This window comes from Mesorhizobium sp. B4-1-1, from assembly GCF_006439375.1.
GTDB lineage: Bacteria > Pseudomonadota > Alphaproteobacteria > Rhizobiales > Rhizobiaceae > Mesorhizobium.
The window spans coordinates 112,486-158,528 of the sequence record NZ_VFTH01000016.1; the positions used below are offsets into that span (position 1 = coordinate 112,486).

The window sequence follows — 46,043 nt, forward strand, 5'->3', positions numbered from 1 at the left end:
ATGATCGGTGTTCCCAGAGCGGTTCAGCGTTTCCCGGAATCGCCGAACTGCTCCAAATCTTTGTTTCTGCGCAATTCCGGACGGAAAACCGCTACGCACTTTTCCTGGAACTGCTCTAGAGCATGATGCCGAAAAGTACGAAGCGGTTTTCGGGCCCCATCATGCTCTATCTCTTTGATTTAGAGCCGGATTCAGATTTCAGGTCAAACGGACCTGAAACCATCCGGCTCTAGCGCAAGCCTCCGAAAAGCGGAACGTTTTTCGCCGGCTTGCCAAACGGGTGCGCGCGGGCGTTCAAAAGACGCGCGCCGCCCGGGCGAGAAAACAATTGACGCAGAATTGTTTTTTCCCGATAAAAGACATTATCTTTAAACGGGCGCAAGTCAATCCGCCCGCATTCCCAAGATCACCCAGGACAGCCGCCCGTGACCATTGCAAACACCATCCTTCTCTCACCCTCCGATAATGTCGCCGTCGCCAACGGGCGCATCGAAATTGGAACGCCATTGCCGGGCGGTACCGCCGCGACCGCCGTGATCGAGCCTGGTCACAAGGTGGCGATCAAGCCGATCGCCGCGGGCGAAGCGGTGGTGAAATACGCGCAAGCGATCGGCCGCGCCACGCAAGCCATCGCGGCCGGCGAGCATGTCCACTCGCACAATCTGGTTTTCGAGAGCGGCCGCTTGCCGGTGGTGCCGCCGAGCGAGGCCGAGCACGCCACCGAGGCCGACCGCAAGCGCACCTTCATGGGCTACCGCCGCGCCGATGGGCGCTCCGGCACGCGCAACTTCATCGGCATCATCGCCAGCGTCAATTGCTCGTCGACCGTCTGCCACGCCATCGCCGACGAGGCCAATCGCACGCTTCTGCCGAAATATCCCGGCATCGACGGCTTCGTGCCGATCGTCCACGGCCAGGGCTGCGGCATGAGCGCCACCGGCGACGGCATGATGGTCCTGCACCGCACTTTAGCCGGCTATGCGCGCCACCCGAATTTCGGCGGCATCCTGATGGTGGGGCTAGGCTGCGAGGTCAACCAGCTCACCCTTTACGGCCAGAAGGGCGTGGCCGCCGGAAAACGCCATTTCAACATCCAGGAAGCCGGCGGTTCGCGCAAATCCGTCGAGAGGGCAATGGGCGTGCTGGCCGAGATCGCCGATGAGGTCGGCCACTTGCAGCGCGAGCCGATCCCGGTCTCGGAGATCGTCGTCGGCCTGCAATGCGGCGGCTCGGACGGCATGTCCGGCATCACGGCGAATCCGGCGCTGGGCGCCGCCGTCGATATCCTGGCCGGTTGCGGCGGCGTCGGCATCCTGTCGGAGACGACCGAAATCTACGGCGCCGAGCATCTGCTTGCCTATCGCGCCGCCTCGCCCGAGATCGCCGCCAAGCTCGACGGCTATGTGAAATGGTGGGAGGACCATACCGCCAAACACGGCGCCTCGATCGACAACAACCCCTCACCCGGCAACAAGCGCGGCGGCCTGACCACGATTCTCGAGAAATCGCTGGGCGCCGTCGCCAAGGGCGGCCAGACACCGCTCAACGGCGTCTTCGGCTATGCCGAGAAGGTGTCGGGCAGCGGCCTGGTGTTCATGGACACGCCCGGCTACGACCCGGTCTCGGCCACCGGCCAGGTCGCGGGCGGCGCCAATGTCATCGTCTTCACCACCGGCCGCGGCTCCTGCTTCGGCTGCCGGCCGACGCCGTCGATCAAGGTCGCCACCAATTCGACCATGTATCACCAGATGGAAGAGGACATGGACGTCAATTGCGGCGTCATCGCCTCGGGCGAGAAGACCATCGCCGGCATGGGTCGCGAGATCTTCGAGCTGATCATCGAGACGGCGTCCGGCCGCAAGACCAAGAGCGAGGCGTTTGGCTACGGCGACAACGAATTCGTGCCCTGGCATCTCGGCGCGACGCTTTAGTCGCAGGCCATTGTCGTGGAGGAAGCGCTGCCAGCAAGGAAGTCTGCCTTCATAATTGCGACCTCACGATGGAATGAATATTCCATATTGACAGTATCGTGAAATTATCGTTCCATACCGACAGTGAGGAACGGAAGCGCCCATGGGCTGCCAGGGAGGGGCCGGGCAAAGCTCACCCGGCATCACACAAACGGCACCAGACACCGCTTGCATCGACCATGGCGATGCATTATCAAAAAAAGGCATCTGTTTTTTATTGATAAAGTTCTGTTCGGGCCGCGCCTATCCAGACGGAGCTTTCGCAACCTTCACCAGGCGACTTTAGGGAGGAACCTAATGAAATTCGTGACCAGCCTTCTCAACCGCCGTGCCTTCGTGGCCTTGGCGGCCGCGTCGATGCTTGCCGGCGCGATGCATTCCGCGCCCGCTTCGGCGGCCGACGTCACCATTCCGATCATCGTCAAGGATACCACCTCCTTCTACTGGCAGATCGTGCTGGCCGGCGCGCGCAAGGCCGGCAAGGATCTCGGCATCAACGTGCCGGAGCTCGGCGCCCAGGCCGAAACCGACGTCAACGGCCAGATCTCGATCCTCGAGAACGCCGTCGCCAGCAACCCGGCCGCGATCGTCATCTCGCCGACCGAGTTCAAGGCGCTCGGCAAGCCGATCGACGAGGCGGCCTCCAAGGTCAAGGTCATCGGCATCGATTCCGGCGCCGACTCCAAGGCCTTCACCTCCTTCCTGACCACCGACAACGTCCAGGGCGGCCGCGTCGCCGCCGACGGTCTCGCCGCGGCGATCGGTGCCGCCAATGGCGGCAAGGTGGAAGGCAAGGTCGCGCTGATCACGGCGCTTCCCGGCGCCGGCTCGCTCGAGCAGCGCAAGCAAGGCTTCATCGAACAGATCAAGGCCAAATATCCCGGCCTCGAGCTGGTCGCCGACAAATATGCCGACGGCCAGGCCACCACGGGCCTCAACATCGCCACCGACCTGATCACCGCCAATCCGGACCTCAAGGGCATCTTCGCCTCGAACCTGATCATGGCGCAGGGCGTCGGCCAGGCGATCGCCGAAAACAGCCTCGGCGGCAAGGTCGCTCTGATCGGCTTCGACAGCGACGAGAAGCTGATCAAGTTCTTGAACGACGGCGTCATCTCCGGCCTGGTCGTCCAGGACCCGTACCGGATGGGTTATGACGGCATCAAGACCGCTTTGGCCGCTTCGAAAGGCGAGAAGGTCGAGGCCAATGTCGACACCGGCGCCAACCTCGTCACCAAGGACAACATGAAGGATCCGAAAATCGACGCGCTGCTCAATCCGAAGCTCAACTGAGCAGCGTCGCGACAGTCGTTTCCGGGGCCTCGCGCCCCGGAAACATCCATAAGGCGATTTGGAAATTCGCCGGCCTGATTTAGGCTCTTATTTCAAGATGCGCGCCAGACGCATCGCTGCGTACCCAACGGTTGAGACCAATCTGGGAGGATTGTCATGACATCGACGGCGCAGGAACTGCATCCGGCCCCTACGCTGCAGCCGGGCAGGACGATCCTCGAGCTCAACGGCCTGGAAAAGCGCTATCCCGGCACGCATGCGCTGAAGCCCGTGCACCTTGCCTTCAAGGCGGGCGAGATTCACGCCATCGTCGGCGAGAACGGCGCCGGCAAGTCGACCCTGATAAAACTTCTGACCGGCGTCATGCCACGCACTTCCGGCGAGGTCATCTGGGAAGGTCAGCCTGTGGCTCTGGCCACTCCGCACGAGGCGATGGCGCTGGGCATCAACGCCGTGCACCAAGAGGTGGTGCTCTGCCGCCACCTCACCGTCGCCGCCAACATGTTCCTCGGCGAGGAGGAATCCCGCTTCGGCCTGCTGCAGCAGCGCGCCATGGTCAAGGACGCACAGAAGATCATCGACGGTCTCGGCTTCGACCTGCCGGCGCATGTCGTGCTCGGCGATCTCACCATCGGCCAGCAGCAGCTGATCGCCGCCGCTCGCGCCACGGTGCGCGGCACCAAATTCCTGATCTTCGACGAGCCGACCGCCTACCTCACCCGCAAGGAGGCCGACCAGCTCTTCAAGCTGATCCGAAGGCTGAAGGGCGAAGGCGTCACCATCATCTATATCAGCCACCGCATGGAGGAAGTGTTCGAGCTTGCGGACCGCGTCTCCGTGCTGCGCGACGGCACTTTGGTCGGCACCCGCAACATCGCCGAGACCGACGAGCCCGAATTGGTGAAGCTGATGATCAACCGTTCGATCGAGCAGATCTACCACAAGGAGCATTTCACTCCCGGCGCCATGATCGTCGAGACGAAGAACCTTTCCGGCAAGGGCTTCGAAAATGTCTCGGTGACCGTGCGCGCCGGCGAGATCGTCGGCCTCTACGGCCTGATCGGCGCCGGCCGCAGCGAGTTCGTCACCACGCTGTACGGCCGCCACAGGAAGTCGGCCGGCCAGATCCTGTGGGAGGGCAAGGAAGTCCAGATCAATTCCGAGCACGACGCGATCCGCCTCGGCATGGCGCTGGCCCCGGAAAGCCGCCGCGATCAGGGCCTCTGCCTCAATTTGCCGGTCGGCATGAACCTCAACCTGCCGATCTACAAACGCATCTCCAGCAATTTTTTGATTTCCGGCGCCAGGGAAAAGGCCGAGGCCGACCGCCAGATCGCCGATCTGCGCATCAAGACGCCGACGCGCAATGCGCTCGCCTCCAGCCTGTCGGGCGGCAACCAGCAGAAGATCGTCATCGGCAAATGGCTGGCGCATGGCGCCAAGCTGTTCATCTTCGACGAGCCGACAGTGGGCGTCGATGTCGGCACCAAGGCAGAGATCTACCGCCTGTTCTCGACGCTGCTGTCCAAGGGGGCCGGCATCATCCTGATCTCCTCCTACCTGCCGGAAGTCTACGAGCTTGCCGACACGCTGCATGTGTTCCGGCGCGGCAAGCTGGTCGCCACACATGGCTTCCGCACCGTGAGCCACGAGGACATTTTGGGTCAGGCTCTGGCCGAGAAACAAGAAAAGTCGGGAGGACAAAAATGAGCACCGAGGCGATCCCCGCCGAAAAACCCAAGCGCAATTTCAACGCGCTCTTCGGCCTGACCCTGCTTGGCCTTCTGCTTCTGATGTGGATCGTGCTGGCGCTCGCCACGCCGTCCTTCGCCACGGCGCTCAACATCACCAATCTTTTGCGCCAGGGCTCGCTGATCGCCATCCTCGCCGTCGGCCAGACCTTCGTCATCATCACCGGCGGCATCGATCTGTCGGTCGGCGCGGTGGTCGGCTTCACCACGGTGATCGTGGCGCTTTTGATCAATGCCGGCTGGCCGATATGGGCGGCCGTGTTGGCGACCTTGCTGGTCGGCGTCGCCATCGGCCTCTTCCACGGCTTCGGCATCGTCAAGATGGGCTTGCCGCCCTTCATCATCACTTTGGCCACCATGACCTCGCTGCGCGGCATCGGCCTTCTGATGACCAACGGCAACTCGATCTCCATCAACAGCGACCCCTTCCAGGCGTTCTCGCGGGGCTCACTCTTCGGCATCCCGTATCTGTTCTGGATGGTGGTCCTGGTCGCCATCCCGTCCTACGTATTCCTGCATCACACGCGCTGGGGCCGTTACCTGTTCTCGGTCGGCTCCAATGCCGAGGCCGCGCGTCTTTCGGGCGTCAACGTGCCGCGCACCATCTTCATGGCCTATATCCTGTCCGGTCTGCTGGCCGCCTTCGTCGGCGTGCTCCTGGCCTCGCGCATCGGCATCGGCAACCCGACGCAGGGCGACACCTATGAGCTTCAGGCCATCGCCTCTTCGGTGATCGGCGGCACCTCGCTGTTCGGTGCCATCGGCTCCGTGCACGGACCGCTGATCGGCTCCTTCATCCTTTCGACGATCAACAACGGCGCCAACCTGCTCAACGTCAACACCTTCTGGCAGCGCGTCATCACCGGCCTGCTGATCATCGTCATCGTCTACTTCGACGGCCTGCGCCGTCGCGGCAAATGAACCTTCCCTGAACCTTTCGCGCCGGCCTCGCTCGAGCGAGGCCGGCGCTTTTTTGCCTTGGATTGCCCATGAAAGCCGTTGTCTGCCGCTCACCCGGCGAGCTTGTCCTCGAAGACCGCGCCGACCCTTGCGCGCCCCCGCCCGGTTGGGCGCGGGTTGCCGTCAGCCACGTCGGCATCTGCGGCACCGACTACCACATCTTCGAAGGCAAGCACCCGTTTCTGGCCTATCCGCGCATCATGGGCCATGAGGTCTCCGGCACCATCGTCGAGAAGGGCGAAGGCGTCGATCTCGCCGTCGGCGAGCCGGTCGTCATCAACCCCTATCTTTCATGCGGCAAATGCATCGCCTGCCGGCACGGCAAGCCGAATTGCTGCGTGAAGATCGAAGTGCTCGGCGTCCACCGCGACGGCGCCATGTGCGACGAGATCCTGGTGCCGGCGCAGAACCTTTATCCGGCAAACGGCCTGTCGCTGGCCGACGCCGCGGCGGTGGAATTCCTGGCCATCGGCGCGCATGCGGTGCGCCGTTCGCTCGGGCCTCCGGGCGCGCGCACGCTGGTCATCGGCGCCGGGCCGATCGGCCTCGGTACGGCGATCTTCGCGCGCATCGCCGGACTGGATGTCAGCCTGCTCGACATGAGCGCCGAGCGCCTCGGCTTCGCCGAAAAGGCACTCGGCTTTACCCCGCTGGACGGCTCGAAGGCGACTGCTGCCGAACTGGTCCGGCAAGCAACCTCCGGCGAGGGTTTCGACCTCGTATTCGACGCGACCGGCAACACGCCGTCGGTGCAGTCGGCCTTCGCCCATGTCGCGCATGGCGGCACGCTGGTGCTGGTCAGCGTCGTCAAGGACGACATCGCCTTCTCCGATCCCGAATTCCACAAGCGCGAGATGACACTGATCGGCAGCCGCAATGCGCTGAAGGCCGACTTCGACCATGTCGCGGCCTCGATCCGCGACGGCGCCGTGCCGCTGAACAAGCTCGTCACCCATCGAACCACGCTTGCCAGGACGCCGCGTGACCTCGCCCGATGGACGCATGAGAAGTCGGGACTGATCAAGGCCGTCATCGAGGTCGGGTAAGTAAGAGGCCGGCACGAAAATCTAGCGCGCTGGATGGTGCCTGCCTTGGCAGATCGCAGTCTTTGGCAATTGGCCGGAACGCCTATCCCTTCGTCATCCACGGGCGGAGCAAGGAGCGTGGCGACGCAGCGCAGACCCGAGGATCCATTCCGCGACGTCGACGCGTTGCAACGATCCAGAATTCTGCTCCGCTGCGCTTTACGATCGAGGTAACGGAATGGACCCTCGGGTCTGCGCTCCGCTTTGCGTCGCGTGGACAACGACCTTTGGTGTCATCGCCTTGGATGAAGACGCCGAGGGCTAATCGCCGGCCGAGAGCCTCAGCTCCACCCGCTCCGCCGGAAAGCGCGACTCCGCGAACTGGATCGGCTGGCCATCGAGCGTGACATTCACCGCGACGGTGACCAGCACGATGGCGCCGGGCTGCAAATCGAGTGCTGCAAGGTCGTCGGCGTCGGCATGCCGCGCTGACAGCACTGTCGAGTGCCGCAGATAATCGTTGACGCCGAAACGCTTCAGCGAGGCAGTGATCGACCCCGTTTCCGCCATAGCGGCCTCGATGCCGGCGAAGCGCTTGGCGTCGAACCAGGTCGTCGCGCGCGACACCGGATGACCGTCGGCCTCGCCGCGCGTCTCCAGGCGGATGACCGCAGCACCCTTGGCAAGGCCCAGCGCCTCGGCGATGCGCCGGCTGGCCGGCTCCGTCGATGACGACAACAGCGCGATGTGCCGCTCGCTCGTCTGCCCTTGCAGTCCGGTCGAGAAGCGCGTGCGCGCGCCGATCGGATAGGACAGCCGTTTGCGCGACAAGACAAAGGTGCCGCGCCCCTGCTCGGCCTTCAGCACGCCTTCCTGCACAAGTGCGGCAATGGCGCTGCGCACGGTGTGGCGGTTGACGCCGTAACGTTGCGCCAGCGCGACTTCGGGCGGCAGCGCCGCGTTCTCCGCGAAATCGCCACTGGCGATCGCCTGCAGGATCCGATCGGCAATCTGCCGCCATAGCGACACGCCGTTTCGCCTTTCGATGCTAGCCGCCAGTCCAGTCACCCATCGCCCCCAAGCATTTTTCCCGGGTTGTCATCCACCCGTCATGGACTCCCGTTACGAGATGAGTATAATTTGTATAGTTGTCTATATCAATAGACAAATTTATGCATGTAAGGAGTAATGCCATGCGAGGACAGGAAGCGCGCGAGCAGGCCGGCCGGAAGGCCTTGATGGCGACGCTGGCGCATGCCGCGGCCGATGAGATTGCCCGTCTGTGGAACGAAGCGGGCCTGCCTTCCGAGGCAGAGCTTTTGCGCGGCCCGGAGACAGGGTTGGTGACGGTGCGCGGGCGGATCGGCGGCGGCGGCGCGCCGTTCAATGTCGGCGAGGCGACGGTCACCCGCGCCACGGTGCGGCTGCCATCCGGCAAGGTCGGCCATTCCTATGCGCTCGGCCGCGACAAGGGCAAGGCAAAGTTCGCGGCGATCGCCGACGCGCTGTGGCAGGACGCGGCGCATCGCGAGGCGGTCGAGACGAAGCTGGTCGCGCCCTTGCGCGCGGCGCTCGATGCGGCGCGCGAGACGCGGCGCATCGAGACGGCGGCAACGAAAGTGGATTTCTTCACCATGGTGCGCGGAGAGGACTGATGAACATCGCCACGCAATCGATCGACGGCGGCTTCACCGAGCCGGTTTTCGACGCGCAGACCATCTTCCGCGCCATCATGGACGCGATGGCGCGCCCCGGCACCGTCCAGGACCTGCCGCAACTCGCCCGCCCGCCGGCGCCATTGTCGGCGACGGCAGGCGCCGTGGCGCTGGCGCTCTGCGACAACGACACGCCAGTCTGGCTCGATCCTCCCTTGCAGGCGGACGCCTCGGTCAAGGCCTGGCTCGGCTTTCACACCGGCGCGCCCTTGGCCAACACCTCGGCCGATGCGCATTTCGCCCTGATCGCCAATCCAAGAGAGATGGCCGCGCTCGACGGTTTTGCGCAGGGCACGCAAGAATATCCCGATCGCTCGACGACGCTGATCCTCCTGGTCGACGGCCTCGCCTCGGGCCCGTCGCTGCTGCTCGAAGGACCTGGGATCGAAAAGACCTCGATGATCGCGCCTCCGGGCATGCCGCGCCATTTCGTCGAGCAGTGGAAGCAGAACAACCAGCGTTTCCCGCGCGGCGTCGACATCATCCTGGCGGCGCCCGGCAGCCTCGCCTGCCTGCCGCGCACCACCCGCATCAAGCCGATGGAGGCATGACATGTATGTCGCGGTGAAAGGCGGCGAGGCCGCAATTGCCAACGCCCATCGGCTGCTGGCCGACCGCCGCCGCGGCGACCGCTCGGTGCCGGCGCTGCGCCTCGACCAGATCGTCGAACAGCTGGCGCTCGGCGTCGACCGGGTGATGAGCGAAGGCTCGCTCTATGATCGCGAGTTGGCGGCTCTCGCCGTCGTCCAGGCGCGCGGCGATATGATCGAGGCGATCTTCCTGGTGCGCGCCTATCGCACCACGCTGCCGCGCTTCGGCTACACCAACCCCGTCGACACCGGCGCGATGCAGGTCGAGCGGCGCGTGTCGGCAACCTACAAGGATCTGCCCGGCGGCCAGGTGCTTGGTCCGACTTTCGACTACACCCACCGCCTGCTCGATCCCGAGCTTGCCGCCGGCGCCGACGTCGAGACGCCAGCGCTGCGCGAAGGCCAGGCCGAACCCATGCCTCGCGTTTCGGCGATCCTCGCCCATGAAGGCCTGATCGAGGCCGATGGCGACATGCCGCTTGACCACGTGCCTGGCGATATCACCCGCGAGCCGCTGCAGTTCCCGATGGCGCGCGACATCCGCTTGCAGGCACTGTCACGAGGCGACGAGGGTTTTCTCCTGGCGCTCGGCTATTCGACGCAGCGCGGCTACGCCCGCAACCATCCCTTTGTGGGCGAGGTGCGCATCGGCGAGGTCGAGCTTGAACTCGACGTGCCGGAACTGCCTTTCGCCGTGCCGCTCGGCTCGATCCGCGTCACCGAATGCCAGATGGTCAACCAGTTCAAGGGCTCGGCCAAGGCGCCGCCGCAATTCACCCGCGGCTACGGCCTGGTCTTCGGCCAGAGCGAGCGCAAGGCGATGGCCATGGCGCTATGCGACCGGGCGCTGCGCGCCACCGAACTCGGCGAGGATGTCGTCGCCGCCGCGCAGGACGAGGAGTTCGTCATCTCACATTCCGACAATGTCCAAGCCACAGGCTTCGTCGAGCACCTGAAGCTGCCGCATTATGTCGACTTCCAGGCCGAGCTCGGCCTGGTTCGCCGCATGCGCGCCGAATACGAGGCGCGGGAAAACGAGGACAAGGCCGCCGAGGAAAAGCGGGAGGCGGCGGAATGAGTTCAGTGCCCGCTACCGGAATGTCCGCCGCCGCCACCAAACCAAGGGCCAGTAAAGCCACTGGCGCCCCCAACGGTCTCGCCGTGCGGGGGCTCTTTCGGCGTCGGAAGAACCATTTTGCGCAAAGCAAAGGCAGCGATGCCGGCAAACACCAACAGCAGCGCCCCAAGATGTATCCATCCGGTAGAAGTCATATGGCCGGGCTCCTTCGTTCTGGACATCAAATATATAGCTCAAAGCGGATGTGATCGCCATGACCGACATCGCCACCTACAACTTCGCCTATCTCGACGAGCAGACCAAGCGGATGATCCGCCGCGCCATTTTGAAGGGCATCGCCATTCCCGGTTACCAGGTGCCCTTCGCCTCGCGCGAGATGCCCATGCCTTATGGCTGGGGAACCGGCGGCGTGCAGGTCACCGCCTCGATCATCGGCCCGGACGACGTGTTGAAGGTCATCGACCAGGGCGCCGACGACACCACCAACGCCGTTTCGATCCGCGCCTTCTTCAAGAAGGTCGCCAAGGTCGCCGTCACCACCGAGACGGCCAAGGCCAGCATCATCCAGACCCGCCACCGCATTCCCGAGGAGCCGCTGACGGCCGGCCAGGTGCTGGTCTTCCAGGTGCCGATCCCCGAGCCGCTGCGCTTCCTCGAGCCGCGCGAGACCGAAACGCGAAAAATGCATGCGCTGGAGGAATACGGCCTCATGCATGTGAAGCTCTACGAGGACATCGCCAAGCACGGCCGCATCGCCACCACCTATGCGTACCCGGTCAAGGTCGAGGGCCGTTATGTGATGGACCCCTCGCCGACGCCCAAATTCGACAATCCGAAGATGCACCGCTCGCCAGCCCTGCAGTTGTTCGGCGCCGGCCGCGAAAAGCGCATTTATGCGGTGCCGCCCTTCACCGACGTCGTCAGCCTGGACTTCGAGGACCATCCCTTCGAGGTGCAGACCTTCGACCAGCCCTGCGCGCTCTGCGGCGCCGAGAATGTCTATCTCGACGAAGTCATCCTCGATGACCATGGCGGCCACATGTTCGTCTGCTCGGACACTGACCACTGCGAGAAGCGCCGCGCCGATGGTCATCACGGCCACCTCGCGCCGGAAACCCATCTCGCCCTTGAAACAAAGGAGCCGGCCGAATGACCGACGAACCGCTGCTGCGCGTTTCCGCGCTGTCCAAATTCTACGGCTCGCGCGTCGGCTGCGAGAACGTCACCTTCGACCTCTGGCCGGGCGAGGTCCTGGCGGTGGTCGGCGAATCCGGCTCCGGCAAGACGACGCTGCTCAACTGCCTGTCGACCAGGCTGCTGCCCTCTTCCGGCACCGCGAGCTACCGCATGCGCGATGGCCAATGGCGCGAGCTCTACCGCATGAGCGAGGCCGAGCGCCGCTTCCTGATGCGCACCGATTGGGGCTTTGTCCACCAGAACCCGGCCGATGGGTTGCGCATGACGGTGTCGGCGGGCGCCAATGTCGGCGAGCGGCTGATGGCGGTCGGCGACCGCCACTACGGCAAGATCCGCGCCACCGCCGTCGACTGGCTGTCGCGCGTCGAGATCGACGAGGACCGCATCGACGACGAGCCGCGCGCCTTTTCCGGCGGCATGCGCCAGCGCCTGCAGATCGCCCGCAATCTGGTGACCGGCCCGCGGCTCGTCTTCATGGACGAGCCGACCGGTGGCCTCGACGTCTCGGTGCAGGCCCGCCTGCTCGACCTGTTGCGCGGGCTGGTCACCGATCTCGGCCTTGCCGCGATCGTCGTCACCCACGACCTCGCCGTGGCGCGGCTGCTCTCGCAGCGCATGATGGTGATGAAGGACGGCCGCGTCGTCGAAAGCGGCCTGACCGACCGCGTGCTCGACGACCCGCGCGCGCCTTATACGCAGTTGCTTGTTTCCTCGATTTTGCAGGTGTGACCGCATGATCCCGAAAAGTGGAAGCCGGTTTTCGGATCAGATCATGCGGAAAAACGAAGGACTCTAATATGCCCACTCCACTTGTTGTCTCCGATGTCGCCAAAAGCTTCACCATGCATCTGCGCGACGGTGTCACGCTGCCGGTGGTGGCGGGCGTCTCCTTCTCGATCCGAGCCGGCGAATGCGCGGTGCTCGGCGGCCCTTCCGGCGCCGGAAAAAGCTCGATCCTGAAGATGCTCTACGGCAACTATGCCGTCGACGAAGGCCAGATCATCGTCCAGCACGCGGGCGGCTTGATCGACCTCGCCTCCGCCAGCCCGCGCACCGTGCTTTCCGTGCGCCGCCACACCATAGGCTATGTCAGCCAGTTCCTGCGCACCGTGCCGCGCGTTTCGGCGCTGGACGTCGTCGCCGAACCGCTGGTCGAGCGCGGCGGGGACAAGGAAGGCGCGAGGGAGAAAGCACGCACTTTGCTTGCCCAGCTCAACCTGCCGGAAAAACTCTGGGCCTTGCCCCCCGCGACCTTCTCCGGCGGCGAGCAGCAGCGCGTCAACATCGCGCGCGGCTTCATCACCGAACATCCGATCCTGCTGCTTGACGAGCCGACTGCCTCGCTTGATGCCAGGAACCGCGATGTCGTGGTCGAGCTCATCGCCGCCAAGAAGGCGGCGGGCGTTGCCTTGCTCGGCATCTTCCACGACCTCGACGTGCGTGACGCGGTGGCCGATCGCGTCATCGACGTCACCGCTTTCGCCGCCGGAAAGATCGCCGCATGAAGCTTTCGGAGACGCCGCTGATCCATCCGACAGCGCAGGTCGAAAACTCGACGCTCGGCCGCTGGACCGAGATCGCCGAGCGCAGCCGCGTCGCCGAATGCGAGCTCGGCGACTATTCCTACATGATGCAGGACTGCGCCGTGTGGTGCGCGACCATCGGCAAATTCTCCAACATCGCGGCGAGCGTGCGCCTCAATGCCACCAACCACCCGACATGGCGGCCGACGCTGCATCACTTCACCTATCGGGCGTCCGACTATTGGGACGACGCCGAGCATGAGAGCGCGTTCTTCGCCGAGCGTCGCGCCAGGCGCGTCACCATCGGCCACGATACCTGGCTCGGCCATGGCTCGACCGTCCTGCCGGGCGTGACGGTCGGCGACGGCGCGGCGGTTGGAGCGGGCGCGGTGGTGTCGAAGGACGTCGCGCCCTACACCATCGTCGGCGGCGTGCCGGCAAAGCCGATCCGCGAGCGCTTCGACCGCCGCACCGCCGAGCGCTACCAGGCTTTAGCCTGGTGGGATTGGGACCATACAAGGCTGCGCTCCGCGCTCGACGATTTCCGCGAGCTGGACGCCGAGGCTTTCCTGGAGAAATATGGCGGCTGATTTCGGTGATCGGTGGATGGTCAATAGTGAATGGCAACGAAGCCCTTCTTTGTCACCATTCACATCCCTGACATGTGACTCCGACAGGAGGCATCTCTCCAAGGAGATTGCCATGACCGCCAGACCCTCGCTTGCCGCCTATTTCGAAGGCACCAATCGGGCTTCACCTATCCATCTCGGCACCCGTTACGACATGTCGGGCAACTTCCTCCTCGAACCAGGCAACACGGTCGTCTGCCATCTGGTCGAGGGCTCGCCTTCCGAAGCCGCCGTCATCGAGGTGCGCGAGCGCATCCGCACCATGCCCGACGCCGATCGGCTCGCCTTCACGCCGATCTCCAGCCTTCACATGACGCTCTTTCAGGGCATCATCGAATACCGGCGCCGCCTTCCCGACTGGCCATCGGACGTGCCGCTCGACACCGGCATCGACGACATGACCCGCCTCTATCTCGAACGCCTGCAAGGCTTCGAGAGCCACGGCCCCTTCAAGGTCAAGGCCGTCGAAGTCGTGCCGACCGGCCTCACCGTCGCCGGCGCTTCCGAGGAAGACCGGCAGATAATGAAGGCCTGGCGCGACGCCCTTTCAGCGCCGTTCGGCTATCGCCATCCGGATCACGACACTTATGTCTTCCACATCACCTTAGCCTACCAGGTCCGCCGTCTCGCCGACGAGCGGGGCGGCGCCTGGCAAGAATTGTTCGATGACTGCCTGTCATTCCTCGAGCGCGAGGCTCCAGTGATCGAGCTCAAGCCTCCGGCCTTCTGCAGCTTCAAGGACATGAAGCATTTCGAGGAATTGCTGGTGCTTGGTTGAATCTCCAAGCCTGTGGGACGTAACAAAACTGACATCAATCCGACACCGCAGCTTCATCGGCCTGCGCTAGCGAAGGTTAACAGACCTGCAAAAGCGCGACGGACTGGAGTTTTGGTATGTCAGCATCATCGGCCACGCTTGAGATCCGCGGCGTAACCCGACGATTTGGCAAGAACACCGCCGTCAGCGACATCAACATCTCGATCCCGCGCGGCCAGATGGTTGGTATCATCGGTCGTTCCGGCGCCGGCAAGTCGACGCTTTTGCGCATGATCAACCGTCTCATCGATCCCAGCCACGGGTCGATTTTTTTTGACGGCGCCGAGGTCTCCAGCCTGCACGGCTCGTCGCTGCGCCGCTGGCAGCGCGACTGCGCCATGATCTTCCAGCAGTTCAACCTCGTGCCGCGCCTCGACGTCTTGACCAATGTGCTGCTCGGCCGCCTCAACCATCGCTCGACGGTTTCCAATCTGCTGGGCATGTTCACGCGCACCGAATGCGCCGAGGCGGTCGCCGCGCTCGAGCGCCTCGACATCGCACGTACGGCGCTGCAGCCGGCCGGCACGCTGTCCGGCGGCCAGCAGCAGCGCGTGGCGATCGCCCGGGCCATGATGCAGGAGCCGAAGGTACTCCTAGCCGACGAGCCGATCGCCTCGCTCGATCCGCTCAACGCCAAGGTGGTGATGGATTCGCTGCGCGACATCAATCTGCGTGAAGGCATCACCGTCGTCACCAACCTGCACACGCTGGACACCGCGCGCGCCTATTGCACCCGCATCATCGGCATGGCCGCCGGCAAGGTCGTCTTCGACGGCGCCCCGGAAGACCTCGACCGCGACGCCGTGCGCACGGTCTATGGCGCCGACGCCAGCGGCGCCGAGATCTCCGAAGCCATCACGTCGACCAGCGTGACCATCAGGCCGAAGATCACCGCATCCGCCGGACCGCTCGAACCAGCCTTCCCTGGCTACTGAGTCCACCGTCCCGGGCCCAGCCGGTGCGGGCAAATCGTGGATTTCAGCAGAGCAACCCGGATCGCCCGCCAGCGTCAAAGGCAAGACTTGAAAAATCAGAACGCAGCCGGCGCGCAGCCGGAACAACAGGAGAGATCGAAATGTTCAGGAAGATGGTTTTTGGGGCGGTTTCGCTGCTCGCCATGGCGGCAAGCGCCGCGCATGCCGCTGACATCAAGGAATTCCGCGTCGGCATCCTCGGCGGCGAGAACGAGACCGACCGCCTGCGCAATTACCAGTGCCTCGCCGACCACCTGAAGTCGGAATTCGGCTTCGAGAAGGTGTCGCTGTTCCCCGCCGCCGACTATGATGGCGTCATCCAGGGCCTGCTCGGCGGCACGCTCGACTTCGCCGAGCTTGGCGCTTCCGGCTACGCCAGCGTCTATCTCAAGGATCCGAAGGCGGTCACCCCGATCCTCACCACCAAGCAGACCGACGGCTCCACCGGCTATTATTCGATCGGCCTGGCGCTGAAATCCTCCGGCATCACCGACATCATGTCGGCCAAGGGCAAGAAGCTCGGCTACGCCGATCCGGACTCGACCTCCGGCTATCTGATCCCGCTGACCCAGATCCCGAAGACCACCGGCATGGCGAACGATACCTTCTTCGCTTCGACCCAGTTCAACGGTGGCCACGAGAACAACCTCCTCGCCATGCGCGACGGCAAGGTGGACGTGGCGGTGGACGATTCCTCCGGCATCGGCGACTTCAAGAACGGCTTCACCTCCGGCACCTTCCACAAGGTCGTTGCCAAGGGCGCCGCTGACCCGAACGACTTCGTCGAAGTCTGGCGCTCGGGCCTGATCCCGAACGGCCCGCTGGTTGTCCGCACCGCACTCGGCGACGACATGGCCGCCAAGCTTACCGACTTCTTCACCCAGTTGCCGACCAAGGACAAGGCTTGCTTCGAGGGCGTCGAAGGTGGCGATTTCACCGGCTACGTCCCGGTAAAGTCCGACTTCTACAGCGTCATCATCGAAGCCCGCAAAGCGGCGATCGGCGGCTGACGACATCAGGAAAGGGGCGGCGTTGCCAAAGCGCCGCCCTTTTTCATGCCCGTCATGACAACAGCGACAATCCATTCCGACGCGATCCGCCAACAGGCCGACGCCTGGCGGCGCCAAACCTCGCTGCGCCGCTTCTACACGGCGCTCGGTGTCGGCCTTTTGCTTGCCGCGATGGTGGCGAGTATGTGGTTTGCCGACGAGGCCAATGCGGGCCATTTCTTCGAGCGGCTGCCGCATATCCTCGATTTCCTGAGCTGGCTGATTCCGAAGGACTGGAACGACGTCTGGCGGGCGCTGTTCGACGTCGCTTCGCCGCATGACAAAGGCACGCAGGAGTTCAACTTCCCGCTCGGTCGCGTCTATATCTGGGGCGGGTTCTATATCCCCGAATATTTCGAGCTGATGCTGACCACGGTCAACACGGCGCTGGTCGCGACTTTCATCGGCTTCGTCTTTGCCGTTCCGTTTTCCTTCATCGCGGCGCGCAACCTGACGCCGAGCCCAATTCTGCGGCTGTTCATCAAGCGCTTCATGGAACTGTTGCGCGCCTTCCCCGAGATCGTCATTGCCGGCCTGTTCGCGGCCATCGTCTCGGTCGGCCCGGTGGCCGCCATCATCGCCATCGGCCTGCATTCGGTCGGCGCGCTCGGCAAGCTGTTCTACGAGATCAACGAGAACATCGACATGCGCCCGGAGGAGGGCCTGCGCGCCGTCGGCGCCAACTGGTTCGAGCGCGTGCGTTTCGCTGACCTGCCGCAGGTACTGCCCAATTTCATGTCCTACACGCTGCTCCGGATCGAGATCAACGTGCGCGCCTCGACCATCATCGGCGCTGTCGGCGGCGGCGGCATCGGCGAGGAGCTGAAGCTTTCCATCTCGCGCGGTTTCGGCGCCAAGACGCTGGCCCTGGTCCTGCTGCTGTTCACGACGATTTTCATCGTCGACCAGTTCTCCGCCTGGCTGCGCCGCAAGCTTGTCGGCGAGCAAGCCTTCTTGTTGGGTGCCTAGACCATGATCTCCAACCGAAGGACCACGTCGGCGAAAAGTGGGAGCCCGGTTTTTGCGTTCGCTGACCTTCGGTTCGGAAAGATCATAGTTAAAACAAAAGATAGACCATGACGAATTTGACCGCCGAAGAAATGCTGTCGATCGAGGAGCGCTTCCCGCAAGTGTTCCGGCGACCGCTTTACAAGCGCTTCGGCCTGCCATTCCTGGTCGCCGGCACCATACTTTATCTCATCTATGCCGCATGGTTCTTCAGCCTGCCGCAGGTGCTGCGCGAGTCGCACTGGGAGCGCCTGCCCCTCTTTCTGTCGCAATGGATCAGCTACGACCTGCAGCCGGAGTTCCGCCTCGACCAGCCTGAGATCACGCCGAAATATCCGCGCTTTTCGGCGCTCGGCGAGAACCCCAATCCCGATTGGGTGGTCAGGAACCCCGACGGCACCTTCACGGTCCGGATCGACGGCGATGCGAAATCCGTCACCTTCGACAAGACCAGGGCGACGATCACGGCCAATGGCGTGACCGTGCCGATAGCGCTGACCGGCGGCAAGCCGGTGGTCACAGGCGCGGTGCCCGACTGGGTGACCGTCCATGACGACGAGATCGTCGCCAAGATGGGCTTCGCCGGCGAGGTGCGCGTCACCGTCGACCGCGTCAAGGTTCGCAAGCGCTTCCTCGGCTGGGCCAATTTCGTCTTCGACACGCGCTCGCCCTTCTTCGGCAAATCGGCCGGCGAGGTCATCTCGCTGATCGTCTCCGGGCCTGAGCTTCAGCCCGGCACGTCGAACCTCGCCTTGGTCGCCGACAACATCTGGAACAACGCGCAGTGGCAGCACGGCGATGTCTGGACGAAACTCCTGCAGACCATCGTCATGGCGTTCCTCGGCACCCTGCTCGGCGGTATCGTCGCCTTCCCGCTCGCCTTCTTCGCCGCCCGCAACATCACGCCGAGCGGCCTGCTCAGCCAGGTGCTGAAACGCTTCTTCGACTTCATGCGCTCGGTCGACATGCTGATCTGGGCACTGTTCTTCACCCGCGCCTTCGGCCCCGGACCGCTGGCCGGAAGCGCGGCGATCTTCTTCACCGAGATCGGCACATTGGGCAAAACCTATTCCGAAGCGCTTGAGAACATCGACGACAAGCCGCGCGAAGGCGTGCTCTCGACCGGCGCCAACGGCCTGCTCGTGCAGCGCTACGGCGTGATGCCGGAAGTGGTGCCGGTCTTCATCAGCCAGACGCTCTACCAGTGGGAATCCAACACCCGCGGCGCCACCATCATCGGCGCCGTCGGCGCCGGCGGCATCGGCCTGAAACTATGGGAAGCTATGCGCACCAACTCGAACTGGGCCAACGTCTTCTACATGGTGCTGCTGACGCTGCTCGTCGTCTTCATCTTCGACAACATCTCGAACTTCCTGCGCCGAAGGCTGAGCCGCACGCTGCACGATTACAACAGGCTGCAGGCCGAGCGGGGGTAGCCTTGTGGCGCGGAAGCGCGGGCATCGTATAGTGCCGCGCCAAGGGTCGACCCCCCACTCCGTCGAGCTTCGCTCGACACCTCTCCCCCGATCGACGGGGGAGAGGAAAGGCGCGAGCTCGCCAGCCTTGGCTCCTTTCCTCTCCCTCCGGAGGGGGGAGAGGTGGCGCTGCGGAGCAGCGACGGAGTGGGGGAACCACCTCACAATCGTCGCGAACGCATGGGCAAGGCATCACGATCGCCCGATCAGACCGCCTAGCCCGCCTTCTTCCACCCATCCCTGATATGCCTGTACCCCTCGCGATAAACCGCCTCCGGGCTCTCCGCGAAATCGCGCCACACCTTCGTCGCCGCAGCCAGGTCCTTCAGCGAGCGTCCAAACGACTCGATGGTCAGCCAGTCGTCGTATCCGGTCCGGCGGATCGCCGCGAAAGTCTCCTTCCAGGGGATGTTGCCGCGCCCAGGAACGCCGCGGTCATTCTCCGAAATGTGGATATGGACGACGTTTCGGCGATGCTTCGTATAGGCGCCGATCGGATCGGCCTCCTCGATATTGGCGTGGAAGGTGTCGTACATCGCCTTGATGTGCGGCCGGTCGATCGCGTCGATATGCTCCGACAGGTCGGCCATGGTGTTGACGAGGTAGCATTCGAAGCGGTTGAGCGCTTCGAGCCCGATGGTCACGCCCTTCTTGCCGGCATGGTCGCCGATGGCGCGTTGCGAGGCGACCGATCGCTTCTTCTCGGCCGCCGTCGGCCCGCTGCCGGAAAAGGCGCCCAGCGTCGAATGCAGCGGCCCGCTGAGGGTGTCCGCGCCGAGCGCGGCGCTGCAGTCGACCGCCCATTTCATGTAGTCGACGCCGGCTTTGCGGGTCGCGGCATCCGGCGAGATCAGGTTCATCGCCGGATCGCCCATCGCCGAGACCGCGGTGCGCTCAAGGCCGATGCAGTCGAGCATTTCGCCGAGTTTCTTGTAGTCGTCGGGCGCCCCGACGAAGACCGGTATCTCGACGCCGTCGAAGCCGGTCGCCTTGATGTCCTTCAGCAGCGCCTCGTGCTTCTTCGAGACGCTGGTCGTCCACAAGAACATGCACATGCCGATCTTCATCGACATCCCCTCCCTCTAACGGCCGCCCAACCCCTCCGTCGGCTACGCCGCACACTCCCCCTCATCCGGCCGCTTCGCGGCCACCTTCTCCCCGAGGGGAGAAGAGGTCGGCACCGGCGTCGCTTGTCTCCTCTCCCCTCGGGGAGAGGTCGGATTTGCCCCGAATTGCTCTTCGCAATTCGGCTGGCAATCCGGGTGAGGGGGACTCCCTTGGACGACGCAGCCGTCCTACAGTTTCGTCCACGCCCCATTCTTCTTCGACGACTTCACGCAGGCCTCGATGAAGGCCATGCCTTCGACGCCGTCCGCGATCGTCGGGAAGACGACGTCCTTGCCTGGCTTGCCGCCCTTCCTGCGTGCCGCGCGGATGGCGCGGGCCGCCTCCTGGTAGATATTGGCAAAACCTTCGAGATAGCCCTCCGGATGGCCGGACGGCACGCGGCTGACGCGCGCTGCGACCGGCATCGCGCCGGCGCCGGCGCGGGTTAGCAACTGCTTCGGCTGACCGAACGGCGTGTACCAGAGATAGTTCGGATCGGCCTGCACCCATTCCAGCCCACCCTTGGAGCCATAGATGCGCAGCTTCAGCCCATTCTCATGGCCGGGCGCCACCTGGCTTGCCCAGATCATGCCCTTGGCCGGATGCTTGTTGCCGACCGGCTTGAAGCGCAGCATGACGTTGACATTGTCGTCGAGCTGGCGCCCCGGCACGAACGCATCGAGATCGGCCGAAAGTGAATCTAGCTCCAGCCCGGACACGAAGCGGGCGAGATTGTAGGCATGCGTGCCGATGTCGCCCAGCGCGCCGCCGGCGCCTGCCTGCTTGGGGTCGGAGCGCCACGAGGCCTGCTTCTGGCCGGTGGCGGCGAGGTCCTCGGTCAGCCAGTCCTGCGGATATTCGGACTGCACGATGCGGATGTCGCCGAGTTGGCCCTTGGCCACCATCTCGCGCGCCTGCCGGATCATCGGGTAGGCGGTGTAGTTGTGCGTCAGCACGAATACCTTGCCGGTCTTCTCGACAAGGGCCGCGAGCTTCTTCGCCTCGGCCAGCGAAGTCGCCAGCGGCTTGTCGCAGATGACGTGGATACCGGCCTCGAGGAAGGCCTTGGCAGCCGGCACATGCACATTGTTGGGCGTCACGATCGCCACCGCCTCGATGCCGTCGGGGCGCTTGGCCTCGGCCTTCGCCATCTCGGCGTAGGAGCTGTAGCTGCGCGCGGGATCGAGTCCGAGTTCTTCGGCCGATGCCTTCGCCCGCACCGGATCCGACGACAGCGCGCCGGCCACCAGTACGAAGTCGTTGTCCATGCGCGCCGCGATGCGATGCACCGCGCCGATGAAGGCACCCTGCCCGCCGCCAACCATGCCATAGCGGATCGGGCCGCCTCCCGCTTCCGACTTCGATGCGCCGACCATTTCTTGTCCTCTCTTTAGCTCCTCACCCTCCCCCTTGCGGGAAGGGTCGACGCGCAGCGTCGGGGTTGGGGTATAGAGTCCGCTGCGACTTGGGATTCAACCCACCCGGACCTGTGGCCGAATCTCCTCAAGCAGAGTTCGTAGGTCAAATCCCCATCATCGCCCGCAACAGCTTCTTGTCGCTGGTGCCGCCGGCGAAATCGTCGAAGGCTTTCTCCGTGACCCGGATGATGTGATGCTGGATGAAGGGCGCGCCTTCGGCCGCCCCGTCCTCGGGATGCTTCAGGCAGCATTCCCACTCCAGCACCGCCCAGGAATCGTAGTTGTACTGGGTAAGCTTCGAGAAGATGCCGCCGAAATCCACCTGCCCGTCTCCCAGCGAACGGAAGCGGCCCGCCCGGTTCACCCAGCCCTGGTAGCCGGAATAGACGCCTTGCCGCCCGGTCGGATTGAACTCGGCGTCCTTGACGTGGAACGCCTTGATCCGCTCGTGGTAGATGTCGATGAACTCGAGATAATCGAGCTGCTGCAGCAGGAAATGCGACGGATCGTAATTGATGTTGCAGCGCTTGTGGCCGCCGACCGCGTCGAGGAACATCTCGAAGGTGGCGCCGTCGAACACGTCCTCGGAAGGGTGGATCTCATAACCGACATCGACGCCATTGTCCTCGTAGACATCGAGGATCGGCTTCCAGCGCTTGCCGAGTTCGGAGAAGGCCTCCTCGATCAGCCCGGCCGGCCGCTGCGGGAACGGATAAAGGTAGGGGAAAGCCAGCGAGCCGGTGAACGACACCGAAGCATTCAGCCCGAGATTCCTCGATGCCTTGGCGCCGAACTTCATCTGCTCGACCGCCCATTTTTGGCGCGCCTTGGGGTTGTTGTGCACCTCGGCCGGCGCAAAGCCGTCGAACTGCGCGTCATAGGCTGGATGAACGGCGACCAGTTGGCCCTGCAGATGCGTCGACAATTCCGTGATCTCGACGCCGGCATCGGCGCAGATGCCTTTCACCTCGTCACAATAGGCCTTCGACGACGCCGCCTTCTTGAGGTCGAACAGGCGCCCGTCCCAGGTCGGGATCTGCACGCCCTTGTAGCCGAGCCCGGCCGCCCATTTGGTGATCGAAGCCAGCGAATTGAACGGCGCGGCATCGCCCGCGAACTGCGCCAGAAACAGGCCGGGGCCCTTCATCGTCGTCGGCATCGGCATCCTCCCTCATTGTTTTCGCGACCAAGCATAGCGCCGATTGAAGTGAGGGCCAGCCTGTTTGGTCAATACTGTCGGCGTCTATGCGTCGCGCCATTCTGGTATTACCAAATCCCGTAATTCGGTCAAGCGGTCCAAATCGACGAGGACAGCTCGGGATTTCGAACAAATGAGCGAAATTACCTTATAAAATCAGACCATTGACTGATTGATTTGGTGTCATCCACCCACTTCTTGCCGTGCATGAAAATTTGCTGTAGAGGTCATGGAAGGCCCAATTGGTCGAACCAGTTTCAGGAAAAATGCTGGCAACGCCTTGGGGAGGAAACGTGCGACCGCTTCTATCGGAGCCGTCGCGGGGTAAAACGTGACAGGCGAATTCTGGGAAGGATAGACCATGCATCTTTCGACGCACAATTGGATGCGGGCGGAGCCGCTGGAGGTGACGCTCAAGCGCATCAAGAAATTCGGCTACGAATCGATCGAGATTTCCGGCGAGCCCGAGCAGTACAAGACCAAGGAGACGCGTGCGCTTCTCAAGGAGCACGGCATCCGCTGCTGGGGTTCGGTGACGCTGATGCTAGGCGAGCGCAACCTCGCCGCCAAGGACCAGGGCCAGCGCGAGCGCTCGGTCCAATATGTCAAGGACGTGCTCACCATGGTGAGCGAGCTCGACGGCGAGATCATCACGCTGGTGCCCGCGACTGTCGGCAAGGTCGTGCCGGACGGCACCGAGGCGGAGGAATGGGGCTGGGTGGTCGACGCCACGCGCGAGTGTTTCACCCATGCCAAGAAGGTCGGCGTCAGGATCGCCGTCGAGCCGCTCAACCGCTTCGAGACCTATCTCTTCAACCGCGGCGCCCAGGCGCTGGCGCTCGCCGATGCGGTGAGTCCCGAATGCGGCGTCTGCCTCGACGCCTACCATATCCATATGGAGGAATTTAACGTCTATGACGCGATCCGCCAGGTCGGCAAACGCCTGTTCGATTTCCATGTCGCCGACAACAACCGCTTCGCCGCCGGCCTTGGCCAGATCGACTGGCCGAAGATCGTGCGCACGCTGAAGGAAGTCGGCTATGACGGCGCGCTGACCAACGAGTTCGTCGCGCCCGTCGACCGCACGCCGGCGGCGCCCTATCCGGAGATGGTCGAGCGCAATCCGGTCGACATCTCGCCCGAGCAGCTCAAGTTCATCCAGGACCACGGCTCCAGCGTGCTCACGGAAAAATTCTACACCGACCAGATGCGCATCACCGCCGAAACGCTGCTGCCGCTGATCAAGTAGGCCTCCGATTGAAACCTATCCCTTCCACCCGGCGGGCGGAGGGGCCGAAGGGAAAACATGCGCATCAAACGCGTCCAGGCCTGGTGGGTTCGTATCCCGATCGAAGTCGCGAAGCAGCATCGCAGCGACTTCGGTCAGGTGACGACGTTCGACGCCGCCATTTTGCGCATCGAGACCGATGACGGCCTGGTCGGCTGGGGCGAGGGCAAGAACGCCGCCGGCAGCGCCGGCAGCTATGGCGCGCTCGTCCATATGCTCAACCACGAGATCGGCCCGCAGCTCATCGGCCGCGATCCGGCCGACATCGGCATCATCTGGGAAATGCTCTACAACGGTGTGCGGTACGAGACAGCGGCGCATGCCGGCCATGCCATGCCGCAGCTGGCGCGGCGCGGCATGAGCGTCGCGGCGATCAGCGCCGTCGACATCGCGCTCTGGGACATTCTCGGCAAATCGCTGGGGCAGCCGGTATGGCGGCTGCTTGGCGGTCGCAAGGTCGAGCGGATGCAGGCCTACGCCTCGGGCGGCTGGGCCGCTGCCGACGCCATCGGCGAGCAGTTGAAATCCTATATCGCCAAGGGCGGCTTCAAGGCGCTGAAGATGCGCGTCGGCGCCATGGACGGCGCCCCGCATGTCTCGGCCGCGCGCGTGCGCGCCGCAAGGCAGGCGATCGGGCCGGATGTCGATCTGATGGTCGATGCGCATGGCACCTACACCGTCGCCGAGGCCAAGCGCTTCATCAAGCTAACCGCCGATCTCGACCTTGCCTGGTTCGAGGAACCGGTGATCGCCGACGATAAGCCGGGCATGGCCGAAGTGCGCGCCTCGGGCGCGATGCCGATCGCGACAGGCGAAAGCGAGGCGACGCGCTACGCCTTCCGCGATCTGGCGGTGCTGAAATCGGCCGACATCTTCCAGCCGGATCCGGCGTTTTGCGGCGGCATCAGCGAGGCGATGAAGATCGGCACCATCGCCAGCGCCTTCAACCTGCGCTTCGCGCCGCACCTGTGGGCCGGCGCGCCCTGCTTCTTTGCCGGGCTGCATGTCTGTGCCGCCTCGCCCGCCAGCTTCATCATCGAATATTCGCTCGGCGCTAACCCGATGATCCACGACCTTGTCGAGGAGACTGTCGAAGCGAAGGACGGTATGATAGCGATCCCTGAAAAGCCTGGATTGGGTTTCACCATCTCCGAGCGATTCCTGGAGGCGCACGCGCAACGTATTTGACGATGAAAGAAAAGAACCTTCTCGCGGAACTTGCCGCCTACCTCTTCGCCAACTCGGACAAGGAGTCCGGCCGCACGCCCTCGGAGCGCGAGCTGGCGGAGCATTTTGGCGTCAGCCGCGGCCAGATCCGCGAAGCGCTGGCCATCCTGGAAGCCATGCGCATCGTCGAGCGACGCGCCAAGTCCGGCATCTATATCGACACCAAGCAGGCGAGCGTGGAAGCGCTGGCGCTTTTCGCCCGCGCGGGCCTGCCGCTCGATCCGGTGCAGATCTACGAGACCGTCGAGTTGCGCAAGATCCACGAGATCAAGGCGGCCGAGCTTGCCTGTTCGCGCGCCACCGAGGAAAACTTCGGACGCCTGCGCGAGATCCTGAAGGCCTCCGAAGAGCGCATCGCCGCCGGCGAAGGCCTCGCCAAGGAGGACCGCGAGTTCCACCTCGAGATCGTGCGCGCGACCAAGAACAGCGTCTTCCACAACATCTGCAGCGTCTATTACCTGATGGGCGAGCAGCGCCTGCCGATCTATTTCAACGATCCCGAACGCAGCGTGCGCTCGCATGCCGAGCATATCCAGATCTACGAAGCGCTGTTGCGTCGCGACGGCAACCTCGCCCAGGCCCTGATGAACGCCCATTTGCAGGGCGCCGAGAGCTACTGGAAGGGGATCATCGAAGGCCGAGCAACGGAGCCGGAAAGCGCGGTGCTCGAAAAGGCCTAGAGCATTTTGCAGCCAGGCGTTATCGCTTGGCGTCGCGGAAATGCGGAGAAAAACAAAACCTCATGCGCAAGATCCTCTCGACGCATCCGCTGCATCCGCGCGCCACGGCGATGCTGGCCGGGGCCGGGCGGCTGGCCGTCGCTTCCGCGCTCGATGCCAAAACGCTGACCGCCGAAGCGAGCGACGCCGACATCGTCATCGTGCGCGCGCCGCTGCCGCCGGAGCTGTTTGCGGGTGCTTCGAGCCTGCGCGCCGCGATCCGCCACGGTGCCGGGCTGGACATGATCCCGGTCGAGGCGGCCACCGCCGCCGGCGTGCTGGTCGCGAACGTGCCCGCCGTCAATGCCCGCTCGGTCGCCGAGCATGTGATGTTCGTGGCCCTTGCCCTGCTGCGGCGCTTCCGAACGATGGACCGCGACCTGCGCGCCAAGGGCTGGCTTGCCGGGCGCGAGCATGCCAATTCGACCAGCGAGTTGGCCGGCAAGACGGTCGGCATCGTCGGCCTCGGCGCGGTCGGCCAGGCCGTCGGCCATATCGCCGCGCACGGCTTCGACCTCAATGTCGTGGCGACCACGCGAAGCCTGCGCCCGGCGCCCGAACGTGTCGGCTTCCTGTCGATCGACGCGCTGGTCGAGCAGAGCGATATCATCGTGCTCTGCTGTCCGCTGACGGAGGAGACGCGCGGCCTGATCAGCCGCGAGCGCATCGCCCGCATGAAGCCCAACGCGCTGCTGATCAATGTCTCGCGCGGCCCGGTGGTCGACGACGAGCCGCTGATCGAAGCGCTGCAAAAGGGCCGCATCGGCGGCGCCGCGCTCGACGTTTTTTCCACGCAGCCGCTGCCGCCCAACCATCCTTATTTCGCTTTCGACAATGTCATTGTTACCCCGCATATGGCCGGCATCACCGAGGAATCGATGATGCGCATGGGGATCGGCGCCGCCGGCGAGGCGTTGCTGGTGCTCGCCGGCAAATTGCCGGTCAATCTGCGCAATCCGGAAGTCGTCGAGCACTACCGGCGGCGCTTTCCGGCCGACGGTTAGTTCCCGGCGACCATCGCGACGATGCAGCCAGAGATGACAGCGGGACAGCGCCCCCCCGGTTCGCCGCGCCCTATCAACGGCCAAGCAAAGTCTCGACCGCGGCGGTAATGCGCAGCAGATGACTGTCGTGCCCGTGCTTGCCCACCAGCATCAAACCAGCCGGCAGCTTCATGCCGGGCATGGGCAGCGAGATCGCGCAGAGGTCGAACTGGTTGGCGACCTGCGTGTTGCGCAAGAGCAGCCCTTCCGTCTTGTCGTGCAGCGCTTCGTCGCCGGCCATGGCGGCAATGGAAGGCGCGACCATCGGCACGGTCGGCAAGGCCAGCACATCGATCGTCTCCAGCCGTTCTGCCATGGCCGCCACAAGCTCGCCGCGACGGCGGATCGTGCGGATATAGGCTGAAGCGGGAACAGCCAGCGCGCGCGACAATGGCCCGGTGACATGCGGATCGACCGGTACCGAGGTGCCGCTCGCCAGCCAGTCGGCATGCACTTCCGCGCCTTCCATGGAGGCGATCGTGCCGCGTCTGGTGGCGGCGCGCATCTCGGCGATGAGATCGTCGATGGACAAATCGGCAGCGCGGGCACCGGCCTGACCGATCCTGTCGATGCAGCCCTCGAAGGCCGCGGCGACCTCCGCTTGCGTCTCGCCGAACAAGACGCCGCGCGGGATGCCGATGCGCAGGCCGGCGAGTGGGACCGGCCGAAGCGCCGTTGGCTCTTGTCCCGCCATGATCGTATCGGCAATCGCGCAATCGGCAACGCTGCGGGCAAGCGGACCGATCGAATCGAGCGTCATCGATAGCGGAAAGGCGCCGGTCAGAGGCACGCGCCCCGCCGTCGGCTTGAAGCCGACGACACCGTTGAGCGAGGCCGGGATGCGCGCAGAGCCGCCGGTGTCCGAACCGATCGAGATGTCGCTCGTGCCCTCGCCGACCGCAACGCCCGCGCCGGACGACGACCCGCCCGGGATGAGGCTGGGATCGGCGGCATTGCCCGGCGTGCCGTAATGCGGATTGTCGCCGATCGCGGTGAAGGCGAACTCGGTCATGTTGGTCTTGCCGAGGATCACGGCGCCCGCCTGGCGCAGCCTTTGCAGGATCGCCGCGTCTCGCGCGGCGGCTGGGGCCTCGGCATGGATCAGCGACCCGGCCGTCGTCGGCTCTCCGGCGACATCGAACAGGTCCTTGATCGAGACGATGCGCCCGTCGAGCGGTCCGAGGCTCACACCGGCCTTGCGGCGGGCATCGGCCGCATCGGCGGCTGCACGCGCCGCCTCGGCGTAGAGTTTCGTGTAGACCTTCTCGTCGACCGCGCGATTGGCAAGACGTGACAGGATGATTTCAAGCCGGTCTCGGATGGATTGCATTTTCGATGTCGGGCCCTGCAAAGTTGCAACGTCTTTTAGGCGCGGCCTGTGTTGGGCCAGCCAAGAGGTAACCCGGCAGGCGTGCCTTTGCACCCTGCCAGCGATGGGAAGATGCTGATGCTGTACAAAGGCAGCTGCCACTGCGGCAAGGTGGCGTTCGAGGTCGAGGGCGAGCTCGGCATGGCCGTGCGCTGCAATTGCTCGATCTGCCGGCGCAAGGGCGCGCTGTTATGGGCCGTGCCGCATGAGAAGTTCAATCTGGTCGCCTGGGGCGACGACCTCGGCCGCTACACATTCGGCAAAGGCACGATCGCGCATCGTTTCTGCCGCACCTGCGGCATGCACCCGTTTGCCGAGGATGTCAGCGAGGGCAACGAACGATCCGCCTATGTCAACATCAACTGCCTGGAAGACGTCGATCTGGCGACCATCGAAGTCTTCGAGTTCGACGGCTGCTCGGCCTGAAGCTAAAAATTATCGGCCCGGCGCTCGTGAGAGCCGCCGGGCCGATGTCTGAGAAGGCAAGCAGTCTTAGCTACTCGGAGCCTGCTTCGGTCCCATCAGGAAGGCTACCAGCGCCGCGAGCAAGGTCGCCACGCCGCTATAGGCGAAGGCGGTGGCGACACCGGCGTGATCGACCAGAAGGCCGCCGACGACGGCGCCAAGCGCGATCGCCACCTGGAAGGTCGCGACCATCAGACCGCCGGCGCTCTCGGCCTGGTCAGGCGCGGCGCGCACCAGCCAGGTCTGCAGGCCGACCGGCACGGCGCCGAAGGCAAAGCCCCAGGCGGTGACCGCGACAGCCGCCATTATCGGCGAGGCGCCGAGCACGAGCAGCGCCGCCGCCGACAAGGCGATCAGCAGTGGCGCCAGGCCGACCGCCATCTTCAGGTTGCGCTCGGCCAGGAAGGCGCCGGCGAAATTGCCGAAGAAGCCGCCGATGCCATAGGCGAGCAGCACCAGCGAGATGGTTTCGATCGGCATCGCCGGCACCGTCTCCAGGAACGGCCGCACATAGGTGAAGCCGGCAAACTGACCGGAGGCAACCAGCAGAACGACCAGCAGCGCGATGCGGATCATCGGCCGCTTCAGCACCTCGGCCAGCGTGCGGAAGCTCGCGACCGCGGTCGGCGGCAGGCTTGGCAGGGTGGCGAGCTGCACCAGCAGCGCCAGCCCGCCGACGACCGCCGCGATCATGAAGGCGGTGCGCCAGCCCCAGGTATCGCCGACATAGGCGCCGACAGGGGCCGCCGTGACCGTGGCGACGGAGACGCCGGTGAGGATGATCGACATGGCGCGCGGCATCAGCCGCATCGGCACCAGCCGCAGCGCCATGGCCGCCGACATCGACCAGAAACCGCCAAGCGCAACGCCCAGCACGACGCGGGCAAGAAGCAGCATGGTGAGCGAGGACGCGAAGGCGGCGACGAGGTTGGAGACGATCAAAAGGACGGAGAGGATCCACATGACCAGCCGGCGGTCGAGCCGCTTGGTGACGATCGCCATGGTCGGCGCCGCGATCGCGCCGACGACGGCTGTCGCCGTCACCGCCTGGCCGGCGGCGCCTTCGCTGACGCCGAGGTCCTGCGCCAGCCGCGTCAGCAGGCTGGCGGGCAGGAATTCGGCGGTCACCAGGCCAAAAACGCCGAGCGCCAGCGAGACCACAGCACCCCAGGCGGGCTCGGCTCGTTCCTCGGAATCGGCTCCATCCAGAACAGCGTCGTCGATGACGCCCGTGGCAGGTTCGGTCATGGCAAATCTCCGGCAGGTTGCAGCGCAACATCACATTGCGCTGCAACATGGGCGTGACACTGTGGAGTTTCCATGCTAGAAACGCCGAAATGAATTACAATTCGTCCAAAACCATTCTGCAGGCTTCCGGCGACCCGCTGACCGACATGTTGCGCGGCCTGCGCCTTGACGGCGTCGATTACGGCCGCTGCGTGCTTGGCGAACCCTGGGCCGTTTCCTTCCCCGCGCAGAAGGCGGCGCGCTTCCATTTCATCGGACAGCAAGGCTGCTGGCTGTTCTCGCCGGCCAAGGAATGGATAGAACTCTCGGTGGGCGACGCGCTGCTGATCCCGCGCGGCGATGAGCATGTGCTGGCGAGCGCGCCCGGCGTGCCGCCGGTGCCGATCGGCCGCTATACGATCGAGCCCGTATGCGAGAACATCTACGACGTCTCGAACGGCTGCGATGGCTGCAAGACCTTGCTGTTTTGCGGCAGCATGCATTTCAACCTCGACGGCTCGCATCCGCTGCTGGAGATGATGCCCGACCTGATGCAGGCGCATAAGCTGATGGCCAACGCGCCCGGCATCCAGCATCTGCTCGACGCGATGGCCGGCGAGGTGACGATGGACCGCGTCGGCTCCGGCGGCATCCTCGCCCGCCTGGCCGACGTGCTCGCAGCCACCATCATCCGCTCCTGGGTGGAGAATGGCTGCGGCGACGCCACCGGATGGATCGCCGCCGTGCGCAACCCGGATGTCGGCAAGGTGCTTGCCGCTATCCACCTGCAGCCGGAGCGCGACTGGACGGTCGAGACGCTGGCCAGGATGATGGGCGCCTCACGCTCCGCCTTTGCGCAGCGCTTCGCCATCGTGGTCGGCGAGACGCCGGCCAAATATGTGCTGCGCGTGCGCATACACCAGGCGCGGCAATGGCTCACCCGCGACGGCATGCGGGTTTCGGTGGCGGCGTCGAGGCTGGGCTACGATTCGGAAGCCTCCTTCAGCCGCGCCTTCAAGCGGGTGATGGGCGTTGCGCCGAGCCATTTCCGTCACGCCGGCGCCGACGAACAATCCTGATCACAAGCAGCCAAAGCGCCGGGCAGCAGGCCAAGGAGACCGCTATCCGGCGTGCCGCAGGCTGACGCCGCTGCCCTTGTCGAACAGCACCACCTTGTCGGGGTTCCAGGCAAAGCGCACCGGCTGCTCGATCGCGACATCGGTCCTGGCCGGCACGGTTGCCCGCAGCATCGTTTCGCCCACCCTGAGCGTCAGGATCTTCTCCACCCCATGATTCTCGACGTCGTGGACGCGTGCCTCGACCGGCGCGCCGGTCTCCAGGTAGACGTCCTCCGGACGGATGCCGAAGACGAGTGGCCGACCGTCGGTCGCGCCACTCGTCCTGCCCCCGCCAAAAGTCTTGGCCCCAATCGTCAGCGGCAGCTCGAAATTCATCGGCGCCATCACGGCCCGGTCGTTGACCAGCCTGCCGTCGATGAGGTTCATTGGCGGCGAACCGACGAAGCTCGCTACATAGGTGTCGCGCGGATTGTTGTAGATCTCATGCGGCGTGCCGGTCTGGACGATGCGGCCGTGGTTGAGCACGCCGACCTTGTCGCCCATCGACATGGCCTCGATCTGGTCATGCGTGACGAACAGGAATGTGGCGCCAAGCTGCATTTGCAGGTTCTTCAATTCCGTGCGCAGCGCCTCGCGCAGCTTGGCGTCGAGCGCCGACAGCGGCTCGTCCATCAGGAACACGCGCGGCTTGCGCACGATCGCGCGACCGATCGAGACGCGCTGCATCTCGCCGCCGGAAAGCCGGTCCGTCTTGCGGTCGAGAAGGTGCTCGATCCTGAGCGTGCGGGCCGCGCGCGCCACGCGGTCCTTGATCTCGGCATCCGGCAGCCGGCGGATCTTGGGCTTTAGCGGAAATTCGAGGTTCTGCCGCACCGTGTAGCGCGGATAGAGCGAATATTGCTGCAGCACCAGCGCCACGTCGCGTTCGGCCGCGCCCCAGTCGGCGACGTCGACGCCGTCGATGAAGACCTGGCCCTCGGTCGGCTTCTCAAGGCCCGCGACCATCCTCAGCGTCGTCGTCTTGCCGGCGCCCGTCTCGCCGAGCAGCACGAAGAATTCGCCGTCGGCGATGTCGAGATCGAGATTGGACAGAGCCGTGTGGTTGCCGAACGTCTTGGAGATGTTCTTCAACTGGATATGGGCCATTACAATCTCACTCCGAGCGACTTGCCGCTCGCGGCGTCGAAGAAATGCGCCTGCGAAGGATCGATCCGCGCATAGACCTTTTCGCCCGCACCGCCGATGAAGCCGCTCTTGGTGCGGGCGCGCAGCATCTTGGAGCCGACCTTGAGGTCGACGATGTCGAAGGATCCCAGCGGCTCGACGATCTGCGTTTCGACCGGCAGGAAGCCGTCCGTCGCCTCGCGGCGCACCAGCACGCCTTCCGGCCGGATGCCGAGCGTCAGCTGGCCGCCGGCATGGCCGTTGAGCTTGGAAAGCAGCGCGCGCGGAAACTCGAAGCCGGTGGCCGCGCCGCCGACGGAGACGGAAGCTGCCGACGCATTCTCGGCGACCGTCGCCTCAGCCACGTTCATCACCGGGCTGCCGACGAACTGCGCGACGAACAGATTGGCCGGATGCGAATAGACCTCGTCCGGCGTGCCGACCTGCTGCAGCACGCCCTCATGCATGATGACGATGCGGTCGGCGAGGCTCATCGCCTCGATCTGGTCGTGCGTGACATAGATGCTGGTCGAGCCTTGCTTGATATGCAGCCGCTTGATCTCGGCGCGCATTTCCTCGCGCAGCTTGGCATCGAGCGCGCCGATCGGCTCGTCCATCAGCATCGCCTTCGGGCGCCGCACCAGCGCCCGGCCGATGGCCACGCGCTGCATGTCGCCGCCAGACAGCGCCGAAGGCTTCTTGTTGAGGAGATCGGCGATCTGCAGCGTCTTGGCCACCGAGCGCACCTCGGTGTCGATCTCGCTCCTGCTCTTGCGCGTCGCGCGCAGCGGAAAGGCGATGTTCTCGTAGACGTTCATATGCGGATAGAGCGAGAAGGACTGGAACACCATGGCGATGTCACGGTCGGCAGCCTTGAGGTGCTGCACCGGCTTGCCGTCGATCAATATGTCGCCCTGGTCGATGGTCTCCAGCCCGGCGATGGCGCGCAGCGTCGTCGTCTTGCCGCAGCCCGACTGTCCGAGCAGCACGATGAACTCGTTGTCGTCGATCTTGAGGTTCAGGTCCTTGATGACCTGGACGGCGCCGAAGAATTTCTGGACGCCGCGAAGCTCGATCTGGGTCAATGCTGGGCCCCCGCGTTGTGCGCCTGCTGGTCGGCTCCGTGTCCGGTGCCGGCCTGCTCCTCGCGTGGGATCTTGGAGGTGACGTTGAAGCCGATCAGGCCGATCAGGATGATCGTCACACCGTAAGTGTGGAGCGGCATGTTCCATGGCTGGCAGAGCGCGACGATGCCAAGCACCATCAGGATCTGCGATCCAGGCTCCAGATATTTCTCGTTGATCGCGCGAAAGCTCATTTGCGGATCGCTCCGAAGGACATGCCACGCAACAGATGGTTGCGGAGCAGGAAGGTGAAGATCGCGACCGGCAGCAGGAACAGGAACGTTCCAGCGGCGATCACCGTCCAGTCGGGCAGGCCGGAGCCGACCTGGCTCGGGATGAAGGGCGGCGCGGTCTGCGCGCGGCGGTTGGTCATGATCAGCGCGAAGGCATATTCGTTCCACGCCGTGATGAAGCAGAACACGGCGGTTGCGGCGATGCCGGTCGCGGCTTCGGGCAGCACGATCTTGAAAAAGGCTTCCATGCGCGTGTAGCCGTCGACGAGTGCCGCCTCCTCATATTCCTTCGGAATTTCGTCGATGAAGCCTTTCATCAGCCAGACCGAGAAGGACAGGTTGAAGGCGGTGTAGAGGATGATCAGCCCGAGATGGGAATCGTTCAGCCCCACGGCCCGGTACATCAGGAACATCGGGATCGCGACCACCACCGGCGGCAGCATGCGCGTCGACAAGATGAAGAAGAGCAGGTCAGCCTCTCCCTTCACCTTGAAGCGCGAGAAGCCGTAGGCGGTGAACGTGCCCATCCCGACTGCGAGCACGGTCGAGGTGATCGCCACGATCAGCGAATTCAGGAAGCGGCTCGGATAGCCCGACCATTGCACCTCACCCTTGCCGTCGCGCACGATCTTTTCGCCGCCATCGAAGACGACGCGCTCCCACCACGGGGCGGCCGCATATTCTTCCGGCGTCGGCGGATTGCGCATCTGGGACCGCTTGGTGAACAGCTTCACGAAGGGCGATATCTCCGGCTGGAAGATGACCGTCGGCGGGATGGTGGTGGCGAGGGCGCGCGGCTTGAATGCCGTCGAGGCGATCCAGTAGATTGGCGCCAGGAAAATGATCGTCACCAGCAGAACGATGACGATGGCGATGCGGTTGAAGGTGATTTCTGAAGAAGTGCGGACGGCAGCCATCTGTCAGCGCTCCTTCACTTTGTTGAGGTATTTGACGTAGATGTTGGTGATCGCCAGCACCATGATCAGCACGATGTAGGCCATGGCGCAGGAGCGCCCGGTCTGCCATTCCTGGAAAGCCATCTTGTAGAGCCGGATCGAGATAAGTTCGGCCGTCGGTTGGCTGGTCAGGATGTAGGCGAGATCGAAGGTCTTGAACGCTTCCATGGTGCGGAAAATGACCGCGATCATCAGGATCGGCGCGACCAGCGGCAGGGTGATGCGGAAGAAGGTGTAGAACGGGCCGGCGCGGTCGATCGCCGCGGCCTCGTAGAGATGTTTGGGCACCGCCGAGAGGCCGGCCAGCGACAGCAGCATGACGAAGGGCGACCACATCCAGATATCGGTCAAGGCGACTGCATAAAGCGCCATTTTCGGGTCTGCCAGCCATTCGAAATTGCCGAGCCCGAGCGCATAGTTGATGACGCCCCATGAAGGGTCATAAAGCAGTTTCCAGAACAGGCCGACGACGGCCATCGACAGCATCATCGGCAGCAACAGCAGCGTAGTGATAAGGCCCTTGAGCGGAATATCCCGGTTGAGCAGCATCGCCACGCCAAAGCCGACAAGCAGTTGTCCGACGACCGAGACAATCACGTATTTCGCGGTGATGGCGAAGTTCGACCAGACATAGGGGTCGTTGAGCAGATCGCGATAGTTCTGCAGCCCGACGAAATTAGCCGGCGCGTTGGTCGACGCGCGGAAATCGGTGAAGGAATAGCCGAGCGAATAGATCAACGGAAAGATGTTGAAGACGATCAGGAACAGGATCGTCGGGATGATGAAGAGATTGCGGATCGAAATGTCGCTGAGGCCGCGCGCTGCGGCCCGCGAGGACCTGTCCAGCGTAGTGATCATCGTGCTCGCCAAAACCCTGCTCCGGATTCTCGAAAAAGCAAACGGAGGAGGCATGGGAAGCCTCCTCCGTGAGGCATGTCGGTTACTTCACGCGGCCGTATTTCTTGAAGGTCGCGTTCCAGTCGGCGGCAAGCGCGTCCAGCGTTTCCTTGGCGGTGCCCGAGCCGCCGATCATGTAGGGATAGACGCGCTGGTTGAGCTGCTGCAGCAGTTCGGCATATTCCGGCACAGCCCAGAAGTCCTTCACCTTGAACATGGTCTCGTAGAAGGCCTTGTTGTACGGTGTTGCACTCTGGAATTCCGGCGATTTCAGCACCGCGGCGCTGCAGGTATAGCCGCCGAGAGCCGCCCATTTCTTCTGGGTGTCGTCCTTGATGAACCATTCCAGGAACTTCATCGCCTCGTCCTGCTTCTGCGAATAGGAGACGATGGAGATGCCCTGGCCGCCGAGAGCCGCGAACTGGTCGCCATTCGGTCCCGGAGGATTGGCGAAGAAACCGGTGTTCTTGGCGTTCGGATTTGACGACTCGTTGATCAGCGAGGGGAAGAAGGCGAAGTAGTTCATGCTCATCGCCGCGAGGTTCTCGGTGATCGCCTGGTTGTCCTCGACGAAGAACGACTTGGCCCAGCCCGGAGGCGTGAACTTGTAGAGTTCCTTGTAGGCATCCAGTGCCGCGACGGCCTTGTCGGAGTTGACGATACCGTCGACCTTGTACGTGGAGTAGTCGCCGAGTTCGCCGCCGTAGGAGAACAGGGCGTTCTCGAAGCCCATCGCCATCGCGTCATAGGAATTGTCGGTGTAGATGGCGATGCCGTATTTCTTCTGGTCCGGCCGGTAGAAGAATTCAGCGATGTCGCGCAGCGCCTTGAAATCCTTCGGCACGTCGAGGTCGTAGCCATACTTGGCCTTAAAGGCTTCCTTTTCCTTCGGGTCCTCGAACCAGTCCTTGCGGTAGGACCAGCCGACGGCGTCGCCCTCGAGCGGGATTGCCCAGTACTTGCCGCTGTTGCCGGGATATTCAGCGTAGTATTTGACCGTCGCCGGCGCCATGACTTCCTTGAGGTTGTACTTGTTGAAGAAGTCGGTCAGGTCGACATAGTGGCCGCCGGTCGAGCCCGCGCCGAGCCACTGCGAGTCGCCCACCACGAGGTCATAGGCGTCGCCATGGGCGTTGAACTCGGTGAATGCCTTGGTCTGGAAGTCGGACCACGGCGTGGTTTCAACCGTGATCTTGACGCCGGTTTCCTTCTCATACTCGTTGCCGAGTTCCTGCAGGTAGTTGGCCGGATCCCATTCCGCCCAGAAGATGGTGAGCGACTTTTCCTGCGCGTGCACGGATGTCCCGCAGGCAAGCGCCAGGCCGACACCAGCAAGCACGCTGGTCACTAACTTGCGCATAGTTTTCCTCCCTTGTGCGCATTCTACCGTCTCATGCGGGCTGGCAGCGAAAGCCGGCCCTGGTAGTTCCTCCTGTGATGGCGCCTCTCCGGTTCCAGGCCTCCTCGCCCTGCCGGAAATGGATCGCAGCCTTCACTTTTGATCCGCTTTATCGGTCCTGATCTGGTATTACCAATTCCGGCTTGGCGTCAAGCGCTTTCTTGAGCGACCAGCAGCGGCCGAAAAAGCCAAACATTATGATATCTACCTGTTTTACCTTGCTTTTCCTACCCCTTGATATGCAGCGCCCTTGCCACAGGCTCCCCATCACAACTAGCATTCCAAGCTGTCTCCTTAATCTGGTCGAACCAGATTTAGGCCGTTGTTGCCTTGGGCGTCGCCGATTTCGCCTCCGATTCCGCCATCGCGGCACGCACCAACGCGCCCGCCGCCCATTGCGCGACCGACATCATCTCGGCGCTGTCCAGTCCCCATATATCCTTCAACACCGTGACCACCTCGACGCCGAACACCAGCGACAGCGCCTGGGCAAGGCGCTTGAACTGGCGCGGCTTCAAGCGCCCCTTGAGCGGCGCGATCGCATCCTTCAGCAAGTCGACGCGATGGCCGCGCTTGAAGGCCGGCTCCGATCCGAGCGTGCCCGCCTCGCGCCGCGCCCATTGATCGAGGGACAGTTTCAGCGCCGCCTTGAAGGTCGCCTCGAAGGCTTCGATGCGCGGCATCGCGGTGGCGAAGAGATCCGCCACGCGCCGCTCGGCATCGTCGGATGCCGACTTCCAGGTCAGGATCGGGCCGAGCCCTTCGTCGACCACGGCCTGCACCAGCGCCGCCTGGCTTGGGAAATAGCGGTAGGCGGTCGCGCGCGACACCTCCGCCGCCTCCGCGACCTCGCTGACCGAAGGGGTCATGCCGGACTGCATCAGCCTTGTCGCCGTCTCCAGCATCAGTCGCCTTGTGCGGGCGCGCGGCCCCTTCTCGACGGGCGGCGCCTGGGCGGCACCATCGTTGGAGGCGGCTTGTTGACGTGAGACATCCATATCAATACGATACGCGTGTCTCAAAAATTTGCAACGCGCAACGCCAGGCAACAACGGCGCAACGCCAGGCAATGATGGGGTCCCCACCAGCGACGAGGCTTTTGCCGAGGAGCTTGAGGGTGGGGCAAAAGAGGCGGACGGCGATGCCGGACATGCCGGAGGACGGGAAACCACCGATGGGGCGCATCTATGTGGTCGGCACCGCCGACACCAAGGGTGAGGAACTCGCCTTCCTGGCCGATGCCATCGCCAAGGCCGGTGGCGCGGTCATACGTGTCGATATCGGCACGCGCGGCGCGACGGTTCCGGTCGACATTCCAGCAAGCGAGGTCGCCGCGCATCATGCCAAGGGAGCCGGCGCGGTTCTCGGCATCGATGACCGCGGCGCCGCCGTCGCCGGCATGGGCGCCGCCTTCGTCAATTTCATCCGGTCGCGCAACGACATTGCCGGCGTCATCGGCATCGGCGGTGGCGGCGGCACGTCGATCGTCACCGCCGGCATGCGCGCGCTGCCGCTCGGCCTGCCGAAGCTCATGGTTTCGACGCTGGCCTCCGGCGATACCGCGCCTTACGTCGACGTCTCCGACATCGTCATGATGCCGTCGGTGACCGACATGGCCGGGCTCAACCGGCTGTCGAGCGTCGTGCTGCACAATGCCGCCCAGGCTATCGCCGGAATGGCCGCGAAGCCCGCCCCGGCCGCCGCCGGCAAGCCGGCCCTGGGGCTCACCATGTTCGGCGTCACCACGCCCTGCGTGACCGCGATCGTCGACCGATTGCGCGCCGGCTATGACTGCATGGTCTTCCACGCCACTGGCACCGGCGGCCGCTCGATGGAGAAGCTCGCTGACAGCGGTCTGCTGGCCGGCGTCCTCGACATCACCACGACCGAAGTCTGCGACTTCCTGTTCGGCGGCGTGCTGCCCGCGACCGAGGATCGCTTCGGCGCGATTGCCCGCGCGAAGCTGCCCTATGTCGGCTCGGTCGGCGCCCTCGACATGGTGAATTTCTGGGCGCCCGCCACGATCCCCGATCGTTATCGCGGACGCTTGTTCTACGAGCACAACCCCAACGTCACCCTGATGCGCACCACGGCCGAGGAATGCCGCAAGATCGGCGAATGGATCGGCGGCCGCCTGGCCCGCTGCGACGGCCCGGTTCGTTTCCTGATCCCGGAAAAGGGCGTGTCGGCGCTGGATATAGAAGGCGGCGCCTTCTTCGATCCGGACGCCGACGCGGCACTGTTCGACGCAATCGAGCATACGATCCGGCCGACCACGGACCGCACCGTGACGCGCCTGCCGCTGCACATCAACGACCCCGCATTCGCCAAGGCCGCCGCCGAGGCGTTCCTCGACATCGCCCAAAACTGAGAGACGACAAGCATGGCCGCCATTCCCCGCAAAACGATCCTGGAAAAATTCCGCAACATGATCGCCGACGGCGTGCCGATCGTCGGCGGCGGCGCCGGCACCGGCCTGTCGGCCAAGGCCGAGGAAGCCGGCGGCATCGACCTTATCATCATCTACAATTCCGGTCGCTACCGCATGGCCGGGCGCGGCTCGGCCGCCGGCCTGCTCGCCTATGGCAACGCCAACGAGATCGTCAAGGAGATGGCCTATGAAGTGCTGCCGGTGGTGAAGAAGACGCCGGTGCTGGCCGGGGTCAACGGCACCGACCCCTTCGTCATCATGCCGCTGCTTTTGGCCGAACTGAAGACGATGGGTTTTTCCGGCGTGCAGAATTTTCCGACCGTAGGCCTGTTCGACGGCACCATGCGCCAGAGCTTCGAGGAGACCGGCATGAGCTTCGGCCTCGAGGTCGACATGATCGCCGAGGCGCACAAGCTCGATCTCCTGACCACGCCCTACGTTTTCAATCCGGACGAAGCGCGCGCCATGACGCGGGCCGGCGCCGACATCGTCGTCGCCCATATGGGCGTCACGACCGGCGGCTCGATCGGCGCCACCTCGGCGAAAACGCTCGACGCCTGCGTGAACGAGATCGACGCCATCGCCGACGCCGCGCGCTCGGTGCGCAAGGACGTCATCCTGCTTTGCCATGGCGGGCCGATCTCGATGCCCGGCGATGCGCGCTACATCCTCGAGCGCTGCGGGGGGCTGCACGGCTTCTATGGCGCGAGCTCGATGGAGCGGCTGCCGGCCGAAGCGGCGATCGCCAGGCAGACCGCCGATTTCAAATCTGTCAAGATCGCGAAAAGGAAGGGATGAGGCAATGGCCGACAAGAGCAAGGTATTCGTCTATCCGAAGGATGTCAGCGCCTTCGGCTTCGACTGGGGCAAGCTGTCGCTGACCGTCGCGCCGGAAGTGAATGGCGCCACGCGCTTCTCCGGCGGCGTCGTCGACCTGCCGTCGGGCAAGGGCCACACGCGCCACAACCATCCGGGCGCCGAAGAGATCATCTTCGTCATCTCCGGCAATGGCGAGCAGATGGTCGAGGACGACAACGGCAATCCGGTGGTGGCCAAGGTCGGTCCCGGCTGCACCATCTACGTGCCGGAAAGCCGCTTCCACTCGACGCTCAACACCGGCGACCGGCCGATGCAGCTTTTCGTCGTCTATTCCCCAGCCGGACCGGAGCTCGCGCTACGCGACCTGCCGGACTTCAAGCTGCTGCCGGTGGGGCAGTGATGAACTTTCCTTCTCCCCGTTCTCCGGGGAGAAGGTACCGGCAGACGGATGAGGGGCAGCGTCGACCTTCGGTTCTATGAAATCCCACCCCGGTTCCACCCACGCCCGCGATCGCCGAACATCACATAGCCGGCGTCGGTGACGGCCACCGTATCCTCCAGCTTGATGAAGCCGCGCGTCGGATGGAGCATGGTCGTCTCGACCGAAAGCACCATGTTCCTTTCCAGCGGCTTGGCCGCATAGGTGCCTTCATAAGCGACCGGATGGTTGGTCATCAGGAACGGCGCCTCATGCGTGATCAGCCCCATGCCGTGGGCGAAGAAATCCGTGTAGGCCGCGACCTTGGAGGCCTTCAGCACGCTCTCGGCATGCGCGATCATGTCGCCGCCCAGTATACCCGCCTTGACTTTGGAAAAGGCCGCCTGCTGCACCGCTTCGACTTCGGCCAGAAGATCCTCCAGCTCGGCATCCGGCTCGCCGAGCACGCCCATGCGGCAGAGGTCGCCGATATAGCCGTGATAGTTGCCGCCGGAATCGATCGACATCACCTCACCCTTCTTCCACGCCTGGCTGGACGCGGCGCGGTTGTGGCTGGAGCCCAGCGTCAGCAGGCAATATTCGAAATGCGCGCCGCGATTGGTCTCCTCGCGCCTGAGCTGCTCGATGATGTCGGTTTTGCTCGTGCCTTCCCGCGCCCAGCCAATCGTCGCCAGCATGGAATCGGTGATCAGCTCGGAGGCGATGCGCAGTTGCTCCAGCTCCGCCTCGGTCTTGATGGCGCGCATGCGTTCCAGCATGTCGGTCGCATCGACCAGCTTGGCATCCGGCAACGCCTTGCGGATCAGCATATAGGCGTCGGAGGGCAGGAAACCCGGTTCGATGCCGATGCGGGCCGTCGACTTGCCGATGTGGCGCAGATGCTCCACCGCCAGATTGGCGGCATCGAGCGTGCCCCAGCAGGCCGCGTGCAAGGTCGGCGTCCAAAACGGATGGTTCTGGTGCTCGCCGCCCTCCATCTTGTTGCCGATATAGGCGGCATGTTCCGGCCCGCCCTTCTCGTAAAGGACGATCGGCAAATAGCGGCTGTGGCCGATCGCATCCATCGCCGCGAAGAAGATGAACTTGTAGCCGCCGAGCAGATATTGGGTGTTGTGCTTAGAGGTGGCGAAGAGCACGTCGATGCCGGCCTCGTCCATCAGCCGGTCCACCCGCGCCTGGTCGAACGGAACGCTGCTGACCTCGGTTTTGCCCGGAGCGATGTTCATCTGCCTCTCCTTGATTTTCATCGGCCGCAGGAGCGCCGAACGTCATGGTTTATGGCTGTCGGCCAAATCTGCATCATTTTGACCACTCTGGTCCAGCCAGAATTGATCACTTTCGCGCTAAAGGCGGTTTCTTCCCGAATCCTGATCCTTCTTCTCCCTAATCTGGTCCTACCAGATATGGGCATGAGGGCCTCTTTCGGCCGGCTGGTCCAGCGGACGGAAATTTCAAAGCCAAGCCATGATGCGCCAAATCCGTCTCTGGCGAAACCTTTGCCAAGGGCCATAATCACCGGATTGCCGCGCCTGCCACGGCGCGAAGAGGGGAGTTTGAGCGATGTCCGAATTGACGATTTCACGCCGCGGCCTGCTGGCCGGCTCGGCGCTGCTTCTGGCCTCGACCGCATTGCCGACCATCGGCTTCGCGCAGACGCCAAAGAAGGGCGGCCGGCTGATCCTCGCCGCCGATTCCGAGCCGCGCAACCTCAACCCGGCGATCGTCGCCTCCAACGGTGTCTTCTTCATCTCGAGCAAGATCGTCGAGACGCTGGCCGAAGCCTCCTTCGACGGGAAGGATGGGCTCGAACCGCGCCTGGCGCTTTCCTGGGAAGGCGCGGCCGACGGCCTGTCGGTGACCTTCAAATTGCGCGACGGCGTCAAATGGCATGACGGCAAGCCGTTCACCTCCGCCGACGTCGCCTTCTCGGCGCTGCAGATCTGGAAGCCGCTGCAGAATCTCGGCCGCACGGTGTTCAAGGACCTGGAGGCGGTCGACACGCCGGACGATCTCACCGCGATCTTCAAATTCGCCAAGCCGACGCCGTTCCAGCTGATTCGCAACGCGCTGCCGGCGCTGTCGAGCGTCGTGCCGAAGCACCTTTATGAGGTGGGCAAGATCGAGGACAACCCGGCCAACAATGCGCCGATCGGCACCGGCCCGTTCAAGTTCGCCGAATACAAGGCCGGGCAATATTACCGTCTGGCCAGGAACGACGCCTATTGGGGCAAGGACGAACCCTATCTCGACGAGATCGTCTACCAGGTGCTCCCCGATCGCACTTCGGCCGCCGCTGCGCTCGAGGCGGAAGAAATCCAGCTGGCCGCCTTCTCCGCCGTGCCGCTCGCCGATCTCGACCGCATTTCCAAGGTGCCGGGTCTCAAGGTCATCACCAAGGGCTATGAGGGGCTGACTTACCAGCTCGTCGTCGAGATCAACCACCGCCGCAAGGAGCTGGCAGATCTGAAAGTGCGGCAGGCGATCGCGCATGCCATCGACAAGGATTTCGTCGTCAAGACGATCTTCCTCGGCTACGCCGCGACCGCGACCGGCCCGGTGCCGAAGAATGATCCGCAATTCTACACCGCCGACGTCCCGACCTACCCCTTCGACGTCGCCAAGGCCAATGCGCTACTGGACGAAGCCGGCTACAAGCGCGCCGACGACGGCAAGCGCTTTGCCTTGAAGCTGCTGCCGGCGCCCTATTTCAACGAGACGAAGCAGTTCGGCGATTACCTGCGCCAGGCGCTGGCCGCCATCGGCATCGACGCCGAGATCGTCAACAATGATTCCGCAGCGCATATGAAGGCTGTCTACACCGACCACGCCTTCGATCTCGCCGTCGGCCCGCCGGTGTTCCGCGGCGATCCGGCGATTTCCACCACCATCCTGGTGCAGAGCGGCATCCCCGACGGCGTGCCCTTCTCCAACCAGGGCGGCTACAAGAACGCCGACCTCGACGCACTGATCGCCAAGGCATCGGAGACGCTCGATACGTCAGCCCGCACCGAACTCTACAGGGAGTTCCAGAAGAAGGTGGCGGCCGATTTGCCACTGATCAACGTCGCCGAATGGAGCTTCATCAGCGTGGCGAGCGACAAGGTCGGCAACATCGCCAACAACCCGCGCTGGGCGGTGTCTAACTGGGCGGACACCTATTTGGCCGGCTGATTTCCTTGCGGATCGGCTGTTGGGGTGCTCAGCTTTTAAGAATGAGAGTTCCTTCGCGCAGAGCGCGACGCCCTCGGCTTAGCCTCAATCAGGCATCGCCATGACCCGCGCCCTCACGCTCCTGCGCCGCCGTCTCGTCGGCAGCGTCTTCGTGCTCCTCATCGTCGTCATCGGCAGCTTCCTCCTGCTCGAAGCCGCCCCCGGCGACGCCGTCGATGCCTATATCGTCTCGACCGGCGGCGATGCCGGCATGATCGAACTGCTGCGCCATCGCTGGGGGCTCGACCAGTCGGAACTGACCCGGCTCGCCAATTACCTCTGGGCGCTGCTGCATTTCGATCTCGGCCAGTCGGTCACCTTCTCGCGGCCGATCCGCGAAATCGTTTTCGAGCGCCTGCCGACGACGCTGATCCTGATGGGCAGCGCCACCGCGCTTTCCTTCGGCCTCGGCTCGGCGCTCGGCATCTATGCCGGTGCCCGGCCCGGCAGCTTTCGCGACCGCTTCCTGTCGATCGGTTCGTTGGCGCTCTATGCCGTGCCCGGCTTCTGGCTCGGCCTTGTGCTCATCGTCGTCTTCGCCGTCGACCTGCGCTGGCTGCCGATCGGCGGCATCGAGACCATCGCTTCCGGCAAGACCGGACTGGCGCGCGCCGCCGACATCGCCACCCATCTCGTGCTGCCGGTCTCGGCGCTCGGCTTCATCTACCTCGCGCTCTATCTGCGCATGATGCGCGCCGGCATGGCCGAGGCCTGGCGGCAGGATTTTATCCTTGCCGCCCGCGCTAGGGGCTTGTCGCGCCGCCGCATCGTGCTTGCTCATGTCGCCCGCAATGCGCTGTTGCCTTTGATCACCATGCTCGGCCTGCAATCGGCGCAAATGCTCGGCGGCAGCGTCGTCATCGAAAGCGTCTTTGCCGTGCCCGGCCTCGGCCGCCTGGCGCAGGAAGCCGTCGCCGGGCGCGACACGCCGCTGCTTCTCGGTATCATCCTGGTCAGCGCCGTCCTCGTCATCGTCATCAATCTCCTGGTCGACCTCGCATACGCCTTCCTCGACCCGCGCGTCGGTGCCAGCGAGGCCGGCGCATGAATTCGCTGCGCCGCTTTTTCTGCACGCCGGAAGCGGTTGCCGGCGCCATCATCCTTGTCGCGCTGCTCGCGATGGCGCTCGCGGCGCCGCTGCTCTTTCCCGGCGACCCGCAGGCGATCGCCGGGCCGGCGCTGCTGCCGCCGTTCCAGGACTGGTCGCTGCCGCTCGGCACCGACCGCCTCGGCCGCGACGTGCTGGCCGAGCTGTTCCATGGCGCCCGCACCTCGCTGGCGGTGGGATTGGCTGCAGCAGCGGCAGCGCTCGTGATTGGCGCGGTGGTCGGCACCCTGGCCGGCTTCGCGGGCGGCCTCGTCGACGAAGTGCTGATGCGCATAACCGACGCCTTCCAGACCGTTCCGAGCTTCCTGCTGGCGCTCGCCTTCGTCAGCATTGTCGGGCCCTCGCTCGGCGTCGTCGTCGCGGCGATCTCGCTCGGCGCTTGGACCGGACCGGCGCGGGTGGCACGCGCGGAAGTCCTGTCGATCCGCGAGCGCGACTATGTCGCCGGCGCCCGCGTCATCGGCATGCATCCGCTCGAAATCGCGTTTCGCGAAGTGCTGCCCAATGCCTTGCCGCCGGTTCTGGCGCTGTCCTCGGTGATCGTGGCAGCAGCGATCCTCACCGAGGCAGCGCTCTCCTTCCTCGGCCTCGGCGACCCCAACCGCGTCACCTGGGGCGGCATGATCGCCGAGGGACGTACGGTGCTGCGAACCGCGCCCTTCCTGTCGGTCGTTCCCGGTATAGCGCTGGTGCTGACCGTGCTCGGCGTCTATCTCGCCGGCGAAGGCGTGGTGGAAAGCACCGCCGTGCGCAGGAGCCTGTCGTGACGGCGCTGTTTTCGATACGCGATCTGGAGGTACGGTATCGGCGCGACGGTTTAGCGGCGTTGAAAGGCATCAATCTGGACGTAGAAGCCGGAAAGCGCCTGGCGATCATCGGCGAAAGCGGCTCGGGCAAGAGCACGCTCGCGCTGGCGGTTGCGGGGTTGTTGACGAGGTCGGCCAAGATCGAAGGTTCGATTGAGTGGCAGAAACCTCGATCGTCCCGTTCCTTCGCGCCCCCCTCTGTCCTGCCGGAGATTGAACTGTCGCGTCTGCTTTCGCCAATGGCCGGCGTTGCAAAAGGAGAG

The 46,043-nt window shown here is 64.2% G+C and carries 44 protein-coding genes; 30 read left to right on the plus strand and 14 right to left on the minus strand.

Annotation, left to right across the window (positions count from 1 at the left end; genetic code table 11):
- Positions 1-425 precede the first annotated feature (425 nt).
- The 5 genes from FJW10_RS21600 to FJW10_RS21620 all read left to right on the plus strand — a co-directional run bounded on the left by FJW10_RS21600 (position 426) and on the right by FJW10_RS21620 (position 7,020).
- Entirely contained in the window at positions 426-1,931 is a 1,506-nt protein-coding gene (locus tag FJW10_RS21600; RefSeq protein WP_140901558.1) for an altronate dehydratase family protein, read from the plus strand.
- 336 nt (positions 1,932-2,267) lie between these two features.
- On the plus strand, positions 2,268-3,263 hold the full coding sequence (locus tag FJW10_RS21605) for an ABC transporter substrate-binding protein (RefSeq protein WP_140901559.1): 996 nt from the start codon (positions 2,268-2,270) through the stop codon (positions 3,261-3,263).
- Between the two features lie 156 nt (positions 3,264-3,419).
- Positions 3,420-4,973 (plus strand): sugar ABC transporter ATP-binding protein, encoded by a 1,554-nt coding sequence (locus tag FJW10_RS21610; RefSeq protein ID WP_140901560.1) that lies wholly within the window; start codon positions 3,420-3,422, stop codon positions 4,971-4,973.
- Positions 4,970-5,935, plus strand: a complete 966-nt coding sequence (locus FJW10_RS21615) for an ABC transporter permease (protein WP_140836156.1) — start codon at positions 4,970-4,972, stop codon at positions 5,933-5,935. The genes FJW10_RS21610 and FJW10_RS21615 overlap by 4 nt, the downstream gene beginning before the upstream one ends.
- A gap of 68 nt (positions 5,936-6,003) precedes the next feature.
- Complete coding sequence (locus FJW10_RS21620; protein ID WP_140901561.1) at positions 6,004-7,020, plus strand: zinc-binding alcohol dehydrogenase family protein; 1,017 nt, start codon at positions 6,004-6,006, stop codon at positions 7,018-7,020.
- A gap of 300 nt (positions 7,021-7,320) precedes the next feature.
- On the opposite strand, the gene phnF is transcribed toward FJW10_RS21620, so the two are convergent.
- Positions 7,321-8,058 (minus strand): phosphonate metabolism transcriptional regulator PhnF, encoded by a 738-nt coding sequence (gene phnF, locus FJW10_RS21625; protein WP_181177620.1) that lies wholly within the window; start codon positions 8,056-8,058, stop codon positions 7,321-7,323.
- A 134-nt stretch (positions 8,059-8,192) separates the two neighbouring features.
- On the opposite strand from phnF, the gene phnG reads away from it, so the two are divergent.
- The 12 genes from phnG (at position 8,193) to phnE (FJW10_RS21685) (ending at position 19,015) form a co-directional block, all read left to right on the plus strand.
- Positions 8,193-8,654 carry a phosphonate C-P lyase system protein PhnG gene (phnG, locus tag FJW10_RS21630; RefSeq protein WP_140901563.1) on the plus strand — a complete coding sequence of 154 codons (462 nt, stop codon included), beginning with the start codon at positions 8,193-8,195 and terminating at the stop codon, positions 8,652-8,654.
- Positions 8,654-9,265: a phosphonate C-P lyase system protein PhnH gene (phnH, locus tag FJW10_RS21635; protein WP_140901564.1), complete on the plus strand. Its 612-nt coding sequence runs from the start codon at positions 8,654-8,656 to the stop codon at positions 9,263-9,265. The genes phnG and phnH overlap by 1 nt, the downstream gene beginning before the upstream one ends.
- Position 9,266: 1 nt before the next feature.
- Positions 9,267-10,382, plus strand: coding sequence for a carbon-phosphorus lyase complex subunit PhnI (locus tag FJW10_RS21640; protein WP_140901565.1), 1,116 nt, complete (start codon positions 9,267-9,269; stop codon positions 10,380-10,382).
- Positions 10,383-10,635: 253 nt separating this feature from the next.
- The gene (locus tag FJW10_RS21645; protein WP_140901566.1) at positions 10,636-11,535 is read left to right on the plus strand and encodes an alpha-D-ribose 1-methylphosphonate 5-phosphate C-P-lyase PhnJ; all 900 of its coding nucleotides are present in this window, start codon (positions 10,636-10,638) and stop codon (positions 11,533-11,535) included.
- Complete coding sequence (phnK, locus tag FJW10_RS21650; RefSeq protein ID WP_140544515.1) at positions 11,532-12,308, plus strand: phosphonate C-P lyase system protein PhnK; 777 nt, start codon at positions 11,532-11,534, stop codon at positions 12,306-12,308. The genes FJW10_RS21645 and phnK overlap by 4 nt, the downstream gene beginning before the upstream one ends.
- Positions 12,309-12,376: 68 nt before the next feature.
- Entirely contained in the window at positions 12,377-13,084 is a 708-nt protein-coding gene (gene phnL / locus FJW10_RS21655; protein ID WP_140901567.1) for a phosphonate C-P lyase system protein PhnL, read from the plus strand.
- Complete coding sequence (locus FJW10_RS21660; protein ID WP_140901568.1) at positions 13,081-13,692, plus strand: DapH/DapD/GlmU-related protein; 612 nt, start codon at positions 13,081-13,083, stop codon at positions 13,690-13,692. The genes phnL and FJW10_RS21660 overlap by 4 nt, the downstream gene beginning before the upstream one ends.
- Before the next feature lie 112 nt (positions 13,693-13,804).
- The gene (locus tag FJW10_RS21665) at positions 13,805-14,509 is read left to right on the plus strand and encodes a DUF1868 domain-containing protein (RefSeq protein WP_181177619.1); all 705 of its coding nucleotides are present in this window, start codon (positions 13,805-13,807) and stop codon (positions 14,507-14,509) included.
- A gap of 116 nt (positions 14,510-14,625) precedes the next feature.
- Positions 14,626-15,483: a phosphonate ABC transporter ATP-binding protein gene (gene phnC / locus FJW10_RS21670; RefSeq protein WP_140836167.1), complete on the plus strand. Its 858-nt coding sequence runs from the start codon at positions 14,626-14,628 to the stop codon at positions 15,481-15,483.
- 140 nt (positions 15,484-15,623) lie between these two features.
- The gene (gene phnD / locus FJW10_RS21675) at positions 15,624-16,532 is read left to right on the plus strand and encodes a phosphonate ABC transporter substrate-binding protein (RefSeq protein WP_140901569.1); all 909 of its coding nucleotides are present in this window, start codon (positions 15,624-15,626) and stop codon (positions 16,530-16,532) included.
- A 54-nt stretch (positions 16,533-16,586) separates the two neighbouring features.
- Entirely contained in the window at positions 16,587-17,540 is a 954-nt protein-coding gene (phnE, locus tag FJW10_RS21680; protein WP_140901570.1) for a phosphonate ABC transporter, permease protein PhnE, read from the plus strand.
- 107 nt (positions 17,541-17,647) lie between these two features.
- The gene (gene phnE / locus FJW10_RS21685; RefSeq protein ID WP_140901571.1) at positions 17,648-19,015 is read left to right on the plus strand and encodes a phosphonate ABC transporter, permease protein PhnE; all 1,368 of its coding nucleotides are present in this window, start codon (positions 17,648-17,650) and stop codon (positions 19,013-19,015) included.
- Positions 19,016-19,269: 254 nt separating this feature from the next.
- Here phnE (FJW10_RS21685) and FJW10_RS21695 read toward each other — a convergent pair whose 3' ends face one another.
- The 3 genes from FJW10_RS21695 to FJW10_RS21705 form a co-directional block, all read right to left on the minus strand.
- On the minus strand, positions 19,270-20,121 hold the full coding sequence (locus FJW10_RS21695) for a sugar phosphate isomerase/epimerase (protein ID WP_140901594.1): 852 nt from the start codon (positions 20,119-20,121) through the stop codon (positions 19,270-19,272).
- 228 nt (positions 20,122-20,349) lie between these two features.
- Positions 20,350-21,537: a Gfo/Idh/MocA family oxidoreductase gene (locus FJW10_RS21700; RefSeq protein ID WP_140784563.1), complete on the minus strand. Its 1,188-nt coding sequence runs from the start codon at positions 21,535-21,537 to the stop codon at positions 20,350-20,352.
- Between the two features lie 145 nt (positions 21,538-21,682).
- A complete protein-coding gene (locus FJW10_RS21705; RefSeq protein ID WP_140709544.1) occupies positions 21,683-22,738 on the minus strand; it encodes a sugar phosphate isomerase/epimerase in 1,056 nt (351 codons plus the stop codon).
- A gap of 400 nt (positions 22,739-23,138) precedes the next feature.
- Here FJW10_RS21705 and FJW10_RS21710 point away from each other — a divergent pair, with 400 nt between their 5' ends.
- The 4 genes from FJW10_RS21710 to FJW10_RS21725 all read left to right on the plus strand — a co-directional run bounded on the left by FJW10_RS21710 (position 23,139) and on the right by FJW10_RS21725 (position 27,015).
- On the plus strand, positions 23,139-24,026 hold the full coding sequence (locus tag FJW10_RS21710; protein ID WP_140644632.1) for a sugar phosphate isomerase/epimerase: 888 nt from the start codon (positions 23,139-23,141) through the stop codon (positions 24,024-24,026).
- Positions 24,027-24,083: 57 nt separating this feature from the next.
- Positions 24,084-25,253 carry a mandelate racemase/muconate lactonizing enzyme family protein gene (locus FJW10_RS21715; RefSeq protein ID WP_140644633.1) on the plus strand — a complete coding sequence of 390 codons (1,170 nt, stop codon included), beginning with the start codon at positions 24,084-24,086 and terminating at the stop codon, positions 25,251-25,253.
- Between the two features lie 2 nt (positions 25,254-25,255).
- The gene (locus FJW10_RS21720; protein ID WP_140901572.1) at positions 25,256-25,972 is read left to right on the plus strand and encodes a FadR/GntR family transcriptional regulator; all 717 of its coding nucleotides are present in this window, start codon (positions 25,256-25,258) and stop codon (positions 25,970-25,972) included.
- Between the two features lie 62 nt (positions 25,973-26,034).
- Positions 26,035-27,015, plus strand: a complete 981-nt coding sequence (locus FJW10_RS21725) for a hydroxyacid dehydrogenase (protein ID WP_140901573.1) — start codon at positions 26,035-26,037, stop codon at positions 27,013-27,015.
- A 73-nt stretch (positions 27,016-27,088) separates the two neighbouring features.
- On the opposite strand, the gene FJW10_RS21730 is transcribed toward FJW10_RS21725, so the two are convergent.
- Entirely contained in the window at positions 27,089-28,384 is a 1,296-nt protein-coding gene (locus FJW10_RS21730; RefSeq protein ID WP_140901574.1) for an amidase, read from the minus strand.
- 117 nt (positions 28,385-28,501) lie between these two features.
- Between FJW10_RS21730 and FJW10_RS21735 the strand changes: the two genes are divergently transcribed.
- Positions 28,502-28,849: a GFA family protein gene (locus FJW10_RS21735; RefSeq protein WP_140901575.1), complete on the plus strand. Its 348-nt coding sequence runs from the start codon at positions 28,502-28,504 to the stop codon at positions 28,847-28,849.
- Positions 28,850-28,915: 66 nt separating this feature from the next.
- Here FJW10_RS21735 and FJW10_RS21740 read toward each other — a convergent pair whose 3' ends face one another.
- Complete coding sequence (locus FJW10_RS21740; protein WP_140901576.1) at positions 28,916-30,136, minus strand: MFS transporter; 1,221 nt, start codon at positions 30,134-30,136, stop codon at positions 28,916-28,918.
- An 89-nt stretch (positions 30,137-30,225) separates the two neighbouring features.
- Between FJW10_RS21740 and FJW10_RS21745 the strand changes: the two genes are divergently transcribed.
- A complete protein-coding gene (locus FJW10_RS21745) occupies positions 30,226-31,194 on the plus strand; it encodes an AraC family transcriptional regulator (RefSeq protein WP_140901577.1) in 969 nt (322 codons plus the stop codon).
- Between the two features lie 42 nt (positions 31,195-31,236).
- Here FJW10_RS21745 and FJW10_RS21750 read toward each other — a convergent pair whose 3' ends face one another.
- The 7 genes from FJW10_RS21750 to FJW10_RS21780 form a co-directional block, all read right to left on the minus strand.
- Complete coding sequence (locus tag FJW10_RS21750; protein ID WP_140901578.1) at positions 31,237-32,340, minus strand: ABC transporter ATP-binding protein; 1,104 nt, start codon at positions 32,338-32,340, stop codon at positions 31,237-31,239.
- Positions 32,340-33,443 (minus strand): ABC transporter ATP-binding protein, encoded by a 1,104-nt coding sequence (locus FJW10_RS21755; protein ID WP_140901579.1) that lies wholly within the window; start codon positions 33,441-33,443, stop codon positions 32,340-32,342. Before FJW10_RS21755 ends, FJW10_RS21750 begins: the two co-directional genes overlap by 1 nt.
- On the minus strand, positions 33,440-33,676 hold the full coding sequence (locus FJW10_RS21760) for a hypothetical protein (RefSeq protein WP_127252685.1): 237 nt from the start codon (positions 33,674-33,676) through the stop codon (positions 33,440-33,442). The genes FJW10_RS21755 and FJW10_RS21760 overlap by 4 nt, the downstream gene beginning before the upstream one ends.
- A complete protein-coding gene (locus FJW10_RS21765; RefSeq protein WP_140644643.1) occupies positions 33,673-34,632 on the minus strand; it encodes a carbohydrate ABC transporter permease in 960 nt (319 codons plus the stop codon). Before FJW10_RS21765 ends, FJW10_RS21760 begins: the two co-directional genes overlap by 4 nt.
- Before the next feature lie 3 nt (positions 34,633-34,635).
- The gene (locus FJW10_RS21770) at positions 34,636-35,541 is read right to left on the minus strand and encodes a sugar ABC transporter permease (RefSeq protein ID WP_140644644.1); all 906 of its coding nucleotides are present in this window, start codon (positions 35,539-35,541) and stop codon (positions 34,636-34,638) included.
- Positions 35,542-35,611: 70 nt separating this feature from the next.
- Positions 35,612-36,928: an ABC transporter substrate-binding protein gene (locus FJW10_RS21775; protein ID WP_140644645.1), complete on the minus strand. Its 1,317-nt coding sequence runs from the start codon at positions 36,926-36,928 to the stop codon at positions 35,612-35,614.
- A gap of 353 nt (positions 36,929-37,281) precedes the next feature.
- On the minus strand, positions 37,282-37,965 hold the full coding sequence (locus FJW10_RS21780) for a TetR/AcrR family transcriptional regulator (RefSeq protein WP_140901580.1): 684 nt from the start codon (positions 37,963-37,965) through the stop codon (positions 37,282-37,284).
- Positions 37,966-38,141: 176 nt separating this feature from the next.
- Between FJW10_RS21780 and FJW10_RS21785 the strand changes: the two genes are divergently transcribed.
- The 3 genes from FJW10_RS21785 to FJW10_RS21795 are packed head-to-tail and all read left to right on the plus strand — an operon-like array spanning position 38,142 to position 40,617.
- Complete coding sequence (locus FJW10_RS21785) at positions 38,142-39,338, plus strand: Tm-1-like ATP-binding domain-containing protein (protein WP_140901581.1); 1,197 nt, start codon at positions 38,142-38,144, stop codon at positions 39,336-39,338.
- Between the two features lie 12 nt (positions 39,339-39,350).
- Entirely contained in the window at positions 39,351-40,196 is an 846-nt protein-coding gene (locus tag FJW10_RS21790) for a phosphoenolpyruvate hydrolase family protein (protein ID WP_140901582.1), read from the plus strand.
- 4 nt (positions 40,197-40,200) lie between these two features.
- Positions 40,201-40,617, plus strand: a complete 417-nt coding sequence (locus FJW10_RS21795; RefSeq protein ID WP_140901583.1) for a cupin domain-containing protein — start codon at positions 40,201-40,203, stop codon at positions 40,615-40,617.
- Positions 40,618-40,691: 74 nt separating this feature from the next.
- On the opposite strand, the gene FJW10_RS21800 is transcribed toward FJW10_RS21795, so the two are convergent.
- Positions 40,692-41,882: a Xaa-Pro peptidase family protein gene (locus FJW10_RS21800; protein WP_140901584.1), complete on the minus strand. Its 1,191-nt coding sequence runs from the start codon at positions 41,880-41,882 to the stop codon at positions 40,692-40,694.
- A gap of 334 nt (positions 41,883-42,216) precedes the next feature.
- On the opposite strand from FJW10_RS21800, the gene FJW10_RS21805 reads away from it, so the two are divergent.
- The 4 genes from FJW10_RS21805 to FJW10_RS21820 form a co-directional block, all read left to right on the plus strand.
- Positions 42,217-43,827 carry an ABC transporter substrate-binding protein gene (locus tag FJW10_RS21805; protein ID WP_140901585.1) on the plus strand — a complete coding sequence of 537 codons (1,611 nt, stop codon included), beginning with the start codon at positions 42,217-42,219 and terminating at the stop codon, positions 43,825-43,827.
- A gap of 100 nt (positions 43,828-43,927) precedes the next feature.
- On the plus strand, positions 43,928-44,914 hold the full coding sequence (locus tag FJW10_RS21810) for an ABC transporter permease (RefSeq protein ID WP_140901586.1): 987 nt from the start codon (positions 43,928-43,930) through the stop codon (positions 44,912-44,914).
- Entirely contained in the window at positions 44,911-45,741 is an 831-nt protein-coding gene (locus FJW10_RS21815) for an ABC transporter permease (RefSeq protein ID WP_140901587.1), read from the plus strand. Before FJW10_RS21810 ends, FJW10_RS21815 begins: the two co-directional genes overlap by 4 nt.
- Positions 45,738-46,043: ATP-binding cassette domain-containing protein (locus tag FJW10_RS21820; RefSeq protein WP_140901588.1), on the plus strand; the 306-nt coding region annotated here is incomplete at its 3' end. The genes FJW10_RS21815 and FJW10_RS21820, both read left to right, overlap by 4 nt.

Coding starts and splice junctions, on each gene's coding strand:
- FJW10_RS21605 (WP_140901559.1), top strand. CDS start 2,268: ATGAAATTCGTGACCAGCCTTCTCAACCGCCGTGCCTTCGTGGCCTTG.
- FJW10_RS21610 (WP_140901560.1), top strand. CDS start 3,420: ATGACATCGACGGCGCAGGAACTGCATCCGGCCCCTACGCTGCAGCCG.
- FJW10_RS21615 (WP_140836156.1), top strand. CDS start 4,970: ATGAGCACCGAGGCGATCCCCGCCGAAAAACCCAAGCGCAATTTCAAC.
- FJW10_RS21620 (WP_140901561.1), top strand. CDS start 6,004: ATGAAAGCCGTTGTCTGCCGCTCACCCGGCGAGCTTGTCCTCGAAGAC.
- phnG (WP_140901563.1), top strand. CDS start 8,193: ATGCGAGGACAGGAAGCGCGCGAGCAGGCCGGCCGGAAGGCCTTGATG.
- phnH (WP_140901564.1), top strand. CDS start 8,654: ATGAACATCGCCACGCAATCGATCGACGGCGGCTTCACCGAGCCGGTT.
- FJW10_RS21640 (WP_140901565.1), top strand. CDS start 9,267: ATGTATGTCGCGGTGAAAGGCGGCGAGGCCGCAATTGCCAACGCCCAT.
- FJW10_RS21645 (WP_140901566.1), top strand. CDS start 10,636: ATGACCGACATCGCCACCTACAACTTCGCCTATCTCGACGAGCAGACC.
- phnK (WP_140544515.1), top strand. CDS start 11,532: ATGACCGACGAACCGCTGCTGCGCGTTTCCGCGCTGTCCAAATTCTAC.
- phnL (WP_140901567.1), top strand. CDS start 12,377: ATGCCCACTCCACTTGTTGTCTCCGATGTCGCCAAAAGCTTCACCATG.
- FJW10_RS21660 (WP_140901568.1), top strand. CDS start 13,081: ATGAAGCTTTCGGAGACGCCGCTGATCCATCCGACAGCGCAGGTCGAA.
- FJW10_RS21665 (WP_181177619.1), top strand. CDS start 13,805: ATGACCGCCAGACCCTCGCTTGCCGCCTATTTCGAAGGCACCAATCGG.
- phnC (WP_140836167.1), top strand. CDS start 14,626: ATGTCAGCATCATCGGCCACGCTTGAGATCCGCGGCGTAACCCGACGA.
- phnD (WP_140901569.1), top strand. CDS start 15,624: ATGTTCAGGAAGATGGTTTTTGGGGCGGTTTCGCTGCTCGCCATGGCG.
- phnE (WP_140901570.1), top strand. CDS start 16,587: ATGACAACAGCGACAATCCATTCCGACGCGATCCGCCAACAGGCCGAC.
- phnE (WP_140901571.1), top strand. CDS start 17,648: ATGACGAATTTGACCGCCGAAGAAATGCTGTCGATCGAGGAGCGCTTC.
- FJW10_RS21695 (WP_140901594.1), bottom strand. CDS start 20,121: ATGAAGATCGGCATGTGCATGTTCTTGTGGACGACCAGCGTCTCGAAG.
- FJW10_RS21700 (WP_140784563.1), bottom strand. CDS start 21,537: ATGGTCGGCGCATCGAAGTCGGAAGCGGGAGGCGGCCCGATCCGCTAT.
- FJW10_RS21705 (WP_140709544.1), bottom strand. CDS start 22,738: ATGCCGACGACGATGAAGGGCCCCGGCCTGTTTCTGGCGCAGTTCGCG.
- FJW10_RS21710 (WP_140644632.1), top strand. CDS start 23,139: ATGCATCTTTCGACGCACAATTGGATGCGGGCGGAGCCGCTGGAGGTG.
- FJW10_RS21715 (WP_140644633.1), top strand. CDS start 24,084: ATGCGCATCAAACGCGTCCAGGCCTGGTGGGTTCGTATCCCGATCGAA.
- FJW10_RS21720 (WP_140901572.1), top strand. CDS start 25,256: ATGAAAGAAAAGAACCTTCTCGCGGAACTTGCCGCCTACCTCTTCGCC.
- FJW10_RS21725 (WP_140901573.1), top strand. CDS start 26,035: ATGCGCAAGATCCTCTCGACGCATCCGCTGCATCCGCGCGCCACGGCG.
- FJW10_RS21730 (WP_140901574.1), bottom strand. CDS start 28,384: ATGCAATCCATCCGAGACCGGCTTGAAATCATCCTGTCACGTCTTGCC.
- FJW10_RS21735 (WP_140901575.1), top strand. CDS start 28,502: ATGCTGTACAAAGGCAGCTGCCACTGCGGCAAGGTGGCGTTCGAGGTC.
- FJW10_RS21740 (WP_140901576.1), bottom strand. CDS start 30,136: ATGACCGAACCTGCCACGGGCGTCATCGACGACGCTGTTCTGGATGGA.
- FJW10_RS21745 (WP_140901577.1), top strand. CDS start 30,226: ATGAATTACAATTCGTCCAAAACCATTCTGCAGGCTTCCGGCGACCCG.
- FJW10_RS21750 (WP_140901578.1), bottom strand. CDS start 32,340: ATGGCCCATATCCAGTTGAAGAACATCTCCAAGACGTTCGGCAACCAC.
- FJW10_RS21760 (WP_127252685.1), bottom strand. CDS start 33,676: ATGAGCTTTCGCGCGATCAACGAGAAATATCTGGAGCCTGGATCGCAG.
- FJW10_RS21765 (WP_140644643.1), bottom strand. CDS start 34,632: ATGGCTGCCGTCCGCACTTCTTCAGAAATCACCTTCAACCGCATCGCC.
- FJW10_RS21775 (WP_140644645.1), bottom strand. CDS start 36,928: ATGCGCAAGTTAGTGACCAGCGTGCTTGCTGGTGTCGGCCTGGCGCTT.
- FJW10_RS21780 (WP_140901580.1), bottom strand. CDS start 37,965: ATGGATGTCTCACGTCAACAAGCCGCCTCCAACGATGGTGCCGCCCAG.
- FJW10_RS21785 (WP_140901581.1), top strand. CDS start 38,142: ATGGGGCGCATCTATGTGGTCGGCACCGCCGACACCAAGGGTGAGGAA.
- FJW10_RS21790 (WP_140901582.1), top strand. CDS start 39,351: ATGGCCGCCATTCCCCGCAAAACGATCCTGGAAAAATTCCGCAACATG.
- FJW10_RS21795 (WP_140901583.1), top strand. CDS start 40,201: ATGGCCGACAAGAGCAAGGTATTCGTCTATCCGAAGGATGTCAGCGCC.
- FJW10_RS21800 (WP_140901584.1), bottom strand. CDS start 41,882: ATGAACATCGCTCCGGGCAAAACCGAGGTCAGCAGCGTTCCGTTCGAC.
- FJW10_RS21805 (WP_140901585.1), top strand. CDS start 42,217: ATGTCCGAATTGACGATTTCACGCCGCGGCCTGCTGGCCGGCTCGGCG.
- FJW10_RS21810 (WP_140901586.1), top strand. CDS start 43,928: ATGACCCGCGCCCTCACGCTCCTGCGCCGCCGTCTCGTCGGCAGCGTC.
- FJW10_RS21815 (WP_140901587.1), top strand. CDS start 44,911: ATGAATTCGCTGCGCCGCTTTTTCTGCACGCCGGAAGCGGTTGCCGGC.